Source organism: Bradyrhizobium sp. NAS80.1 (assembly GCF_001908205.1).
Classification (GTDB): domain Bacteria; phylum Pseudomonadota; class Alphaproteobacteria; order Rhizobiales; family Xanthobacteraceae; genus Bradyrhizobium.
Window position 1 is genome coordinate 56,896 of sequence record NZ_LGHL01000006.1, and the last position, 54,399, is coordinate 111,294.

51 protein-coding genes and 4 pseudogenes are annotated in these 54,399 nt (G+C 63.8%); 23 read left to right on the forward strand and 32 right to left on the reverse strand.

The window, feature by feature from the left end:
* Window positions 1-7 precede the first annotated feature (7 nt).
* The 4 genes from AC629_RS01520 to AC629_RS01535 are packed head-to-tail and all read right to left on the reverse strand — an operon-like array spanning window position 8 to window position 3,418.
* Entirely contained in the window at window positions 8-331 is a 324-nt protein-coding gene (locus AC629_RS01520; RefSeq protein ID WP_084803007.1) for a hypothetical protein, read from the reverse strand.
* A 9-nt stretch (window positions 332-340) separates the two neighbouring features.
* The gene (locus tag AC629_RS01525) at window positions 341-1,156 is read right to left on the reverse strand and encodes a MetQ/NlpA family ABC transporter substrate-binding protein (protein WP_084803008.1); all 816 of its coding nucleotides are present in this window, start codon (window positions 1,154-1,156) and stop codon (window positions 341-343) included.
* Between the two features lie 38 nt (window positions 1,157-1,194).
* Complete coding sequence (locus AC629_RS01530; RefSeq protein ID WP_084803009.1) at window positions 1,195-2,538, reverse strand: LLM class flavin-dependent oxidoreductase; 1,344 nt, start codon at window positions 2,536-2,538, stop codon at window positions 1,195-1,197.
* Between the two features lie 43 nt (window positions 2,539-2,581).
* Complete coding sequence (locus AC629_RS01535; RefSeq protein ID WP_084803058.1) at window positions 2,582-3,418, reverse strand: class I SAM-dependent methyltransferase; 837 nt, start codon at window positions 3,416-3,418, stop codon at window positions 2,582-2,584.
* A 371-nt stretch (window positions 3,419-3,789) separates the two neighbouring features.
* On the opposite strand from AC629_RS01535, the gene AC629_RS01540 reads away from it, so the two are divergent.
* From AC629_RS01540 to AC629_RS01560, 5 genes and pseudogenes are all read left to right on the forward strand, one after another.
* Entirely contained in the window at window positions 3,790-5,124 is a 1,335-nt protein-coding gene (locus AC629_RS01540) for an FAD-dependent oxidoreductase (protein ID WP_245331664.1), read from the forward strand.
* A 400-nt stretch (window positions 5,125-5,524) separates the two neighbouring features.
* Window positions 5,525-6,453, forward strand: a pseudogene (locus AC629_RS01545) (TauD/TfdA dioxygenase family protein).
* Window positions 6,454-6,474: 21 nt separating this feature from the next.
* Window positions 6,475-7,533, forward strand: coding sequence for an ABC transporter substrate-binding protein (locus tag AC629_RS01550; RefSeq protein ID WP_168195362.1), 1,059 nt, complete (start codon window positions 6,475-6,477; stop codon window positions 7,531-7,533).
* Window positions 7,530-8,390 carry an ABC transporter ATP-binding protein gene (locus AC629_RS01555; RefSeq protein WP_084803010.1) on the forward strand — a complete coding sequence of 287 codons (861 nt, stop codon included), beginning with the start codon at window positions 7,530-7,532 and terminating at the stop codon, window positions 8,388-8,390. Before AC629_RS01550 ends, AC629_RS01555 begins: the two co-directional genes overlap by 4 nt.
* Window positions 8,383-9,249 (forward strand): ABC transporter permease, encoded by an 867-nt coding sequence (locus tag AC629_RS01560; RefSeq protein ID WP_084803011.1) that lies wholly within the window; start codon window positions 8,383-8,385, stop codon window positions 9,247-9,249. Before AC629_RS01555 ends, AC629_RS01560 begins: the two co-directional genes overlap by 8 nt.
* On the opposite strand, the gene epsC is transcribed toward AC629_RS01560, so the two are convergent.
* The 7 genes from epsC to AC629_RS49695 all read right to left on the reverse strand — a co-directional run bounded on the left by epsC (window position 9,246) and on the right by AC629_RS49695 (window position 14,928).
* A complete protein-coding gene (gene epsC, locus AC629_RS01565) occupies window positions 9,246-10,190 on the reverse strand; it encodes a serine O-acetyltransferase EpsC (protein ID WP_084803012.1) in 945 nt (314 codons plus the stop codon). The two genes, AC629_RS01560 and epsC, sit on opposite strands and share 4 nt — an antisense overlap.
* Before the next feature lie 6 nt (window positions 10,191-10,196).
* Window positions 10,197-10,769, reverse strand: coding sequence for a flavin reductase family protein (locus tag AC629_RS01570; protein WP_084803060.1), 573 nt, complete (start codon window positions 10,767-10,769; stop codon window positions 10,197-10,199).
* Between the two features lie 42 nt (window positions 10,770-10,811).
* Window positions 10,812-12,044 (reverse strand): acyl-CoA dehydrogenase family protein, encoded by a 1,233-nt coding sequence (locus AC629_RS01575; RefSeq protein WP_084803013.1) that lies wholly within the window; start codon window positions 12,042-12,044, stop codon window positions 10,812-10,814.
* A gap of 22 nt (window positions 12,045-12,066) precedes the next feature.
* Window positions 12,067-13,071 (reverse strand): NrtA/SsuA/CpmA family ABC transporter substrate-binding protein, encoded by a 1,005-nt coding sequence (locus AC629_RS01580; RefSeq protein ID WP_084803014.1) that lies wholly within the window; start codon window positions 13,069-13,071, stop codon window positions 12,067-12,069.
* A gap of 17 nt (window positions 13,072-13,088) precedes the next feature.
* Window positions 13,089-13,805, reverse strand: a complete 717-nt coding sequence (locus AC629_RS01585; RefSeq protein WP_084803015.1) for an ABC transporter ATP-binding protein — start codon at window positions 13,803-13,805, stop codon at window positions 13,089-13,091.
* On the reverse strand, window positions 13,802-14,674 hold the full coding sequence (locus AC629_RS01590; protein ID WP_210418982.1) for an ABC transporter permease subunit: 873 nt from the start codon (window positions 14,672-14,674) through the stop codon (window positions 13,802-13,804). Before AC629_RS01590 ends, AC629_RS01585 begins: the two co-directional genes overlap by 4 nt.
* Before the next feature lie 122 nt (window positions 14,675-14,796).
* Window positions 14,797-14,928 (reverse strand): hypothetical protein, encoded by a 132-nt coding sequence (locus AC629_RS49695; protein ID WP_283845165.1) that lies wholly within the window; start codon window positions 14,926-14,928, stop codon window positions 14,797-14,799.
* 11 nt (window positions 14,929-14,939) lie between these two features.
* Between AC629_RS49695 and AC629_RS01595 the strand changes: the two genes are divergently transcribed.
* Entirely contained in the window at window positions 14,940-16,031 is a 1,092-nt protein-coding gene (locus AC629_RS01595) for an LLM class flavin-dependent oxidoreductase (protein WP_084803016.1), read from the forward strand.
* 1 nt (window position 16,032) lies between these two features.
* Here AC629_RS01595 and AC629_RS01600 read toward each other — a convergent pair whose 3' ends face one another.
* From AC629_RS01600 to AC629_RS01610, 3 genes are all read right to left on the reverse strand, one after another.
* Entirely contained in the window at window positions 16,033-17,373 is a 1,341-nt protein-coding gene (locus AC629_RS01600; RefSeq protein WP_084803017.1) for an LLM class flavin-dependent oxidoreductase, read from the reverse strand.
* 60 nt (window positions 17,374-17,433) lie between these two features.
* Window positions 17,434-18,399, reverse strand: coding sequence for an aliphatic sulfonate ABC transporter substrate-binding protein (locus tag AC629_RS01605; RefSeq protein ID WP_084803018.1), 966 nt, complete (start codon window positions 18,397-18,399; stop codon window positions 17,434-17,436).
* 186 nt (window positions 18,400-18,585) lie between these two features.
* Complete coding sequence (locus AC629_RS01610; RefSeq protein WP_084803019.1) at window positions 18,586-19,992, reverse strand: LLM class flavin-dependent oxidoreductase; 1,407 nt, start codon at window positions 19,990-19,992, stop codon at window positions 18,586-18,588.
* Window positions 19,993-20,246: 254 nt separating this feature from the next.
* Here AC629_RS01610 and AC629_RS01615 point away from each other — a divergent pair.
* The 7 genes and pseudogenes from AC629_RS01615 (at window position 20,247) to AC629_RS01645 (ending at window position 25,748) form a co-directional block, all read left to right on the forward strand.
* Window positions 20,247-21,568, forward strand: a pseudogene (locus AC629_RS01615) (O-acetylhomoserine aminocarboxypropyltransferase/cysteine synthase family protein).
* 36 nt (window positions 21,569-21,604) lie between these two features.
* A complete protein-coding gene (locus tag AC629_RS01620) occupies window positions 21,605-22,402 on the forward strand; it encodes a MetQ/NlpA family ABC transporter substrate-binding protein (RefSeq protein WP_084803020.1) in 798 nt (265 codons plus the stop codon).
* 30 nt (window positions 22,403-22,432) lie between these two features.
* Complete coding sequence (locus tag AC629_RS01625; RefSeq protein ID WP_143198837.1) at window positions 22,433-22,675, forward strand: hypothetical protein; 243 nt, start codon at window positions 22,433-22,435, stop codon at window positions 22,673-22,675.
* A 43-nt stretch (window positions 22,676-22,718) separates the two neighbouring features.
* Window positions 22,719-23,501, forward strand: a complete 783-nt coding sequence (locus tag AC629_RS01630) for a MetQ/NlpA family ABC transporter substrate-binding protein (protein WP_084803022.1) — start codon at window positions 22,719-22,721, stop codon at window positions 23,499-23,501.
* Between the two features lie 24 nt (window positions 23,502-23,525).
* A complete protein-coding gene (locus tag AC629_RS01635) occupies window positions 23,526-25,154 on the forward strand; it encodes an FAD-dependent oxidoreductase (protein ID WP_210418980.1) in 1,629 nt (542 codons plus the stop codon).
* The gene (locus AC629_RS01640; RefSeq protein WP_084803023.1) at window positions 25,151-25,471 is read left to right on the forward strand and encodes a 4Fe-4S dicluster domain-containing protein; all 321 of its coding nucleotides are present in this window, start codon (window positions 25,151-25,153) and stop codon (window positions 25,469-25,471) included. The genes AC629_RS01635 and AC629_RS01640 overlap by 4 nt, the downstream gene beginning before the upstream one ends.
* Before the next feature lie 28 nt (window positions 25,472-25,499).
* On the forward strand, window positions 25,500-25,748 hold the full coding sequence (locus AC629_RS01645; RefSeq protein WP_349530977.1) for a DUF3088 family protein: 249 nt from the start codon (window positions 25,500-25,502) through the stop codon (window positions 25,746-25,748).
* 127 nt (window positions 25,749-25,875) lie between these two features.
* Here the strand turns inward: AC629_RS01645 and AC629_RS01650 are convergent, their stop codons facing one another.
* From AC629_RS01650 to AC629_RS01660, 3 genes and pseudogenes are all read right to left on the reverse strand, one after another.
* Window positions 25,876-26,700: an ABC transporter permease gene (locus AC629_RS01650; RefSeq protein WP_084803024.1), complete on the reverse strand. Its 825-nt coding sequence runs from the start codon at window positions 26,698-26,700 to the stop codon at window positions 25,876-25,878.
* A pseudogene (locus AC629_RS01655) lies at window positions 26,693-27,353 on the reverse strand (ABC transporter ATP-binding protein). Before AC629_RS01655 ends, AC629_RS01650 begins: the two are co-directional and overlap by 8 nt.
* Before the next feature lie 157 nt (window positions 27,354-27,510).
* Window positions 27,511-28,518 carry an ABC transporter substrate-binding protein gene (locus AC629_RS01660; protein WP_084803025.1) on the reverse strand — a complete coding sequence of 336 codons (1,008 nt, stop codon included), beginning with the start codon at window positions 28,516-28,518 and terminating at the stop codon, window positions 27,511-27,513.
* 502 nt (window positions 28,519-29,020) lie between these two features.
* Here AC629_RS01660 and AC629_RS01665 point away from each other — a divergent pair.
* From AC629_RS01665 to AC629_RS01685, 6 genes are all read left to right on the forward strand, one after another.
* Window positions 29,021-30,625 carry an FAD-binding protein gene (locus AC629_RS01665; protein ID WP_084803026.1) on the forward strand — a complete coding sequence of 535 codons (1,605 nt, stop codon included), beginning with the start codon at window positions 29,021-29,023 and terminating at the stop codon, window positions 30,623-30,625.
* A complete protein-coding gene (locus AC629_RS01670; RefSeq protein WP_084803027.1) occupies window positions 30,622-31,002 on the forward strand; it encodes a 4Fe-4S dicluster domain-containing protein in 381 nt (126 codons plus the stop codon). The genes AC629_RS01665 and AC629_RS01670 overlap by 4 nt, the downstream gene beginning before the upstream one ends.
* Window positions 31,003-31,143: 141 nt before the next feature.
* A complete protein-coding gene (locus tag AC629_RS01675) occupies window positions 31,144-31,917 on the forward strand; it encodes an NAD(P)-dependent oxidoreductase (protein ID WP_283845169.1) in 774 nt (257 codons plus the stop codon).
* The gene (locus tag AC629_RS49700; RefSeq protein ID WP_283845171.1) at window positions 31,817-32,137 is read left to right on the forward strand and encodes an NAD(P)-dependent oxidoreductase; all 321 of its coding nucleotides are present in this window, start codon (window positions 31,817-31,819) and stop codon (window positions 32,135-32,137) included. Before AC629_RS01675 ends, AC629_RS49700 begins: the two co-directional genes overlap by 101 nt.
* Window positions 32,138-32,153: 16 nt before the next feature.
* Window positions 32,154-32,936 (forward strand): class II aldolase/adducin family protein, encoded by a 783-nt coding sequence (locus AC629_RS01680; protein WP_210418981.1) that lies wholly within the window; start codon window positions 32,154-32,156, stop codon window positions 32,934-32,936.
* Between the two features lie 107 nt (window positions 32,937-33,043).
* Window positions 33,044-33,445 carry a VOC family protein gene (locus AC629_RS01685; RefSeq protein WP_084803063.1) on the forward strand — a complete coding sequence of 134 codons (402 nt, stop codon included), beginning with the start codon at window positions 33,044-33,046 and terminating at the stop codon, window positions 33,443-33,445.
* Between the two features lie 37 nt (window positions 33,446-33,482).
* On the opposite strand, the gene AC629_RS01690 is transcribed toward AC629_RS01685, so the two are convergent.
* Together AC629_RS01690 and AC629_RS01695 are read right to left on the reverse strand one after the other, a co-directional pair.
* A complete protein-coding gene (locus AC629_RS01690; RefSeq protein ID WP_084803029.1) occupies window positions 33,483-34,835 on the reverse strand; it encodes an FAD/NAD(P)-binding protein in 1,353 nt (450 codons plus the stop codon).
* A gap of 182 nt (window positions 34,836-35,017) precedes the next feature.
* Entirely contained in the window at window positions 35,018-35,932 is a 915-nt protein-coding gene (locus AC629_RS01695) for a LysR family transcriptional regulator (RefSeq protein WP_084803064.1), read from the reverse strand.
* 89 nt (window positions 35,933-36,021) lie between these two features.
* On the opposite strand from AC629_RS01695, the gene AC629_RS01700 reads away from it, so the two are divergent.
* Window positions 36,022-36,945, forward strand: a complete 924-nt coding sequence (locus AC629_RS01700) for a hypothetical protein (RefSeq protein WP_084803065.1) — start codon at window positions 36,022-36,024, stop codon at window positions 36,943-36,945.
* Window positions 36,942-37,955: a DUF2891 domain-containing protein gene (locus tag AC629_RS01705; RefSeq protein WP_084803030.1), complete on the forward strand. Its 1,014-nt coding sequence runs from the start codon at window positions 36,942-36,944 to the stop codon at window positions 37,953-37,955. Before AC629_RS01700 ends, AC629_RS01705 begins: the two co-directional genes overlap by 4 nt.
* Before the next feature lie 19 nt (window positions 37,956-37,974).
* On the opposite strand, the gene AC629_RS01710 is transcribed toward AC629_RS01705, so the two are convergent.
* From AC629_RS01710 to AC629_RS01725, 4 genes are read right to left on the reverse strand one after another with little or no spacing between them, the layout of a single operon-like run.
* Window positions 37,975-39,681 carry a dipeptide ABC transporter ATP-binding protein gene (locus AC629_RS01710; protein WP_084803031.1) on the reverse strand — a complete coding sequence of 569 codons (1,707 nt, stop codon included), beginning with the start codon at window positions 39,679-39,681 and terminating at the stop codon, window positions 37,975-37,977.
* Window positions 39,660-40,499 (reverse strand): ABC transporter permease, encoded by an 840-nt coding sequence (locus AC629_RS01715; RefSeq protein WP_084803032.1) that lies wholly within the window; start codon window positions 40,497-40,499, stop codon window positions 39,660-39,662. The genes AC629_RS01710 and AC629_RS01715 overlap by 22 nt, the downstream gene beginning before the upstream one ends.
* Window positions 40,496-41,506 carry an ABC transporter permease gene (locus AC629_RS01720; RefSeq protein ID WP_084803033.1) on the reverse strand — a complete coding sequence of 337 codons (1,011 nt, stop codon included), beginning with the start codon at window positions 41,504-41,506 and terminating at the stop codon, window positions 40,496-40,498. Before AC629_RS01720 ends, AC629_RS01715 begins: the two co-directional genes overlap by 4 nt.
* A 38-nt stretch (window positions 41,507-41,544) precedes the next feature.
* Window positions 41,545-43,197 carry an ABC transporter substrate-binding protein gene (locus AC629_RS01725; RefSeq protein ID WP_084803034.1) on the reverse strand — a complete coding sequence of 551 codons (1,653 nt, stop codon included), beginning with the start codon at window positions 43,195-43,197 and terminating at the stop codon, window positions 41,545-41,547.
* A gap of 794 nt (window positions 43,198-43,991) precedes the next feature.
* Between AC629_RS01725 and AC629_RS01735 the strand changes: the two are divergent.
* Window positions 43,992-44,468: pseudogene (locus AC629_RS01735) on the forward strand (LrgB family protein); the annotation flags it as partial.
* Between the two features lie 134 nt (window positions 44,469-44,602).
* On the opposite strand, the gene AC629_RS01740 reads toward AC629_RS01735, so the two are convergent.
* The 9 genes from AC629_RS01740 to AC629_RS01780 form a co-directional block, all read right to left on the reverse strand.
* Window positions 44,603-44,983 carry a cupin domain-containing protein gene (locus tag AC629_RS01740; RefSeq protein WP_084803037.1) on the reverse strand — a complete coding sequence of 127 codons (381 nt, stop codon included), beginning with the start codon at window positions 44,981-44,983 and terminating at the stop codon, window positions 44,603-44,605.
* A gap of 167 nt (window positions 44,984-45,150) precedes the next feature.
* Window positions 45,151-46,443, reverse strand: coding sequence for an MSMEG_0569 family flavin-dependent oxidoreductase (locus AC629_RS01745; protein ID WP_084803038.1), 1,293 nt, complete (start codon window positions 46,441-46,443; stop codon window positions 45,151-45,153).
* A 12-nt stretch (window positions 46,444-46,455) separates the two neighbouring features.
* Window positions 46,456-46,743, reverse strand: a complete 288-nt coding sequence (locus tag AC629_RS01750) for an MSMEG_0570 family nitrogen starvation response protein (protein ID WP_084803039.1) — start codon at window positions 46,741-46,743, stop codon at window positions 46,456-46,458.
* Window positions 46,736-47,902 (reverse strand): MSMEG_0565 family glycosyltransferase, encoded by a 1,167-nt coding sequence (locus AC629_RS01755; protein ID WP_084803040.1) that lies wholly within the window; start codon window positions 47,900-47,902, stop codon window positions 46,736-46,738. The genes AC629_RS01750 and AC629_RS01755 overlap by 8 nt, the downstream gene beginning before the upstream one ends.
* Window positions 47,899-48,894: a sll0787 family AIR synthase-like protein gene (locus AC629_RS01760; RefSeq protein WP_084803041.1), complete on the reverse strand. Its 996-nt coding sequence runs from the start codon at window positions 48,892-48,894 to the stop codon at window positions 47,899-47,901. The genes AC629_RS01755 and AC629_RS01760 overlap by 4 nt, the downstream gene beginning before the upstream one ends.
* A 2-nt stretch (window positions 48,895-48,896) precedes the next feature.
* Window positions 48,897-49,445, reverse strand: a complete 549-nt coding sequence (locus tag AC629_RS01765; protein ID WP_084803042.1) for an MSMEG_0567/Sll0786 family nitrogen starvation N-acetyltransferase — start codon at window positions 49,443-49,445, stop codon at window positions 48,897-48,899.
* Window positions 49,442-50,578, reverse strand: a complete 1,137-nt coding sequence (locus tag AC629_RS01770; protein WP_084803043.1) for an MSMEG_0568 family radical SAM protein — start codon at window positions 50,576-50,578, stop codon at window positions 49,442-49,444. The genes AC629_RS01765 and AC629_RS01770 overlap by 4 nt, the downstream gene beginning before the upstream one ends.
* Window positions 50,487-51,548, reverse strand: a complete 1,062-nt coding sequence (locus AC629_RS01775; RefSeq protein ID WP_143198838.1) for a Nit6803 family nitrilase — start codon at window positions 51,546-51,548, stop codon at window positions 50,487-50,489. Before AC629_RS01775 ends, AC629_RS01770 begins: the two co-directional genes overlap by 92 nt.
* Window positions 51,549-51,576: 28 nt before the next feature.
* Window positions 51,577-52,059, reverse strand: a complete 483-nt coding sequence (locus AC629_RS01780; RefSeq protein ID WP_084803045.1) for an MSMEG_0572/Sll0783 family nitrogen starvation response protein — start codon at window positions 52,057-52,059, stop codon at window positions 51,577-51,579.
* A 331-nt stretch (window positions 52,060-52,390) separates the two neighbouring features.
* Between AC629_RS01780 and AC629_RS01785 the strand changes: the two genes are divergently transcribed.
* Window positions 52,391-53,779 carry an aminotransferase-like domain-containing protein gene (locus AC629_RS01785; protein WP_084803046.1) on the forward strand — a complete coding sequence of 463 codons (1,389 nt, stop codon included), beginning with the start codon at window positions 52,391-52,393 and terminating at the stop codon, window positions 53,777-53,779.
* Window positions 53,780-54,399: the final 620 nt, after the last annotated feature.

A 54,399-nucleotide genomic window follows, 5' to 3' on the forward strand; every position in this document is an offset into this window, starting at 1 on the left:
CTTGCCGCTAGTGAGCCGTCAGTAGCGCGAGCACATCGGCCTGCTGGAGCCGCGGCACGGAACCGAAGTTCGATGGCCTGCGACAGGACGCCGACGCTGGATAGAGCATGGGCATGCCCATGCCTCCGGATACGAGATACGGAAAGGCGTAATTGGCTCGTCCATTCAAATGTGCGCCTGTCATGATGCCCAGCGCGAACAGGAACGCGATCAGAAGGACCGACGGGAAGATGCAAGCCTCGCGGAAACGGAGCCGATCAGTCACCGCTCGCGCGTCGATCGCGCGCTCGGCGACGGAGCGGCTTGTCCATTCAAGCGTGAATTCGAACATGCGCTCCGCTCACTTCATGTAGTCAGGCAAAGTGAACCCGTCATAGAACCGGTCGGCCTGGATCGCGGCCTTGAACGCAGGCGACTTGTAGCCGGCGACGATGTCCTGGGCCCATTCGGCGGTGGCATTGGCCTTCTTCACGGCGAGTACGTTGATGTAGGGCGTCGTCATCTTCTCGAGCGCAAAGGCGTTGGTCAGCTTCAGCCCGCTGAAGATCGCGAAATTGCCCTGGATGGCGGCAAAATCGACGTCGTCCAGCGCCCGCGGCGCCTGTGCGGCCTCGAGCGGAACGAGCTTGATGCCGCCGGGATTCTTGACGACGTCGAGCTCGGTGACGTCGACCGGCTTGCTGTCGCGGATCTCGATCAGGCCGAGATCGCGCAGCACCCAGAGCGCGCGCTGCAGATTGACGGGATCGTTTGGTACGGCGACGCTCGAGCCCGGCTTGATCGGCGTGCCCAGCGGGTGCTTCTTCGAATAGAGACCCATCGGCGGGGTCGGGACGTGGACGATGCCGACCAGATCGGTGCTTTGCCGTTCGTTGTAGGACTCGAGGAAGATCGTGTGCTGCATGACATTGGCGTCGATCTCGGACTTGAATACGGCGTTATTGGCTTCGAGCCCGGTCGAGAACTCGACGTAGCGGATCTTGTAACCCTTCTTCTTCAGCTCCGGCTCGACGCCGATCTTGAACTCGTCGATGTAGGGGCCCGGCACGAAGCCAACACGCAACTCCGGCTTGGCGGGTTGCTGTGCCGAGACATCGCCGGCGGTGAAGGGGGAGAGAGCCAAAAGGCCGGAGAGGAGAAACAACGCTATCTTCATTTTCACTTGCTGAGCTTGCGTCGTGATGGGGGATGCGGTCAGGCGATCGCCTTGACCGCGTTGGAGTAGATGCTGGCGGGGCGCGCGAGGCCGTAATGCTCGCGGAGCGTCGTGCCGGTGTAGTCCTCACGGAACAGGCCGCGCCTGCACAGGATCGGCACGACATGCTCGGTGAACGCATCGATGCCGCCGGGCAGCCAGGGCGGCATCACGTTGAAGCCGTCCGCGGCGCCATTTTCGAACCAGGTCTGGATGTTGTCCGCAATCTTCTCCGGCGTGCCGGCGATGACCCAGTGGCCGCGAGCACCGGCGAGGCGCTGCACGAGCTGGCGAATGGTCGGTTTTTCGCGATCGACGATGTCGACCACGAGCTTGAAGCGGCTGGCGACGCCGCGCGCGTTTGCGGTATCGATCAAATGGCGGGGAACGGGGCCGTCGAGATCGTAGCCGGTGAGGTCGACGCCGATCATCTGGCGCAGCTGGGTGAGGGAATATTCGGGCTGGATCAGTGCGTTGAATTCCTCTTCCAGGCGGTCAGCCTCGGCTTGCGTGCTGCCGATGAAGGGGCTGATGCCGGGCAGGATCTTGATCTCGTCGGGACCACGGTCGAAGGTGCGGGCCTGGCGCTTGATGTCCGCATAGAAAGCCTTCGCCGAGTCCAGCGTCTGATGTGCGGTGAAGATCGCCTCTGCATAACGGGCGGCAAAGGCGCGGCCGTCGTCGGAGGCGCCGGCCTGCACATACACTGGCCGGCCCTGCGGAACGCGCGAGATGTTCAGCGGGCCGCGCACGCGAAAGTGCTTGCCGACATGGTCGAGCGTATGGATCTTGCCGGTGTCGGCGAAGATGCCCGAAGCGGGATCGTTGACGAGCGCGTCGTCCTCCCAGCTGTCCCAGAGCCGCGAGATCACGTCGAGATATTCGCGGGCGCGCTCGTAGCGTTCGTGATGCGGGGGGTGTTCGGGCAGGCCAAAGTTCTGCGCGGCCTGCGGCGCGCTGGTCGTCACGATATTCCAGCCGGCGCGGCCCTGGCTCAGGTGGTCAAGCGAGGCAAACAGGCGTGCGAGGTTGTAGGGCTCGGTATAGGTGGTCGACGCGGTTGCGATGAGGCCGATCCGCTTCGTCACTGCGGCGATCGCTGCCAGCCAGGTGATTGGCTCGAAGCGAAAGCGCTGGGCATAGCGGACATTGTCGGCCAGGGCCGGCCCGTCGGCGAAGAAGATTGCATCGAACTTGCTGGCCTCAGCCCGCTGCGCCAGCTCCTGATAAAAGGTGATGTCGAGGATGCGTTCCGCCGACGATCCCTTGTAACGCCACGCGGCTTCGTGATGGCCGCCGGGATAGATGAAAAGATTGAGAACAAGCTGCCGTTGGTTGCTCATGGTTCGGATGTCCAGTGCTATGGCCGGATAGAGACGCGAGCGGCTACGAGACGGAAGGGGTCGTTTGCGACGCCGGCTTTCGCGCGAAGGCGAAACGCAGATATCGCTCCAAGCGCAGGCCCTCCGGGGTATGCCTCGCCTCGACCAGCGCGGCAAAGGCCGCGTCGATCTCTGCCCGTTCCGCCGGCGAAAAGCCGCCAAGGAAGTTGCCGAATGCGCTGGCCTCGGACCATTCGAGCACCGAGTTCACGTTCTGGTGCAGATCAACGAGCGAGCGCAGGTCGCTTTTGTAATCGACGAAGCCGGTCTCGACGAACAGCGTTCTGAGCTCGTCGTCGGTCGCCCCGAGCACCCGTTGCGACTCGCCGCTTCTCTCGCCGAACCCGGCCTGTTCGATTGCCTGGCGAAGCAGGGTTCGCGACTCGTGAGGTTTGGTCGGATCCTGAACGTTCAGCCCGATCCGACCGCCCGGCTTGAGGACGCGCTCGATCTCACGCAGCGCCAGGCGCTTGTCCGCGATCCAGTGGAAAACGCTGTTGAGGTAGACGGCGTCGAATTCCGCGGGTCCAAAGCGCGAAAGGTCCTCGGCGCGGCCGACATCGAAGGTCAGCGCCCCCGAGGTACGCAGGCACGCGATGGCGATCCGGTTCTCCAGCGGGTCGATGCCGATCACGCGGCCGGTCGGGCCGACAAGTCCCGCAGCAAACTCGGTCAGGCGGCCGGTGCCGGCGCCGATATCGAGTACCTGATCCCCGGACTTCAAAGCCAGCGGTCCGATGAGGAATTTGCCATGGTGAAACTGAAGGATGCCGGACTGCTCGTAGGTACGTGCAAGTTCAGGCGTGTCCCGTTCAAGGCTGATGGCGCCAAGGGTCGACATCGTGCTTTTCAAATTCTCCAACGGCCGCCGAGACGGCTTGATCGATAGAACTCTATGTTGTCCGGGTAAGAAAAGTCGATGAAATGGATTTGCGTTGTTCAGTGCGACGCGAGCATGAATCTAGCGGCGGCAGTGCGTTAGGTAGATGATGTCGCGAACCGATCGCTTCAACTGAAAGCAGACGCGGCGAGCGAATGTCCGTCGCCCTTCCTGGCTTGCTCCGCGCTGTCGACGCAATTCTTTCAACGCGCTGCGACGTCGCGGTGAGTTCGTTGTTCGAGCCCGCAAACAAAACCAATTCCATTTCATTGACTGAGTGTCGTTGGCGTCTACGATTTGTTCGCATCTGATGCAGACAAATCCGGTGCAACATGTTTCAGTCCGATATCGACGACGCGGCTCGCGAGACCTTGCGTCTGATTGGTCCCGATCCGCAGAACTGGGTCCCGGATCGTCACGCGATTGATCACAACGTCGCAGTCATCGGCGGCGGGCAATCCGGAAGCACCTTTGCCTTCGCGTTGCGCCGTGCCGGCATCGGCAAGGTCACGGTGATCGATGCTGCAAGTGACGCGGCCTCGACCGGCCCATGGCTGAGCAGCGCGCGCATGCACAAGCTTCGCACGCCGAAAAGCCTGCCTGGACCTGAGCTTGGTCTGCCCGGGCTGAGCTTCCAGGCCTGGTATGAGGCCCGCCATGGCGCGGCTGCATACGAGGCGATCGATCGTATTCCTCGTCTGGATTGGGCGGCCTATCTCGACTGGTATCGCAAGACGCTCGGCATCGAGGTGCGCTATCGGACGAAGCTTCGCCGCATCGAGTCGGCGCAGGATCACCTGCGGCTTCATCTCGACGTCGCCGGTGAGGCAAGGACCGAAACCGCCCGCAAGATCATCCTGGCCAGCGGTTTCCCGAGTAACGGCGGTCCGTCCGTTCCCGAGGTGCTCTCGCGCCATCTGCCCAAGGAGCTCTATGCGCATACCTTGGAAGCGATCGATTTCGGCAAGCTGCGCGACAAGTCGGTCGCTGTGCTGGGCAGCGCGGCTTCCGCGTTCGATGCTGCAGCGGTTGCGCTCGAGGCCGGGGCGAGGGAGGTGCATCTGTTCGCGCGCCGCGACAAGATTGCTTCGGAGCCCGTGATCAGGACGCGCGGATATCCGGGCGCATATGACAATTACGGCTCGCTGCCGGACGCGCTGCGCTGGCATCAGGCCATTCGTTTCCGCCGCGCCGGGTCGACGCCGCTGCCCGACGCGATCGCGCGGGTGGTCAAATCCCCGAACTTCCACCTGCATCTGGCGGCGCCCTGGACCTCAGCCAAGCCGTTCGGGCGACGGCTGCTTGCGACCACGCCGCAGGGCGATATCGCATTCGATTTCGTCATCGCCGGTACGGGCTACCAGGTCGATCTCGCAAGGCGACCGGAGCTCGCCGCCTTCTCCAGCGAGATCCTGCTATGGCGTGACCGCTTCTCGCCGGTCGCGGGCGAGCAGGACGATTTCCTGGGGGCTCACCCTTATCTTGGCGCGGGGCATGAATTCCTGGAGAAGGAGCCGGGCCGTGCGCCTTACTTGCGGACATTCACGTGTTCAACCCGGCGGCCTTCGTCAGCTTCGGCCTTCCGATCGGAGACGTGCCGAGTTTCAAGCGCGATATTCCAGGCGTCGTGGCGCGCATCAGTCGCGATCTGTTCCACGATGACCTAACGGCGCATGAGGCGCGGATCAACGGACCCATCGCCGACGACTTCGAGCCGTCGCTCTATGCGTCGGCCGTCTGGCGGTCGCCGAACATCGTCGCGGCGGAATAGAGAAGAGCGCAAGTAGCAACTGGACCAGCCATGACCGTGGTGCGTCTGTTTTCTACTTGCTTCGAACTTTGGAAGCTATTTCCGAAGTCCTTGAGTTAGCATCGTGTGACTGAACGAGAGCTGCATGGATGCAGCTCTCACGGAACGGTCCCGCCAGACGCGATTGCCGCCAGAGCAGACGGCCGTCCTGCAAGAGGATCGATCGCAACATAACTGTCTTTCACTCCGCCGTCGCACCAGCGATCGGCGAATGGCGGAGCCTTGTCCAAACGGATCGCGGTCTCGGGGAAGATGACATGACTGACGGGCTCACCATCGAAAACGTCATTCCGCGTGCGGATATCGTCAAGCGGTCCGCCCGTATTGGCGCGGAGATTAGGAACATCAAGCTCTCCGGCGATCTTCCGGATCGGACGATCGCGGCGATCAACCAGGCCTTGCTCGAACACAAGGTGATCTTCCTCCGCGACCAAGGTCATCTGGACGATGCCGAGCAGGAGCGGTTTGCCGTCCGGCTCGGCAAGCTGGTGCCGCACCCGACGGTCGGCGCAACCCAAGGGAACGGCGTCGATCCTCGAACTCGACTCCGGGCGAGGCGGCGGCCGCGCGGACCAGTGGCACACCGACGTCACCTTCGTCGATGCCTATCCCAAGATTTCCGTCCTGCGCGGGGTCGTAATCCCTGAGTTCGGCGGCGACACGATCTGGTCGAATACGGCCGCGGCCTATCTCGACTTGCCGGCTCCGCTGCGCAAGCTCGCCGATGAGCTCTGGGCCGTGCACAGCAATGCCTACGACTACGCCGTGAAGACGCGGGCGAGCGAAGCCGACAGGAAGCACTTCGAGGAGGTCTTCACCGGGACGATCTATGAGACCGAGCACCCGGTCGTTCGCGTCCACCCCGAAACCGGCGAGCGGACGCTGGTGCTCGGCAACTTCGTCCAGCGCTTCGTCGGCCTGCCGAAATATGACGGCCAGAAACTGTTCGACCTGTTCCAGTCGCACATCACCGCGCCGGAGAACACCGTGCGGTGGAGCTGGCGGCAGGGGGGACGTCGTGATCTGGGACAATCGTGCGACCCAGCACTACGCCGTCAATGACTACGGCGATCAGCATCGCGTCGTGCGCCGCGCGACCATCGATGGCGAGGTGCCGGTCGGCATCGATGGCCGCCAGAGCGTGACCCGCATCAAGTCGGCCAAGCCGCAAGCCAAAGCCGCCTGAGGCGAGTAGGGAGTGAACACGATGAAAATTGCAATCTCCGCACTGCGCCGTCTGGTTGCGGGCCTGCGCGCAAGAGGCCGGCAACTCGGCCTGGCCGCTCTTGGCCTGTCCGGCCTCGTCGGCAGCGCCATGGCCGAGCCGCAGCTCGAGAAGACCGAGATCCGCTACCAGGGTTGGGCGGGCCAGGTCACGTTCATCGAGCTCGCCGACGACCTCGGCTATCTGGCCCCGCTCAAGCTCAAATGGATCGGCAACACCATCAGCGGTCCACAGGACATCCAGACCGTCGTCACCGGTGACATCGACATCGGCGGTGCATTCTATGGTGCGATCATCAAGCTGATCGCGGCCAAGGCCCCGATCAAGGCGGTGGTCGGCTACTACGGCTCGGACGACAACACCTACAACGGCTATTACGTGAAGGAGGAGAGCCCGATCAAATCCGCGCGGGATCTGATCGGCAAGAAAGTCGCCGTCAACACGCTGGGTGCGCATCTCGAATTCGTGCTGCGCGAATATCTGGCCCGCAACGGCCTGACGCCGGCGGAAGCAAAACAGGTGACGCTGGTGGCGATCCCGCCGGTCACGGGCGAGCAGGCGTTGCGGCAGGGACAGGTCGAGGTCAGCACGCTGAACGGCGTGCTGCGCGACAAGGCGCTGGAACGCGGCGGCATCCGCCGGCTGTTTGCCGATACCGACATCTTCGGCAACTTCACCGGCGGCTCCTATGTGCTGCGGGACAAGTTCATCAAGGACAACCCGAACACCTCGCGCAAGCTGGTCGAAGGCATCTCCCGCGCCATTGCCTGGGCGCAGGCGACGCCGCCGGAAGAGGTTCGTGCCCGCTTCGAGCGCGTCATCGCCGAGCGCAAGCGCAACGAAGACGCAACGCCCATCAAATACTGGAAGAGCACGGGTGTCGCGACCAAGGGCGGCGTGATCGGCGATGCCGAGCTTCAGGTCTGGGTCGACTGGCTGGTGAAGGATGGTCTCCTGAAGCAAGACCAGCTCAAGCCGTCCGATCTCTACACCAACGAGTTCAACTATTTCCGTCCTGGCAAGACCGCGGAGGCCAAATGACCACGGCCAAGATCCGCTTTGAGCATGTGCGCAAGGAATTCCTGGTCCGCGGCAAGGATGGCGGGCCGGCGGAGCGCTTTACCGCGCTGGACGACATCTCGTTGGACGTTCGTGCCGGCGAATTCCTGGCGTTGGTGGGGCCGAGTGGATGCGGCAAGTCGACCCTGCTGGATCTACTCGGCGGGCTGACGACGCCGAGCAGCGGCCGCATCCTCCTCGACGGCAAGCCTATCGAGGGGCCGGCGCGCGACCGCGGCATCGTGTTCCAGCAATATGCGCTGTTTCCCTGGCGCACGGCCGCGCAGAACGTCGAGTTCGGGCTCGACATTGCCGGCCTGAAAGCCAGGGAGCGGCGGGAGAGGGCGCTGCATTACCTCGACCTGGTCGGACTGTCCGGCTTCGCCGACCGTTATCCGCACGAGCTATCCGGCGGCATGAAGCAGCGTGTCGCGATCGCCCGCAGCCTCGCTTATGACCCCGAGGTGCTGCTGATGGACGAGCCGTTCGCGGCCCTCGATGCGCAGACGCGCGAGACGCTGCAAGGCGAGTTGCCGCGAATCTGGCGCAGCACCGGGAAGACCATCCTGTTCATCACGCACGGCATCGACGAAGCCGTCGTCCTCGGCCAGCGCGTTGCCGTCATGACCTCGCGTCCTGGCCGTATCAAGCAGGTCGTCGATATTCCCGACGAGCTGCATAGCGAGACCGAAGACGTCCGCTCGCTGCCCCGTTTCGGGCAGGTCAGGCACGAGGTGTGGTCCTTGCTGCGCGACGAGGTGCTGAAGGCGCAGGGGTCTCAGGTGCGCGCACCCGACAGCGAGCGCGGCGCAAAGGCAAAGGAGCTGGCCCATGTCTAATCTGGAGATCCTGACGCTGCTGGAGTTGGCCGAGGGGAGCCCGAAAGACCGGGCCAGGCAACGCGCCGGCGCGCTGGCCGCGGCCACGGGCGGCGTCGCGCGATGGTTCGGCGCCATTGGGCAGAGATCCCTGCTGCTGCTCTTGTTTCTCGCCCTCTGGGAGACGGCGCCGCGTCTCGGTCTGATCGACCAGACGTTCCTGCCGCCGTTCTCCGAGGTGATTGCCGCGGGCTGGCAGCTCGCGCAGACCGGGGAGCTCTACGACGACGTCGGCGCCAGCCTGCTGCGCGCGCTCAGTGGCTTCCTGATCGCTATTGCCCTGTTCGTGCCATTGGGTGTGCTGACGGGATGGTATGCACGGCTCGGCGATCTCCTCAACCAGATCATCGAAATCGCGCGCAACACGGCGCCGCTGGCGCTGCTGCCGGTCTTCATCCTGCTGCTGGGAATCGGCGAGCTCTCGAAGGTCTCGATGGTGATCTATAGCTGCGCCTGGCCGCTGCTGCTCAATACGATCGCGGCCGTCCGCCAGGTCGATCCGCTGCTGGTCAAGTCGGCACGGACGATGGGCGCGACGCCAAGTCAGCTGTTTCGGAAGGTGATCCTGCCGGCGTCGCTGCCGACGATCTTCGTCGGCATTCGGCTCGCGAGCGCATCCGCGATGCTGGTGCTGGTGGCCTCCGAAATGGTCGGCGCGAAATCCGGTCTCGGCTATCTCATCATCAACAGCCAGTACAGCTTCCTGATCCCGCAGATGTATTTCGGCATCCTCGGCATCACCGTGATCGGCCTCGTCTTCAACGCGATCCTCGAGGCGCTGGAACGCCGCCTGATGCGCTGGAAGGCGCCAGCGATCTAACCTTGCTTGTTGCGGGCTGTTGCCTGCGTCACGACGCTGTTCGGCGGCACGTCCTGGATCACCCAGACGTTGCCGCCGATGGTCGAGCCCCGGCCGATCGTGATCCGGCCGAGAATGGTAGCGCCGGCATAGATCACGACATCGTCCTCGACGATCGGATGCCGCGCGTCGCCCTTGATCAGATGGCCATCGTCATCGGTCGGAAAGTGCCGCGCGCCGAGCGTCACGGCCTGATAGATCCGGACGTTGTCGCCAATGATAGCGGTCTCGCCGATGACGACGCCGGTACCATGATCGATGAAGAAGCCGGAGCCGATGCTTGCGCCGGGATGAATGTCGATGCCGGTCCTTGTGTGCGCGATCTCCGCGACCAGGCGAGCGATCAGGCGCGCGCCGAGCTGATGCAGAATGTGGGCAAGGCGATGGTGGATGATCGCAGTCATGCCGGGATAGCCGATCAGGATCTCCGGAAAGTTCCTGGCGGCGGGGTCGCCGACGAAGGCGGCGCGGAGGTCGCTGATGATCAGCCCGCGCACATCGGCAAGCTGCGAGGCGAATCTGCGCGTCAGCCCGATTGCGTCCTCGCGCTGGAAGCCGGGTACGAGCTCGTCCCCGATGAAAAGCGCAGCGCGGTGAACCTGGTCGCAGAGGCCGTCGAGCGCGATGCTGAGGCGGTTGCCAACGAAATAGTCGATATTCTCGCCGTCGAGATCGAACTGGCCATAGTGGCGCGGGAACAGCGCTTCGGTGAGGCCGTCCAAGATCGTCTGGAGCGCCTCGCGCGAGGGCGCGCGGCGGGCCTCGCCATCCCTGCGGATACTGTGGGTCTCCTCGCGGGAGACGCGGAGCGCGGCGACGAGCTGCTCGAGCTGCCATCGCTTTTGTACCGGGCTATCGGGCCCGCTGTCGTCGGATGGTTTGCGAGGTAGTTCGTGCTTCATGCCGTCTTACCTGACATGCGCCAGGGGAATGCTGATCTCGGCGAGAAGATCGAGATCGAAATCATGCTTGATCTCGATGTACTGGCCGTTCCAGTACACCAGCCCTGAGAGGTGGGGCGACAGCTCGAAGCTCAAAAGACTGCCGACGATGATTCCGTGGGAATAGCGCTCGATGATCTCCTCGACCCGGCATTCCACGGTCGCCAGCGAGTTTCCAAGGAGCGGCACGCCCGAGGTCCCGGCAGACCAGGCAATGCCCTCGAAGCGCTGTGGTCCCTTGAGGCGGCCGTTGCTGAAGCGGTCCGCCAGATCCTGCTGGTCTGAACCGAGGATGTTCACGCCGAATGTCCCGAAGCGCTCGATCAGCGCGAAGGATGACGCCTGGCGGTTGACGCTGACCAGCACGCGCGGTGGACTTGCGCTTAAGGAGGTCAGGGACGTCACCGTCATCCCCGTAATGTCGTCGTCACGCCCGGCGGTGATGATGCTAACGCCGCCGGCGAGGCGGCGCATGACCCCGCGGAACTGTCGTTCGATCTCGTTGCTGTCAGTGACGAGATGGATGTCGGATCTTCCCATATCCGTTCCTCCGTGCGGCGGACCCTCGCGCGCCGGCATGTCCTAGAAGAAGCCCTTTGCCGGCAATGGCGTGCCGTTGATCTCGTGTTCGCCAATCGAACGCGCCTTGTAGGTGGTCGGATTGTGCGAGGAGAGCGTTCGCGCATTGCGCCAGTGACGGTCGAAATTGGTGACCTTCTTCGTCGCCGAGGCGCCGCCGACATCGAACAGCAGGCTGCCGCCGCGGATCGCGAAATCATCAGCGATGATCTTGGCCTTGGCCGAGAGCAGCGCGGCGGTGTGCGCGGCCTCCGTGGCGTTTGACGCGCCGGCGTCGAATGCGTCGGTCGCGACATCCAGCGCTTCGGCGGCGGCAAGCACGACCGTCTCGGCCGCAAAGGCGCCGCTGGCAATCTGGCCGACCGTCTGCTGCAGAAGGGGATCATCGGTCGGGATTTCGGTCGGCGCATAGTAGAACGTGCGCTTGCGCGAGCGCACCAGCGCGGTGGCGTCGCGCAAGGTCGCCCGGGCGATGCCCGCGACGATCGCGGTCAGGAAGAGCTGGGCAAGCGTGTTGGAATAGGGGACGCCATAACCGCCGTCGGGCGTGTCGAACACCACCTCCTGCCGCTTGACCTTGACGTTACGGAAGTGGGTCGTGCCGGTGGCCGTGAGCCGCTGCCCGAGGCCGTCCCAATCGTCGACCAGCTCGATGCCCTCGCGCTTGATCGGAACGATCGTCGCGCCGGTTGAACCGGACGGATCGGCGGCGCGCACCAGGACGTAATCGGAGTACAGCGTGCCGGTGCTGTAATATTTGGTGCCGTTCAGCAGGTAGTCGCCGTTACCGTCGGGCGTGAAGGTCGTCCCCGGCGTCACATTGCCGACGCGCGGGCTTTCGAGCTCGGTGGTGGCGAGCCCGATGATCGCACCTTCGGCGACCGCCTTCTGCCAATCGCGGCTCTGCTCGTCCTTGGGCGTGCGCACCAGCCGCTCAACCACGCTGAAATGGTTACGGAGGATATGGGCCACGTTGGCGTCGGCCTCGCCGAGGCGGATGACGAAGGCGAAGAGGTCGCGGATCGTGCTGCCGGCACCGCCCGCAGCGGTGGGCAGCCGCAAGGCGCCGAGGCGGGCGTGGCGAATGAGGTCGATGACCTCGAAGGGCAGCACGCGGTCGCGCTCGCGCGCGCTCGCACCCTCGGCGATCTGGTTGAGCAGCGCCTCCAACTCCGGTGAGCCGGTCTTGAGCGGCTCGGATGTCGTCAAAGAGGGGGCAGAAACGGTCTTGTTCATGATTGGCCTGTTGGTCACGTTCTCAGAGCTGGGCGAGATGGTCGGTCACCTTGACCGGCTCGGGCAAAACCTTGCGGGCGACGAGCCAGTCGGCAGCCTTTTGCAGCTCGCTGATGAACCGCTCGTCGTTGACGGCGAAGTAGCGGTACTGGCGCTTCAGCGCGATGAACTGGTCGCGGACCTCGTCGCTGTACTTGCCCGCCTTCTGGGCGATGTACTCGGCGTCCTTGCCGTTCTCCGAGATCCACTTCCCTTCGGCGCGGAACGCATCGTTCACGGCGCGGACGAGAGCCGGATTGTCGGTCGCGAATTTGCGGGTGGTGAGGTAGGACGTGTAGTCGATCTGGAAGTCGAGGTCGCGGCCCTCCAGGAAGATGTCATGCGCCTTGTATTCGAGGCGCGCGATATCGACGCCCGGGCTCCACATCGACCAGGCGTCGACCTTGCCGGAGGCGAGCGCCGGCGCCGCATCCGGCGGATTGAGATAGACGAACTTGACCGCGGAGCGGTCGACCTTGTGTTTCTCGAGCGCGGCAACCAGCAGGAATTCGCCGAGCCCGGAGCGGTTGACCGCGACCGATTTGCCGACGAGATCCTCCACCTTGTCGATGCCGGACCCGTCCTTGGCGATGATCGCGGTCGTGCGTGGCTCGTAGACCACGAACTGCGTGAACACCAGGGGTGAGCCGGCGATGATTGCGGCCAGCGCCGGGGTGGTGCTGCCGCCGAAGCTAAAATCCGCGCTGCCGCCCGTCACTGCCTGGAGGGTCGGCGCATGATTCGGGAAAGGCCCGAGCCATTCGACCTTGATGCCGTCCTTGGCCAAGACCTTCTCGAACTCGCCGCGCTCCTTGGCGATCAGGTTGAGGCCGCTGAGGCCCCAGGTCAGGCGGACCGTGTCCGTAGTGCGGCCAGTCGCGGCCTCGGCGAAATCACCGATGTTCATGCCGGCGAGGGCGCCTACGCCGAAGGCCGCGGTGCCGAGAAAGCTGCGCCGGGACGGCTTGGCGATGGGAGAGTCAGACATACGGGCCTTCCGGTGAATTAGTGGGAGGAATGAGAATTCACGCCGAGCTCGCCGAGGAGCTCGCTACGCGAAATGGGTGTCGAGCTGCCGCGCGCGACGCGGTGCTCGTAAGCAATGGCGCCGTTCCGCATCACCAGGATGCGGTCGGCCAAAGCAATGGCTTCGTCGACGTCGTGGGTGACGAGCAGCACGCCCGGCTGATGATTGGCGACGAGCTCATGCATGCGAATGCGGGTGAGCGCGTCCAGCGCGGCAAAGGGCTCGTCGAGGAGCAGAAGCTCGGGCTGCTGCACCAGCGCGCGGGCCAGAGCGACACGCTGGGCCTGTCCGCCGGAGAGGTTGCGCGGCCAGTCGTCGAGACGGTCGCCGAGGCCGACCTCGGTCAGCGCTTCGGCGGCACGTTCGCGTGCGTCCGGCGTCTGCAAGCCAAGCGCGACGTTGCGCCAGAGGCTGTCCCAGGGCAAAAGCCGGTGTTCCTGGAACACCACGGCCGGCCGGCGCGGCGCCACGATGCGACCGCCCTGAATGGCATCGAGACCCGCAAGTGCTCTCAGCAAGGTGGTCTTGCCGCAACCGCTCTCGCCTAGCAGGGCGACGAACTCGCCCCGCTCGATGCGCAGGTTCAGCCTTTCGATGACCACGCGATTGCCGTAGCTGCGCAGGAGGTTGCTGACGACAACGGCCGGCCCAGTCTCGAATGAGGCGGGTGACAACGATGCGACATGGGCGTTCATCGTGCCGCTCCGTAGTTCGGATGCCAGGCCAGCAGGCGCCGTTCGAGGAAACGCGCGATCCCATCAGCCGCGACGCCGATCAGGGCGTAGATCACGATGGTCAGCACGATCACGTCGGTGCGCAGGAATTCACGTGCGTCCATCGCGAGAAAGCCGATGCCCGACTGCGCGCCGATGGTTTCCGCCACGACCAGCGCGAGCCATGCCGTTGCCAGCGCATAGCGGACCCCGGTCAGGATCGACGGCAACGCGCCGGGCAGGATGATCCGGCGGATCAGCTGAACGGAGTTCAGGCCCTGCACGCGCCCGAGCTCGAGTAGCTTGGGGTCCACCTGTCGAATGCCGAGCACGGTATTGATGTAGATCGGAAAGGTGACGCCAAGTGCGACAAGGAAGATCTTTTGCGTTTCGCCGACGCCGAGCCAGACGATGACCAGGGGCAGGACCGCGAGAAACGGAATGGCCCGGATCATCTGGACGCTGCGATCGATTGCTGCTTCCGCGATCCTGGAGAATCCGACGAGAATGCCGAGCGTCGCACCGACCGCTGTGCCGATCACAAATCCCGACGCTGCGCGCAGCAGGCTGACGCCGAGATCGTTCAGGAGCGTTCCGGTGGTCGCGAGCTTGAATGCGGTCCGGATCACCTTGCTGGGGGCGGGAAGCACGTGTGGTGAGAGAAATCCCGCCTGCGCCAGCCAGTCCCAGACGACGACCAGCACCACGGGCGCGAGCCATGACAGGAGCTGAAGGCCACGTGCGCCAAGCTTGCTTTTCGCCGAAGCCGGAGCGCGTGCGACTTCACTGCTGCGCGACGACGGTCCTCCCTCCGCGCCAATCGCGGTGCGGTCGATGTCGCTCAGTTCGATATTGCTCAAGACGCGAAACCTCGTTTCACGCGCTGCATTCGATGCAGGCCGTGTGACGCCAATGACTTGTTGTCCCGATAAAATGTCCCACGAAATCGGGTCGACAGAAATAGAGCGGTATTTCAATTGTCATCCGCTCCGGAGTGATCTGCTGTCGTCGCGGCGCGGATGCGCGACAAAGAAAATCTTTTGCTGTCCGTCTGCTTGATCTTGCGCCAGGCATTGGCGACAACGCGCGAGATCAGGGCATTCACGGGAGAGCACGATGACGACCGCACCGATTCGCTTCGGCATCTGGGCGCTGGTGCACGGGCCCCGTGCTGCGCATCAGGATCCGGAAGAACCCTATGATGCCTCCTGGGAGCGCAATCGTGATCTGATCCTTGCAGCCGAGGAGCTCGGCTACGACTCGACATTGATCGCGCAGCACACGATCAATCCTCACCAGGAGGATCTTGACCAGCTCGAAGCCTGGAGCGCTGCGGCAGCGGTTGCGGCGCTGACCAAGCGGATCGAGATCATCGCCGCCATCAAGCCGTATCTCTATCATCCCGTGGTGCTGGCCAAGCTGGCGCTGGGGATCGAGAACATCAGCCGCGGCCGCTTTGCAATCAATCTGGTCAATGCCTGGAACCGGCCCGAACTGGAGAAGGCTGGGATCGGATTTCCCGAGCATGACGCGCGCTATGCCTATGGCAAGGAGTGGATCTCCGTGGTGTCCCGCTTGATGGAGGGTGAGCGCCTCAATTTCAGCGGCGATCATTTCAGCGTCTCGGACTATGCGCTGCGACCGACCAGCCTCTATCGGAAGCGTCCTGCCATCTACGTGGGAGGGGAATCCGAGCCGGCGCGCGATCTGGTCGCCGGCCATGGCGACGTCTGGTTCATCAACGGCCAGCCGCTCGACGATGTCGCCGGCCTGATCGCCGACGTCGCGGCCCGTCCGCGCGGTTCGGCGCCACCCTTGCGTTTCGGTCTGTCCGCCTTTGTCGTCGCACGCGAAACCCGAGAGGAGGCGCAAGCCGCCCATGAGCGGCTGCTCAGCCTTGCCGCAAAGGATGCGCCGATGAAAGCGATCCAGAAACAGAACACGGACCCGAAGGTCGTGATGATGCAGACCATGCAGAAGACGCCGCGGGTCGGCAGCAACGGTGGCACGGCCGCCGGGCTGGTCGGCAGTTACGACGAGGTCGCGGCACGTATCGAGGCGTTCCATGCTGCGGGCATCGAACTCTTCATGCTGCAATTCCAGCCCTTCGAGGCCGAGATGCGACGCTTCGCAGAGGAGATCATCCCCCGCGTCCGGGCGAGACAGTCGGACGGGCCGTCCGGGAGGTTCGTCCGGTCGCTGAGGTAACTCAGGCCGAAGCGACTTCCGGGGCTCGCCTCGCAAAGCGGCTCGGCGGCCGCGGCAGACCAAAATGGTCGCGTAACGTCGTGCCTGCGTATTCGGTGCGGAACAATCCGCGCTTCTGCAGGATCGGCACAACGGTGTCGACGAAGGTCTCTAACCCCGTCGGCAGAACATCCGGCATCAGGTTGAAGCCGTCCGCGGCACCGGCGCTGAACCAGGCCTCGATATCGTCTGCAATCTGCTCCGGTGTGCCCACGATGATGCGATGACCAACGCCGCCACCGAGGGCGCGGATCAATTGGCGGACGGTGAGGTTGCCGCGCCGGGCGATGTTCACGGTGCCCTGGAACATGGTGTGATTGGCGTTCGCCGGAAGCGGCAGCGGATCGGGAAGCGGCTTGTCGAGCTCGAGCAAGGCAGGGTCGATCTGAAGCGTGCCGGCGAGCCGCGCCAGGCTGTATTCGATCGGGACCAGCTCCCAGAGCTCATCCTGCCGCCGCTTTGCCTCGGCCTCGGTGCTGCCGATGACTGTGGCAAGTCCGGGCAGGGTGACGATGGAATCTCCGGAACGCCCGTAAGCCGCCGCACGCGTGCGCAGATCGCGCGCATAGGCAACACCTTCCTCGATCGACTGCGCCAGCGTGAACACGGCTTCAGCGTAGGCGGCCGCGAAGTCGCGGCCGTCGCTTGAGCCGCCCGCCTGCACCGTGACTGGCCGCCCCTGCGGCGAGCGCGGCACGTTCAGCGGCCCCGCCACCGAATAATACGGGCCACGATGCGCGATCGGATGCACTTTCGACGTATCGACAAACCGCGCGCTCGCCTTGTCGCCGACGAAGGCGTCGTCCTCCCAGCTGTCGAACAGCGCGTGGACGATTTCCGTGAATTCCTTGGCGCGCTCGTAGCGGGCCTTGTGCTCCACTGCACCCGTGAGGCCGAAGTTGCGGCTTGAAGCGGTATCCGCGGTCGTGACCGCGTTCCATCCCGAACGGCCGCCACTGGCATGGTCGAGCGTCACGAAGCGGCGCGCGATGTTGTAGGGTTCGTTATATGTCGTGGACACGGTGCCGATCAGGCCGACGTGCTTTGTCGCGGCGGCGACTGTGGCCAGAATGATGGTCGGCTCGAGCGAGGTGAACGACCGGTAGTCGATGCGATCGTTTACGGCCGGGGAATCCGCGAGAAAGATCGCGTCGAGCTTGCCGCGCTCCGCAATCTGCGCCACTCGCACGTAATGGCCGAGATCGAAGAAGGCGCGCGGATCGCTCTCCGGCAGTCGCCAGGCCGATGGATAGACGCCGGAATGGAGCAGGTTGACGTTCAGGTGCAATTGGCGTTGCGGCATTTGAATTCCAGAGGTCAGCGTGTTGTCCGATCACGGTACGCAGCAAGGCGGGTAACCTGATCAGGATCCCTTCGGCGACCAGATCTTGATGACCGTGGTGTCGATCTTCACGGGGATCAGGCCTTCGGCGTGGAACGCATCGGCAATGCGCTGCTGCTCCGACAGGCCGGGTCCGGTGACCGCGCCGACCTGGTAGGAGCGGTGGCTGTTGGCTTCCTCGACGGTTGCCGCGTCGATACCCCAGAGCCCGGCGAGCAATGTGGCAGCTTCCTTCGGCTGCGCCTTCACCCATTTTCCGGTCGCGGAGAGCTTCGCAAAGATCACGTTGAGCACCTCGGCATGCTTGTCCGCATAGGCGGCCGACGCGAGGTAGTAGCGCTTGTAGCTCGCAAGGCCGTTGCTGCCATCGGACAAGGTCCGGCCCTTTGTCTGGTGCAGGGCGCTGGTCAGGAACGGATCCCAGGCGACCCATGCATCCACATTGTTGCTGACGAAGGCCGCGCGGCCGTCCGCCGGCGTCAGATAGGCGGGTGTGATGTCCTTGAAGCTGAGCCCGGATTTCGCCAGTGTTGCGAGCAGCAGATAGTGGCTGCCGGCGCCTTTGGTCACGGCGACCTTCTTGCCTTTGAGCTCAGTGATGCTCTTGATGGTCGAGGCTTGAGGAATGACGATCGCTTGCGCCGTTGGCGAGGCGGCCTCCTCCGCGACATAAGCGAGCTTGGCGCCGGCGGCCTGCGCGAAGATCGGCACTGTGTCGGCGACGTCTGCGCCGAAATCGATGCTGCCGATGTTGATGGCCTCCAGCAGCGGCAAGCCGCTGGTGAATTCGTGCCATGAGACCGTGATGCCGAGTGGTTTCAACGCCTGCTCAAGTTCACCGTTGGTTTTCAGAATCGCCGTCAGCGTCGAGGATTTTTGATAGCCGATGCGGATCTCCTCGGACATCGCAGGCCGAACGGCCGCCATGACAAAGAGGCTGAGCGCGGCCGCGGCGAGGATCCGCAGGCGGGACGTGAGATGAGACATGAAGAATTGTCCTGAAGCTGAGCCGCTTTCGGCGGCGCGTTGTCACAGCAGCAAGCCCGCAATGTGCCGGTAAACGAGCTCGCCTTGCAATTTCAAGGTATGGTTCGCCAGGGAACGAACATTCTCCGGCTGGTTTCAATGCGAGAACGGGATTTCCCCTGCGGTAAAGCGCGCCGGCAAGCAGCGCTATTCGGCGGCGTCGGAATGGAACGAACTCTTTGACGGCAATCGCCGAAAACCCGCGCCGGGATGTGTCGCGTGGAGCCGCGGGCCACGTCCCGGAAACAGCTTTTCGCGCAGCGTGCCGTCGCGGTAGGCGGTCTTGTAGACGCCGCGCGATTGCAGCTCCGGCACCACGAGGTCGACGAAAGCGTTCAGCGATTCCGGCGCCACCAGGCGGAACAGGTTGAAGCCGTCGACGTCGGTCTGGTCGGCCCAGGCGATCAGCTCGTCGGCGACGTCCTGCGGCGAGCCGACCACGAAGGGCGACCGCGTGCCGGCACGGCTCAATCGGGCGAGATCGCCGACATTGACCGGGCGGTCGCTTCGTATTGTGAAATTCTCGACCATCGACTGGATGGCGTTGCTCTCGACATATTCGATCGGCTGGTTGGGCCGATAGGTCGAGAAGTCGATGCCGGTCCAGCCCGACAACAAGGCGAGCTGGCCGGTCTGGTCGACATGCCGCGCGTAGTCCTCGAGCAGATCGTTCGCCTCGGCCCGTGTCGGCGCCACGATCACGGTAGCGCCGGCGAACAGGCGGATGTCGTAGGGATCGCGGCCAAAGGCTTTGGCGGCCTCTCGTATCTCGCGGACGGCGCAGGCGAGGATCGGCTTGGTCTGGCCGTTGAGAAAGATCGCTTCCGAATGCTGTGCCGCGAAGGCGCGGCCGCGCTTGGAGGTGCCTGCCTGGTAGAGCAGCGGCGTCCGCTGCGGCGAGGGCTCGGCCAGATGGATGCCGTCGACCTTGAAATAGGGACCGTCATGCAGCACCCGATGAAGCTTTGCGGGATCGGTAAAGATGCCACTGGCGCGGTCGCGGCGAACCGCGCCGTCCCCCCAGCTTCCCTCCCATAGCTTGTAGGCTGCCGCGAGAAAGTCCTCGGCCGCATCATAACGATCGTCATGCGCGCGGCCGGCCGGAAGGCCCATGCCGCGCGCGCCGCTGTCGAGGTAGCCGGTGACGATGTTCCAGCCGATCCTGCCCTTGGTGAGATGGTCGAGTGTCGAGAACGTGCGTGCGAGCTGGTAGGGATGCTCGAAGGTCAGGTTAGAGGTGATGCCGAAGCCGAGATGCTCGGTGACGAGCGCCATGGCGGACACGAGTAGCGTCGGATCCGCGTTGGGAAGCTGGACCGCATGCCGCGCGGCAGCCTCGGCATTTCCGCCATAGACGTCGTAGACGCCGAACACGTCCGCGAGAAAAATGCCGTCGAGCAATCCGCGCTCCGCGGTTCTGGCGTAGTCGGTCCAATAGTCGAGCGTGTTGTAGTCGATCGACACATCACGCGGATGCGACCAAAGGCCCGCCCAGTTGTGGCTGGGCGCGGTCATGTTGAAAGCGTTGAATCGCAGCTCGCGCGGTCTCGTCATGGTCTGGCCCGATCGTTAATCGCAAAGCCGACCCGCTGTGCGTGATCATTTTTAACATTTTGCGCCAGCGAGTTTGTTTCCAATTCGGCGAAGGCGCGGAAACAAACGCGTTGCGAGGCGACGATGATGCAGCACGCGCATCGCTATTTTACTGAAGCGCTCGACAGCCGCAGAATCCGACCGCATCATTTTCGTCGACAAGCACCGCTTGCCGCGCAGCGTGCGCGCTCTCGAGACAGACAGGGGAATTGCAGATGGCGTTGGAAACCCGGAACTTCGAGACGCTCGCGTTGCATGGTGGTTCGTATCGTACCGACCCCGCCACGGGCGCGGTGGCGGTTCCGATCTATCAGACCACGTCGTTCCAGTTCGAGAACACCGATCATGCCTCGCGCCTGTTCGCGCTCGAACAACTCGGGCCGATCTACACCCGCATCGGCAACCCGACCCAGCAGGCTTTTGAGGATAGGCTTGCCGCACTCGAGGGCGGGGCGGCCGCCCTCGCAGTTGCCTCCGGGCAGACGGCGTCCGCATTCGCGATCTTCAACATCGCGCAGGCCGGCGACAATATCGTGTCGTCGACAGACCTTTATGGCGGCACCTGGACGCTGCTGTCACAGACCCTGAAGCAATTCGGCATCGAGGTGCGTTTCGTCGATCCCGTCGATCCCGAAAATTTCCGCCGCGCCACTGATGCCAGAACGCGGGCCTATTTCGGCGAGACGCTTCCGAATCCCAAGCTGAACGTATTCCCGATCAAGGAGGTTGCGGACATCGGCCGCTCGCTTGGCGTACCGCTGATCCTCGACAACACGGCATCGCCGCTGATCGCGCGGCCGTTCGAGCATGGTGCTGCGGTGGTGGTCTATTCGACCACGAAGTATATCGGCGGCCATGGCACCGCGATCGGCGGCGCCATCGTCGACGGCGGCAATTTCGACTGGGCTGCACATGCGGATCGCTTCCCGCTGCTGAACAAGCCCGATGAGGCCTATCACGGCGCGATCTGGACCGAGGCCGCAAAGCCACTCGGCCCGATCGCCTACATCCTGCGCGCCCGCGTCAAGCTGCTGCGCGACCTCGGCGCATCGATCGCGCCGCAGAACGCGTTCCAGTTCATCCAGGGTCTGGAGACCCTGCCGCTGCGCATCCGTCAGCACAACGAGAATGCGGTGAAGGTCGCGAACTTCCTCGCCAAACATCCGTCGGTGTCGAACGTGATCTTCCCGGGCCTGCAGACCGGCGAGAACCGGCGCAGGGCGGATGCCTATCTGAAGGGCGGCTTCGGCGGGCTGGTCGGCTTCGAGCTGAAGGGGGGGCGTCGAAGCGGGCCGGCGGTTCATCGACGCGCTGAAACTGTTCTATCACGTCGCCAATATCGGCGACGCCCGTTCGCTAGCCATTCATCCGGCATCGACGACGCATCAGCAGCTTACTCCGGCCGAGCAGCTCGCAGCCGGCGTGACCCCCCGGCTACGTCCGTCTGTCGGTCGGCATCGAGCATCCCGACGACATCCTGGCCGATCTCGGCCAGGCGTTGGCGCAGGCCGACGCGGGCGAGCGCAAGGCCGCGTGAGACCTTTCACCTGAATTAAAACGGGAATTTGAGACAATGAAGATCCTTCGTCGTACCGCCCAGGCCGCCGGCCTCTGGCTCGCATTCACGGCCGCCGGCTTCGCGGGCGAGCCGCTGAAGATCGCGACCAGCGCCGGCCCCGTCGGGCAATTGGCGTCCCTTGCCGCCAAGCTCGCCAAGGACAAGGGGCAGGACGTCAAGATCGTCGAGCTGTCGGACTGGGTGGCGCTGAACGAGGTCGTGAACAGTGGCGAGGTCGATGCCAATCTATTCCAGCATGCGACTTACCTCGCGCTTCAGAACAAGCAGCGCGGTTTCAACCTGGTGCAGGCCGACAAGGTCGGCGTGATCGCGCCGGTCGGCCTGTTCTCGAAGAAGATCAAGAAGCTCGACGAGATCAAATCCGGCGACAGCGTCGCCATCCCGAACGAGCCGCTCAACGGTGCGCGCGGGCTCATCCTGCTGGAGCGGGCCGGGCTGATCAAGCTGACGCCGGGCAAGGGTTTTTCGGTCAGCAAGTTCGACATCACCGAGAACCCGAAGAACCTCAAGATCGTCGAGCTCGACCCCGCGCAGACCTATCGCTCGCTCGACGACGTGACGCTGGCACTCGTCAACATCACCTATCTCATTCCCGCCGGTGGTGACCCGAAGTCTGCACTGATCATCGATCGCACCGTCGACGAAGGTCTCGCGCTGCGCTTCACGGCCCGTCCCGACAAGAAGGACGATCCGCGCCTGAAGGCGTTCATCCAGGTGTTCAACTCGCCCGAGGTGAAGCAGTTCATCGAGGAGAAGTTGCCGGCATTCATTCCGGCGGGGTTCAGCAGCTGAGTGGGCGCGCTGGCGCAAGGACATCACGCCATGATCTATGTCGTCGACGTCGATCACATGAGCCTTGCGTTCGCGGCCGAAAGCGAGCGGCAGGCCGCACGGATCGCTCGGTCACCAAGGTTTGCGCGAGCAGTCGGCCGTCCTTGCCTGAATCCGGTCGCTTCAAACAACCAACCGCGCATCGCGACGGTTCAGGAGCGTATCGGCTTCCACGACATGTCCGCCGAATTCGCAGATGCCGCAGCAGACATCCTGGTTGCCCGCATCGGGTAACCGCCTGAACCAACCGTTCTGCTTGAACAGGAGATCGTAGACGATGAAGCGCCGCTTGTTCCTCGTGATGGCCGCCCTTGCCCTGTTCGTAGCGCCGGCCTCTGCGGACCAGAAGATCAAGGTCGGGATATCGGGTGGCGATGCCGAAATCATCTGGACCAAGGTCAAGGAGATCGCCGCCAAGGACGGTCTCGACGTTCAGGTCGTTGTCTTCAACGACTACCTGCTGCCCAATGCGGCGCTCGACGTCGGCGATCTCGACGCGAATGCCTTCCAGCACAAGCCTTTCCTGGACAATCAGATCAAGACGCGCGGATACAAGATCGTTGCCGTCGGCGAGACGATCGTCGCTCCGATCGGGCTCTATTCGCGGAAGGCAAAGTCGGTCGCCGAGATCAAGGAAGGCGCCTCGATCGGCATTCCAAACGACCCGTCGAACGGGGGCCGCGCGCTGCGGCTGCTTCAGGCGGAGAAGCTCATCGAGCTCAGGGACGGGGTCGGCATCTTGCCCACCGTACTCGATGTGACCGCAAACCCAAAGAAGCTCAAGATCCGCGAAATCGACGCAGCCCAGTTGCCGCGTAGCCTGGACGATGTCGATGCCGCGGTCATCAACACGAACTACGCTGTTCCGGCCGGCCTCATCCCGGGCAAGGATTCCATCGCGATCGAGTCCCCGGTCAACAATCCCTACAACAACTTCATCGCCGTTCGCGAGAAGGACAGGGATGCACCATGGGTGGCGAAGCTGGTCCGGGCCTATCAGAACGACACGATCCGCCAGATCATCAAGGACAAGCTGCCGGGCCAGATCCCCGCGTTCTGAACAGCCTCAATCGGGAGACCAGCGATGACGAATCCATCCAGCCGTGCCGAAAAGCTGTCGAGTTCAGTAGGATCGGTCGTGTTCGACGCCGATGTGCTGGTGCTCGGTGGCGGTCCCGCGGGCACTTGGGCCGCGATCAGCGCCGCAGAGCACGGCGCGCGCGTCGTGCTCGCTGACAAGGGCTTTTGCGGCACCTCCGGTGCGACGGCGGCGGCCGGCACCGGTGTGTGGTATGTCGACCCCTTGCCAGAACGGCGCGAAGCCGCGATGGCAGGCCGCGAGAAGCTCGGTGGCCATCTCCAGGATCGCCGCTGGATGGCGCGGGTGCTGGACCGGACCTACGCCCAGAGCAATCAGCTTGCCGATTGGGGCTATCCTTATCCCGTCGACGAGGACGGCAAGCCGCAGCGGAATTCGCTGCAGGGCCCTGAATACATGCGGCTGATGCGCAAGCGGACGAAGCAGGCCGGCGTGACGATCCTGGATCACTCTCCGGCGCTTGAACTGCTCGTGGACGGCAGCGGCGTCGTTGCGGGCGCCACCGGTCTGCGACGGCAGAAGGGCGATCGTTGGACGGTCAATGCGAAGGCGGTGGTGATTGCCACCGGCGGATGCGCCTTCCTCAGCAAGACGCTGGGGTCGAACGTGCTCACCGGCGACGGCTATCTGCTGGCCGCCGAAGCCGGCGCGGAATTCACCAGCATGGAGTTCTCCAACGCCTACGCGATCTCACCGGCCTTCGGATCGGTGACCAAGACCTTGTTCTACAGCTGGGCGAGCTTCACCGATGAGCAGGGCAGCGTCATTCCGGGAGCCTCGTCGAAAGGCGGCCGCTCGGTGATTGCGCGGGCACTGCGCAAGGGCGCGGTCTACGCTCAGCTCGACGAGGCCGATGCTGAGACGCAGCGGCACATGCGGGTATCGCAGCCGAATTTCTTCCTCCCGTTCGACCGCACTGGCATCGATCCCTTCACGCAGCGCTTTCCCATCACGCTTCGCCTCGAGGGCACGGTCCGCGGCACAGGGGGCTTGCGGATCCTCGATGACAGTTGCGCGACCACGGTTCCGGGCCTCTATGCGGCAGGCGATGCCGCGACGCGCGAACTGATCTGCGGGGGCTTCACCGGTGGCGGCAGCCACAATGCCGCCTGGGCGATGTCTTCGGGGTATTGGGCCGGGCAGGGCGCCGCCGAGTTTGCGTTCCAGCTGGGCGCCACGTTCGGGCGTCAGGTGTTCCGACGGGGCGCTGTCGGCTTGCGCTCCCGCAACGGGCGGCCGTTGCAAGGCGGCGCGCTCGCCCAGAGCGTTCAGGGCGAGGTGTTTCCCTATGAGCTGAATTACTTCCGCGAGGCCGGACGATTGGGTGAGTCGCTCAGCCGCCTGGATGCATTGTGGTCTGATGCGTCGGTTGCCGATGCGCCGGACGAGCAGGAGCTGCTGCGTGCGCGTGAGGCTGCCGCCATGCTCGCAACGGCGCGCTGGATGTATCGCAGCGCGCTGGCGCGTCAGGAAAGCCGGGGAATGCATCGCCGCGACGATTATCCCGAGCAGGATGACCGCTATCGCCACTATGTGACGACCGGAGGGCTCGACGAGGTCTGGACCTCGGCGCGGCCGCTGCCTTCCCTCCACTACGCCGAGGCTGCCGAATGATCGAGGTCATCGATACCGAGCGGTGCACCGCTTGCGACATCTGCGTCAACGTGTGCCCGACGAACGTCTTTGACAAGACGGATGGCATTCCCAGGATCGCGCGCCAGGGCGACTGCCAGACCTGCTTCCTGTGCGAGCTCTACTGCCCTGAGGACGCGCTGTTCGTCTCGCCGTTTGCTGACGTCCCGCAAGGGATCGATGTGGCAGCCGTCAAGGAGGCGGCTCTGCTCGGCAGCTATCGGCGTGCGGTTGGTTGGGTCGACGAGAGCCGGCACCTGCGGGCGGCCGATCGAAGCTACCGGCTGTTCGGCCATTGAAGGATCATATCGGCTTGCGGAGCGCGCCATGAGTGGAGACCGCCTGTTCCTGTTGAAGCCGGGATTTGAAGATCCGGAGCAGCCGGGGCGCTTCTTCGTCTGTCCGCACTGCAATGCGATCGAGGGATTGCTGGCGTCGTTTCCCGGGTTGGCAACGCAGATCGAGGTGCATCGCCTGCCATTCGCGCGCCCGCGAACGGCGATCGTCGAGCTCCTGGGCGACCAGCATCAATCGCTTCCGGTTCTGGTCCTTCGACGACAGCCAGCCGGTGCCTGACGATGCCGGCATCGCCAACGGCCGGCGCTTCGTCGATTCGTCGGAGCGAATATTGCGCTATCTGGCCGAACGCTACGCATTCCCGCATGTTCACCATTAGGGCTGAGCGGAAGCGGCCAGCCACACCCTAGGTCTGCACCTGGCCCCAGCGTTGGACGGTGATCCGCGTCAGGCTCCGGAAGATCACGCCTTCTACAAGGAGCCCGATCAGGATGACCGTGAGCAGCCCGGCAAAGACGCTCGCGGTCTCCAGTTGCGCGCGGCTGGTGTAGATGAACCAGCCGATTCCGCCGGAGCGGGCGCTGACACCGAACACCAGTTCGGCCGCGATCAGTGTGCGCCATGCGAAGGCCCAACCGATCCGCAAGCCCGACAGGATCTGAGGGAACGCCGCCGGCACCAGGATTTCCGCAACGAACCGCCCGCCGGAGAGGCCCAGATTGCGGCCAGCCATCCGCAGGGTCGGCGGCACCGCGAGGAAACCGCTGTAGCAGGCCAGCGCGACTGGCCACAGCACCGAGTGCACGATGACGAAGATGAGGCTCGGCGTTCCCACGCCGAACCACAGCAGCGCGATAGGCAGCAGCGCGATTGCCGGAAGCGGATTGAACATCGACGTCAAGAGGCCCAGGGCCTCATTGCCCCAGCGCGTCAAGGCGGCAAGGGTCGTCAGCACCGCGGCGACGGCAACGCCGAACGCGTAGCCGGTGATCAGAACCCGGAGCGAGGTCAATGCGCGGTTCGGCAGTTCGCCCGACAGGATGGCAGACCATAGCGCCGACAGTGTCGCGCCCAGGGTCGGCAGCAGCAGTGCGTTGTCGAGCCAGCGTGCGTAGAGCTCCCAGGCCAGCGCAAAGCCGGCGAGGATGACGACGCGCCGCCAGGGCGTGCCGTCGAGGGCCCGCCGCAGCGTTGAAGTGCGCACGAGCTTTGGCGCGGCGATGTCAGACATGACCGAGTTCCGGGGCAGAAAATACGGTTTCCTGGATCTGCCGTTCCAGCTCGGCGAAACCAGCGGTGCCGCGCGCGCGGGTGTCCGGCGGAACATCGAAGATGGCGGCCAGCCGCCCGGGATGCGGCGTCAGCGCCAGGATACGGGTGCCGACACGGATCGCCTCGTCGATGCCGTGGGTCACGAACAAGGCAGTGTTCCCGGTTTCCTCGCACAGCTTGAGCAGCTCGTCCTGCATCTGCCGCCGCGTCAGCGCGTCCAGTGCCGCGAAGGGTTCGTCCATCAGCAGCAGCGCTGGCTCCAGCGAGAAGGCGCGCGCGATCGCCACGCGCTGCTTCATCCCGCCCGACAGCGTGTGAGGAAAGGCGTCGGCGAAATTCTTCAGCCCGACCCGCTCGAGCCAACGGCGCGCAACGCCTTCTGCGTCCCGCCGTGGCATGGATTTCCCTCGCTCCAGCGCATAGCGCACGTTGCCGAGCACGGTGCGCCACGGCAGCAGCTGGTCGAATTCCTGAAACACGGTCATGCGGTCGGGGCCGGGGGGCGCCGACGCGCCGGCCGTTCATGCGAAGCTCGCCGGCGCTTGGCTTGAGGAAGCCGCCGACGGCGCGCAGTAGCGTGGACTTGCCGCAGCCGGACGGGCCGAGCAGCACCAGCCGTTCGCCGGCCGAGATCTTGAAGCTGACGTCCTCGACAGCCGTGAGGATGCCGTCCGGCGTCGGATAGCTGATGCTAACGTGGTCGAGCTCGAGCAGCGCCGGCGAAGCGGTGTCACCTGCGAGGCCCGTCAGCCGCGGAGCGACGTTCATGTCAGCTTCCAGGCTTCTCTCCGAGGCCGGACCAGAACAGATCCCGCCACGATGCCGGCGCCTGCTTGATCAGCCCGACCTTGGCTTCGAAATCCGCGAACTTCTGGGCGCCTTCCGGAGCCGTGGTGAAGTTGACGTCCTTGTCGCGAATGATGCCCTCGACGAAGTCGGGCGCGAGCTTCGAGCCCTCCGCCTTGATGTAGAGCGCGGCGGCGTCCTTCGGGTTGGCCTTGATCCATTCGTTGGCGCGGTCGAGGCCGCGGACGAACGCCTGGATGGTCTTGGGATTGTCGTTGACGAACTTCGTGGTGGAATAGACCACGTTGAAGGTGTGGGGGCCGCCGAGCACGTCGTAGCTGTTGAGGACCTGATGCACCTTGCTGCTCGCCAACTGCTGCTGCGAGAACGGCGGCGAGGTGAAGTGGGCGGTGATCTCCGAATGCCCTGAGAGGATCTGCGCCGTTGCATCGGGGTGGGGCATGCTGACAGTCAGCTCGTCGAGCTTGTCGTATTTGCCGAAGGCCTTGTCCGCGGCCATCTGGAGCACGATCGGCTGGAAGCCGACCTTGACCGACGGAAGGGCGATCCGGTCCTTCTCAGTGAAATCCGCCAGCGTCTTGATGTTTGGATTGTTGGTGGTGAGGATATTGGCCATCGAGCCCAGCGCAGCTACGCCGATGATCTTGGCAGTGGTCCGCGTCTTGTCCCAGGTCAGGATCATAGGCGTGATGCCTGCCGTCGCGAAGTCGAGGCCGCCCGAGATGAGCGCCTCGTTCATCGCCGCCGCGCCGGAGAGCCGCAGCCATTCGATCTTCGGCGGCGTGATGCCGAGCGCCTTGGCCTCCTGCTCGATCAATCCCTTTTCGCTGGCGACGATGAGCGGAAGATAGGCGATGCCGAATTGCTGAGCGATGCGAAGCTGGTCCGTCTCGGCGCGGGCAACATTTGCAGCCCCGGTCGCCATCACCAGGGCGAGGGCGGCTGCGTAAATGGACTTCGATGCAATCATTCTGTGTCTCGCGAGTTCATGGTCGATCGGCCGTTAGATGTCACGTTTCCAACTTTTGACAGCCACATGTCAGGAAATCAGCCGGCCGGTCCAGTGAACTGATGTCACGTCGAGATCTTCGAAACAAACGCGCTGTGCCGTCCGCCTTTGCCAGAGGTTCTGTTCTCAAATGCTCTTCAGAGGAAGAAGCGTGTTCTCGATGTGGCGAAATGCGTGCCAGCTGTTCTTGGCGCGATATTGGAAATCGTCGTCAGCCTCGCTCCGGAAACCGTCGTCTCGTTGAGCGCGATATCCGGAGAACGCTATTCTACGACGAGACGGACGTCTCGTCGCTATCGGCGGTGAGGGCACGAGTCATTCGCCGCGCGCGCCGAAAAGAGTTTTGCCTTTCATTGACCTGCGCGCGTCCCCGCCCAAACATGCTGCGACAAGGTGGCGCGCCCTCTGCACCCGGCATCCTTCGGGGCAGGAGTGCTGCTGCTCCATTGGCCGGAGGCGCAAGGTGGTTTCGTCGTCGCTTGAGGAATTGTCGCTGACGGCTGACGTGTTGATCGTCGGTGGCGGCATGGCGGGCGCCTGGGCGGCGACGTCAGCGGCGCAGGCGGGCGCCAAGGTCGTGCTGGCCGACAAGGGCTATTGCGGCACCAGCGGCGTCACGGCCGCGGCGGGCCCGGGCCATTGGTGGGTGCCGCCGGATCCTTCCGCGGCGCGCGATGCGGCGGTCGCCAACCGCGTGGCTGCCGGTCTGGGGCTTGGCGAAGCGGAGTGGATGTATCGCATCCTCGACCAGACCTGGCGCACGCTGCCGACGCTTGCTCGCTACTACAAGTTCGCCGTCGACGACGAGGGGCGCGTAAACCATCGCGCGGTACGCGGGCCGGAATATATGCGCGCCCTGCGCCAGCAGGTGCTCGGCCACGGCGTCACCATTCTCGATCATTCGCCCGTCCTCGAACTGCTGGCGCGTTCCGATGGATCGATCGGCGGCGCGCGCGGCCTTCGCCGGCAGGACGGTGGCCGGTCCTACCGGATCGAGGCCGGTGCCGTGGTGCTCGCGGCGGGCGGGACCAGCTTTCTGTCGCATCTGCTGGGATCGCACACCAACACGGGCGATGGCTATCTGATGGCGGCCGAGGCGGGCGCGCAGATGTCCGGCATGGAATTCACCGCCGCCTACACCATCGCGCCGGCGCACTCCACGATGACGCGCAGCATGGCCTACTCATTTGCGACTTACTACGATTCCGACGGGCAGGAGCTGGATTTGCCGCTGGGACCCGACCAGACCATTCGGCTGGCTCGCGCGCTGCAACGCGGGCCAGTTTACTGCTCGCTGCACCGTCTGCCCGATGACATCAAGGCGAGGCTGCATACGATCTCGCCCAACGTGCCGCTGGTATTCGACCGCTGGGGCATCGATCCCTACCGCGACCGGTTCGAGGTCACCCTGCACAATGATGGCACTATCCGCGGCATCGGTGGCGTGCGCGTGCATGATACGGATGGCGCGACCGCGGTCGAGGGGCTGTTCGTCGCCGGGGACAACGCATCGCGCGAGAAGGTCGCGGGCGCGATCTCCGGCGGCGGCAACGTCAATTCGGCCTGGGCGCTGTCATCAGGCGTGTTCGCCGGACGCGCGGCGGCGCGTGTGGCGCGTAGCGCGGTGCGGCGGACGGAAAGGCTTCGGCCGCTCGGCCGTGCTGGGCTGCGACCGGGCGGGCGACCACAGACACTCGACGTCGCCGCCATTCGAAGCAGCGTGCGCGCGGAGATGCATCCGTTCGACAAGAACCTCTTTCGCACCGGACCCGGGCTTGCCGCGTCGTCGCGCATCCTCGACGACCTCTGGCGCGATGTGGCGGAGCACGGACATGCGGGCACGCTTGCCCTGCGTGAGGCTGCGGCGCTCGTGGCGACAGCGCGCTGGTCGGTGGCCACGGCGGCCGCACGCAACGAGAGCAGGGGACTTCACCGCCGCGAGGATTGTCCTGCGCAGGATCCCGGATTGGCTGCGCGGCTGCTCAGCGGCGGACTGGACCGGATCCGGGTGTCGCTCGACCGTCCTTCGCCGGCGACCAGACCCGATCAGCTCGAGGCGGCGTCATGATCGAACTCATCGTCGAAGAGCGCTGCACGGATTGCGGCGCATGCATCGAAGTCTGCCCGGCCAATGTGCTCGAGCCCGGCCGCGCCGGCCTGCCGGTTCTGGCGCGGGTGGAGGACTGCCAGACCTGTTTCATGTGCGAGCTCTATTGCCGCACGGATGCGATTTATGTTGCGCCCGATTGCGATCGCCGTGTCTCCGTGAACAAGGAGCAGGTGGTGACGTCCGGGCGCCTCGGCCAATACCGCAAACACTCCGGCTGGGATGAATGGGCGGAGCGTTTTCTTAACGAGCAATGGCTGATGGAGACCGTCTTCCGTCGCGCCGGCGAGGCTGCGGCGCAAGCGAGAGGAGGACGGCCCGCCGCCGCGAAGGAATAGCCGGCCACGCGCGCGGAGACGAATTCATATGCCTCCCCAAAGCGCGTCGTCCTGTTGTTGCAGGATGCCGACCATCTTTGAAAAGACTATCTTGCCTCGAGCGCCTAGCATGTCCGCATCAGAGCCACATGAACGCGTGACATGAACACTCCCCGCATTGAAAACGAGCGTGCCTCCACCAGCGTGCGATCGCCGATCATCGTCAATCAGCTTGGCGCAGAGGTTCGCGCAGCACTCGTCGAACATTGGTCGCGCCCGCTGATCATCGACCATCCTGCCGATCGTGCTGCGTGGGAGGTCGCGCCTGAAGCCGACGTGCTGCTGACGCGGCCGCTGGCCGGCTGGAGCAAGGCGCCTGGCGAGAAGCCTGCAGGCTGGCCATTCGGCCTGCGCTGGATCCAGACCGCATCCACCGGCATCGACTTCTTTCCGGCGTGGCTGCTCGACGGGCCGGTGGTGACGGTCGGCCGCGGCATCTCGGCCGATCCGATCGCCGAATACGTTCTCGCGGCGATCCTCGGCTTCGAAAAGCGCATTCACGAGATCCGGCCGCGCAGCCGCGAGCAATGGAAGATCGCTCCGCTGGGCTCGCTCAGCGGCAAGACGATCGGCATCGCAGGTTTTGGTGCAATCGGCCGTGCCGTCGCCGAGCGAGTCAAGCCATTCGGCGTCAACATCAAGGTTCTCAGGCGCTCGGCCTGGCCTTACGTTCTTCCGGGCAGCCAGCCCGTAGACAGCATCGAGCAGCTGGTCGAGGTCTCCGATCATCTCGTCCTGGCGCTGCCGGCGACGACGAAGACCACCCGCCTGATCAATGCGGACGTGCTGGCACGGGCCAAAAAAATCGCTGCATCTGATCAATGTCGCGCGCGGCAAGATCATCGATCAGAAGGCGCTTCTGCAAGCGCTCGATGACGGGCGGATCGCCGGCGCCACGCTCGATGTTACGGATCCGGAGCCGCCGCTCGATGGCGATCCTATTTATGAGCATCCCAAGGTCGTTCTCACCCCGCACGTCTCGTGGACAGGCGGCGAGGACGTCAAGCGGCTGGCCGACAAGACACTGGTCAATCTCGACGCCTACGCGCATGGCGTGGCGCTGGCCGACGTCTTCGACAAGACTCTCGAATACTAGAAAAGGAACCGCAACGATGAACAAGGTCGTCGAGAAGCCCAGGAAATATTCGCTGGTCGAGCGGACGCCGGCGGTGACGTTCGAGGAGGAGAGGCTGCACCGCAAGCAGCGTCTCGCCGCGACGTTCCGGCTGTTTTCGCGCTACGGCTTCGATCAGGGCCTCGCGGGCCATGTCACCGTGCGCGATCCGGAATTCCCTGAACGCTTCTGGATCAATCCGCTGTCGAAGCATTTCAGCCAGATCAAGGTATCCGACCTTCAGCTCGTCGACCACGACGGCAATATCCTGATCGGCGACAAGCCGATCAACCAGGCCGGCTTTGTGATCCATTCGGCCATTCATGCGGCGCACCCCGAGGTGATCGCGGCCGCGCATACCCATTCGACCTATGGCAAGGCCTGGTCGGCGCTTGGCCGGCTGCTCGATCCGCTGACGCAGGATTCCTGCGCCTTCTACGAGGATCACGTGTTGTTCGATCCGTTCTCCGGCGTCGTGCTGGAGGCGGAGGAGGGCCGCAAGATCGCGCAGGCGCTGGGATCGAAGAAGGCCGCGATCCTGCAAAATCACGGGCTGCTCACGGTGGGGCCGACCATCGAGGCCGCCGCCTGGTGGTACATCGCGATGGACAACGCCGCGCGCGCGCAGTTGCTCGCGGAGGCCGCCGGTACGCCGAAGCCGATCCCGCACGAAATTGCCAGTCTGACTTCGCGGCAGGTCGGTACGCATAAGGGCGGCTATTTCAGCTTCCAGCCGCTGTGGGACTGGATTACCGAGGCGGAACCGGATTTGTTCAATTAGGAGCCTCACTCCCGGGAATTGCCCGCGCCGTGAGATCGTGAGATATCACGGCGCCGCCGCTTGTGTTGCTTGCGCAAGCGCGCGCCGCAAATGGTGGGAGTGGCGACATGGTCAATGGTCTGCCAAGCGAAGTTGAAGTCATCACATTGTTCGTCGATGAAATTGCGTCGTCGAAAGCCTTCTACGCCAGGGTTTTCGCATCCGAGACGATCTGGGAGGATGCGGTCTCATCCGTGCTCAGATTTGGCGGGCTCCTGATCAATCTTCTCGACGTGTCTCAGGCGCCGACGCTCGTCGAGCCGTTGCCTGTCGGGCCGTCATCCGCAGGGGCGCGCGTGCTGTTGACGATCAGGGTAGTTGACGTTGATCAGGTCTGCGCGGCTCTCCGGGAGATCGGTGTCGATTTGCTCAATGGGCCGATCAACCGTCCTTGGGGAAGGCGCACCGCGTCTTTCGCGGACCCATCGGGTCATGTCTGGGAGATTGCGCAGGCGATTGACCAGACCTAGGGCGCCTACGGCGAACTTTGGCTGAGTCTTTGTGATCCTAAAGCGAGAGAGTCCGGAGACGCGCCGCCAGATCGGCGCATTGCTGCCGTATATCGGGTACGGCGATGATCTCCCAGAACGCGGCCCGGGTGAGCGGGCCAACAGCGTAGAGGCGTCGTGATGGTGATCCATGTTCGCCAACGATCGCACAATCCGGCGTGACCTCGATGCCGATCCGTAAGGGATCGATCCGCGCAAGGCCATTGTCGAACAGGCTGCGGACCGCCGGGTTGCTGCTGGCGCCCGGATCCTTGACGATGCCGGTGCAGTCCACGATCGCGCCGACCTGAAGCTCGGACAGCGCGCTCTGGCCGCGCCTGCGATAGCTGACGAGCGCGCCGCTCTGGTTCGGTGTGACGGTGGCGAGCTTGCCGGAGATGACGGTCAGGCGTCCGGCCGCAAGCGCTTCCGTAATGCGGGTCTCGACCTCGGGCGCCGTACGGTGGCGATGGACATCCCACCAGGCGCGGGCATGCTCCAGGAATCTGCGCCGTGATTCCAGCGGCAACTCCCGCCAGAGCCGCTGGGTGTGGGGCCTGATGGCGTCGATCGCGCTGCGCCAGTCGCCGCCCTCGCCGACATGCGCTTCGATACGGCGACGAAACCAGTGCAGCAGGGCGCCGATCCGGGCGCCGAACGGAATTTCCCTCTCGGCGAGATGCATCGGATCGATGCGGCGATGGGCTCTCGGCAGCAGTCCGCGCCGCGACAGGGCGACGATCTGCCCCCGGTGTCCGTGGCGAAGCAGGGACAGCACGTAATCGACCATCGACAGACCAGTGCCGAGGATCAGCATGGTTGCGTTGCTGTCGATGCCGGCAGCAGTGGGAGCCACCCATGGGTCGACATGGCCGGGCAGGCGCGAGGCCGCGGCGTCGTGGCCGGTCGCGAGAATCGCGATGGCGCCAGTCAGTAGCTTCCCGTCAGCCAGCGTCACGGCGACGCCGGATGGCGTTTCAGCAATCGCGATGCACTCGTTCTGCAAGATCGTGAGACCCCGCGTTCCCTCGCGGGAGGTCAGTGGCGCGATCAGGTCGGCGAGATAGTCGCCGTAGGTCTGGCGCGGAACGAAGCAGTAGGGGTCAGGACACATCGGCCCATCGGGGCGCGTGCACAGCCAGCTCCAGAAATGCCCGGGATCGTCAGGCAGCGCGCTCATGTTCGAAACGCGCACATTAAGGAGATGCTCTGGATTGCCTGCGTGGTAGGCAAGGCCGCGGCCGATCTCGGGCCGTTTCTCGATCAGTGTGACGCGAAGATCCGGTGGAGACGCTTTCAGGAGTTGAAACGCCATCAGGGCGCCGCTAGCGCCCCCACCGATGACAATCGCGTGCCGCCCCTCCGGACCCATCGTGCCGCCCCCCCGTTTCATCGGTCGGTCAACGTCGCAGGACTGCGATTGGTTCTACGGCTCAATTGCGATGATAGTCGGACAGACCGCGATATCGATGTCGCAGCAACACCGGAGTGATGTTTCTTCTGCCGCAATGGACGTTTGTGGAATGATCATATCGGCGCGTAGCCGGCGGCCGGTCAGAGCTTCTTGCAGACACGATCGACCAGCGCGATGAACCAGCGCAGCGCCGGGTCGGTCGTGGCCCGACGGGTGTAGAGCAGGTCGATGGTGAAGGCCTCGACATCATAGGGAACCGGAACGACGGACACGCCGGCGCTTTCGGCGAAGCGGCGGGCGATCCGCTCGGCCATCGTCGCCACGAGATCGGTGCCGGCGATCGCAAACGGAACCGCGACGACATGCGCAAGGGTGATGGCGGTCCGGCGTTTGCGCCCGTGCCGGGCCAGCATCGTATCGATCGCGCCGGGGAGCCCGTCGCCGCCCGCCGACGAGAACAGGGCATGCGGGAGACGGGTATAGTCGTCCCTGGTCAGCCTGGCTTTTCGCTTGGCCTGGCCGGCGTCGCGGATGCAGACGAAGTTCTCCTCGAACAGCATACAGCGCGTGATGCGCGTCGAGGCCGGAAGATGCCCGCCGATCAATGCATCGACATCGCCGTGTTCGAGGCTCGCGACGCTCGCAGCGGCGTCAATGATGGGGCGTACCACGAGATCGATGCCGGGCGCTTCCCGTCGCAGCGCCGCGACCAGCGGCGGTATGACGACAAGGTCGCCGTAATCGGTCACCGCGATGGAGAGGCGGCGGCGGGCGGTCGCGGGATCGAAGCTCGATCCGGGCGCCAGCACGCCCCTGATCTGTCCGAGCGCCTCGCTGATCGGCCGGGCCAGCGCAAGCGCCTTGGCCGTCGGCTGCATGCCCGATGCGGACCGCACGAACAGATCGTCGCCGAACAGCGCCCGCAGGCGGGTCAAGACGCTGCTCATCGACGGCTGCGCCAGGCCGACGCGTTCGCCGGCGCGGGTCACGTTGCGCTCGTCCATCAGCGCCTCGAAGGCGAACAGGAGGTTGAGGTCGACGGAAGCTAAATTCATTTGAGCGATGATATGCATATCAAAAATCGATTTCAAGAATGTCGCTCGGGCTGGTCTATTGGCGCGGAAGACCCGATTGGACGAGGCGCATGCGACCCTCACTCCTGCGCTTCATCCCGCGCGGACCGACATTGCTGGCGCTCGGCGTCCTGCTCGGGCTTGCGTGCCCGGCCCTTGCAGATCTGGTCCGTCCGCTGATGCCGGCGACGATCTTCGTGATCGTGCTTGGAACGCTGTTGCGCGTCGACGGTAAGGCCGTCGTCGCGACGCTGCGGCGGCCATCGCTGTCCGTGCTCCTGCCGGCCGTGGTCATGGTCGCCTGTCCGCTGGCGGTCGGCATTGCCAGTCATATCCTCGTTCTTCCCTCGGAATTCGCGCTTGCGATCGTGCTTGCCGTCTCGGCGCCGCCGTCGAGCGGCACCGCCGCGGTGGCCCGCATGCTCGGGCTCGACGCTGCGGTGCCGCTCGTCGTGACGGTGTTGTCCATGGTGCTTGCTCCGGTCACGGTTCCGCTGCTTGCAGGCTGGTTCGGCGGGCTCGAGATCAGCGCGCTAGAGCTGGCGCTGCGGCTGGCGTTGCTGATTGGCGGCGCCGAGGGCGTGGCCTTCCTGTTGCGCCGGCACGCCGCGCCGGTTCTGACGGCCCGCGGCGACCTCGTCGATGGGATCATCGTCACGGCGCTCGTCCTCTTCGCCGTGGCAACCATGGCCGGCATCCCCGCGCAGATCGCGGCGGATGTGCCGACCGCGACGCTCTGCCTCGTGCTCGCCTTCGCCTGCAATCTTGCGCTCCAGGTCGCGGGCGCCGTGTTGCTGCCGGGAACTCTGCCCCAGCGGCTGACGGTCGGCCTCATCCTCGGCAATCGCAATGTCGGGCTGGTCTGGTCGGCGCTCGGCGCTGCCGCCTCGCCGCGCATGGCCCTATACTTCGCCGCGACGCAATTCCCGATCTACATCCTGCCGCGTCTGATCGAGACGTTGATCAGTCGCGGCAAACGAAAGGCCACTCTATGACGACGTCCCGTCTCACCCGCGAACAGGCCACGCAATTTGCCCGCATCGCGCTCGGCCATGTCAGGCGCGAATATCCCAACAACGTCGACCACGCGCTTGCCGAGCCCGCGGACGCCCGTACGCCAAGCCAGCTGCATCCGATCTTCTATGGCAGCTATGACTGGCACTCCTGCGTTCACAGTTACTGGATGCTGGCGCGGCTGCTCCGGCGCTTTCCGGATTTCGCCGCGGCGTCCGATATTCGGGCCTTGTTCGACGTGCAGTTCGTCCCCGAGAAGGTCGCTGTCGAGTGTGCCTACTTTGCCCGCCCGACCGCACGCGGCTTCAAGCGGCCCTATGGCTGGGCCTGGCTGTTGAAGCTGGCGACCGAGCTGACACTGCAATCCGACGATCGCTGGGGTCGCAATCTCGCGCCGTTCGCGGACGTCATCGCTCAGCGCTTTCGCGACTTCCTGCCGCTGTCGCCTTATCCCGTGCGCGTTGGCACCCATTTCAACACCGCGTTCGGCCTGCGGATGGCGGCCGACTACGCTGAGATCAGCAAGGACGAGGGACTGGCGAAGCTGCTGCGTGAGACGGGCTTGCGCTGGTATGGCGAGGATCGCGATTGCCCGGCCTGGGGCGAGCCCAGCGGCGACGATTTCCAGTCCTCGGCCCTGATCGAGGCCGAGTGCATGCGGCGCCTGTTGCCGTCAAACGTGTTCCTGCCGTGGTTCGACCGGTTTCTGCCGCGGTTGTCGGAGCGGCTGCCGGTGACGCTGTTCCGGCCTGCGACGGTCAGCGATAGGACCGACGGCAAAATCGCCCATCTCGATGGCCTCAATCTCAGCCGGGCCTGGTGCTGGCGCGCGCTCGGCGACGCCTTGCCGGCAGGCGACGAGCGGCGCGCCATCGCCCACGATGCTGCGCAGGAGCATCTCGCCGCGGGCCTTCCCCATCTCGCCACCCATTACATGGGCGAGCACTGGCTTGCGAGCTTCGCCGTTCTCGCGCTCGATGATGCGGAATGAGCAGCGCCCTCGGCGTCGATCATTCGGCAGCGACGATTAACTGAGGCTGCGGCGCATCTGCGACGTCAGTGACACCTGACGGGATCGACGCCAGCAGCGAGCACGTATAGGGCTGCCGGGGATTGTCGAAGATGTCGGTGACGGTCCCGTGTTCGACAATGCGTCCGCGGTGCATCACCGAGACGGTGTGGGCGAGCTGGCGCACCAGGGCCAGGTCGTGGGAGACGAACACATAGGTCAGGCCCAGTTCGGCCTGTAGCGAGAGCAGCACCTCGACGATGTCGGCCTGGACGCTGACGTCGAGTGCGGAGGTGGGTTCGTCGAGCACGATCACGTCAGGCTTGAGCACGAGCGCGCGGGCGATGGCCACGCGCTGGCGTTGGCCGCCGGACAAGGCGCCGGGCTTGCGCGCGAGCAGATGCTGACCGAGCCCCACGTCGGCGAGAGCCTTATGCACGCGCTCGTCGCGCTCCTGGCCTGTGCCGATCCTGAACCGGTCGAGCGGCTCGCGGATCAGTTGCTCGACTTTCCAGGTCGGGTCGAGCGACGTGAAGGGATTTTGATAGATGAGCTGAAGGTGGCGCCAGGCCGCGCGCAGTTCGGTCGGAGATCGCCCGTTGAGCTGCTCGCCGGCGACGGTGATGGTCCCGGCATCGGGCTGTTCCAGCCCAAGCAGCAGCCGGATCGTCGTCGTCTTGCCCGAGCCGGACTCGCCCACCAGCGCGTGGGTGGTGCCGGCCGGGACGCCGAATGACACGCTATCGACGGCTGTCAGCGTCTGGCCGTCGAGGGTGAAGGTCTTGGTGACGGCGCTGACCTCGATTTTCGGCGGCTCAGCCTTGGCGCGACGGAAGCCGGGGTCGCGCAGGCCGGCGTAGCGGTCGGGGTTGAGGGCCGGGACGTCGGCGTGCAGCTTCCTCGCATAGGTCGAGGCCGGCGAAGCGAAGACAGCGGTGGTCCTGCCGGTCTCCTGGACGATCCCGTCCTTGAGCACCACCAGCGTATCAGCCCGTTCGGCGGCGATCGCCAGATCGTGAGTGATGAGCAGCAGGCTGATACTCAGCTCGTCCTGAAGGCGCGAGAGCAGATCGAGGATCCGCTTCTGGATGGTGACGTCGAGCGCGGAGGTCGGCTCGTCCGCGACCAGCAGCGATGGCCGGGGCAAAATCGCGAGGCCAATGAGCACGCGCTGGAGCATTCCACCGGACAGCTGATGCGGGTAGGAGTCGTAGACCCGCTGGGGATTGTCGAGTCCGACCTGCGCGAGAATGTCCAGGATCAGCTGCTTGCGCATGGCCCTGTCGGGTTCGTCGAGGAGCGCGGCGGCCTCATGCGCCTGGGCGCCGATCGTGCGCACCGGATTGAGCGAGTTGCCGGGATCTTGCGGCACGAACCCGATGGCTCGTCCGCGCAGCGGCCGGAAGCCACGCTCGGGCATCCGCAGGATTTCCTGTCCATCGAACGAGACGCGACCGCTGGCGCGACTGCCGCTGGGGAGCAGCCGCAGTACCGCGCGGGCGATCGTCGACTTGCCGGAGCCGGATTCTCCGATGAGGGCGAGGCTCTCGCCGCGGCCCAATTCGAATCCCACGTCGGTCACGACCTGATGCGCCCCGTAGGCGACCGAGAGGTCATCGACCTTAAGGAGAGGGATCGACCGCAGCGGCCGCGGCGCAGCGAATTCGGGACGGATGAGAGTGGAGGTCAGTCCGTCTTGCGGAGCCATCGGCTGATCCTGTTCACGGAGAGGACGGTCGCGATCGTGAGGAAAGCCGGCGCGTAGACCAGCCACGGCCATTTCAGGTAGTCCTTGCCGATCGAGATCAGCAGGCCCCAGTCGGAGGCGGGCGGCGGATCGCCATAGCCGAGGAAGGCAAGGCTTGCGATCACCAGGATGGACAGGCCGAATTGCAGCACCGCAAGCGGCAACAGCGAACGCGACGCGTTCGGCAGCACGTGCCGCAGCAGGATGTGCCAGCGCGAGCCGCCGAGCAGGAACGATGACTCGACGAACGTCGCCTGCCTGATCTTGATGACCTCCGAGCGCATCACCCGCGCGAACACGGCGACCGCCGAGACGCCGGTCGCAATCGCCGCGTTCGTGGTGTCGAAGCCGATCGCAGTGACGACGATGACGGCCAGCAGGAAGTGCGGGATCGCCAGCAGCACGTCCACGAGGCGGGCGAACACGATATCCACCCAGCCGCCGAAGAAGCCCGACAGCAACCCGATCAGGCCGCCGGTGACGGCGGCGATGACGACCGCGATGAGCGCGCTCGTCACCGATGATGCCGTGCCATAGACCACGCGGGTGTAGAGATCGCGGCCGAGATGGTCAGTGCCGAACCAGTGCGCTGTGCCAGGAGCGAGCAGCTTGTCGGCGGGAATGCCATTGACGGGGCTCAGGCTCGTGAACAGGCCAGGTGCGAGCGACCAGGCGATCACCAGCGCGATGATCACGAATGACACAGCGACGGTCGGCGGAACCCGGAGGGATGTAAGCCGGCGGCTTGCCGTAAGGTGCACGTCGGCGATGAGGCTCATGATGTCACCGCCTGCGGCGTACCGGCCGAGCTGTCATCGGCTGTCGTCGGGCGATGTTTGGGTCCGCCGACGAGTTTCACGCGCGGGTCGAGCAGGGGATAGACGAGGTCGGCAATCAGATTGACGAGCACGAACACGACGGCTGCCAGCGAGACCACGGCCTGCAGGACGGGGAGGTCCTGTGTGCTCACCGAACGCTGCACCAGGCTGCCGATGCCGGTGCGTCCAAACACAGTCTCGGTGATCAGCGAGCCGCCGAGCAGCTCGCCAATGGTGAGCGCGACGATGGTGACGACCGGGAGTGACGATGGCTTGAGCAGGTGCATCGCGAACAGCCGAAACTGCCCGAGGCCGCGGCCGCGCGCTACGGCGGCGTAGTCCTGTCCGGACTCGTGGTCGAGGTTCGCGATCAGCACCTCGGCGATCTGTGCGGAGATCGGGATGCCGAGCGCGATCGCCGCAAAAAATGTCGCCCAGAAGCTGTTGGGTGCGATCACACGGAAAAGACCGAGCTGGAAGCCGAAGACGTGGATCAGCACAAGGCCGATCACGAAATTGGGCACCGACAGGAACAACGATGGGAAGCCGCGCAGCAGGCCCTGCCCGAAGCGCTTGGGAAGAAACTGCGTGCCGTAGGCGATCGTCGCCGCCAGCAGCAGCGCGACGGCAAAGGCCGATGACGCCAGCACCAATGTGGAGGGGAGAACCTCGGCGATCAGGGTTGTCACCGGGCGGCTCGACCTCACCGACAGACCGAGATCGCCAGTCAGGAAATGGGAGAGCGACGTCCAGAGCTGGACGAGAATCGGCTGGTCCAGCCCCTGGGCTGCGATGATCTGTCTGATCTCGTCCTCGGTGAAGCCGTTCTGGGGATCGCGCAGGACGTTGGTGATGGGGTCGCCCGGCAGGATGCTGACGACGACGAACGTGAAGACATAGGCGAGCAGGATGACGGCAAGGGCCTGGACGAGGCGCTTTGCGGCATAGCGCAGATAAGGACCACTCATGCCGGCGGCCTCGTCACATCGTTCGGGTGCACGGCGCCTTACTCGCTGATCGTCGCTGTGTAATAGCTGGCGTAGGCGACGCCGTTGTAGACTTCGCCCTTCAGCTTCGGCGATTGCACGTAGATGCGTTGGACGATCTGCGTGCGCGGTATGAAGTAGCCCTGCTCGAGGATATAGGTCTGCAGCTGGTCGAGCAGCGGGGCGCGGATCTGGGCGGAGCCGGCGCTGGCGATCTTGTCGCGGAGATCGTTGAGCTTCTTGTCGCTGTCGCCGAGGTTGAACCAGTTCTCGCCGTTGTTGGCGTCGGTGAGGATGCTGGCCACAGTGCCGGCGTCGATGAAGCTGCGGGTCACCTCGTAGGCCGGCACGGCCGGACCGCCGAACCTGACCTTCTCGCCGAATGTCACGACGTCGTAGGCACGGATGAAGACTCTCCAGCCGATCTTGCCGAGCTGCTGGGCGATCAACTCGTCAATCGCCTTCGCGGTCGCAAGGTAAGGGTTGGGGTAGAGCGTCAGCGAAAGCTGCTTGCCGTCCTTGGAACGGATCCCCTTGGAATCCTTGGTCCAGCCCGCTTCGTCCAGAAGCTTCTCGGCCTTGCCGGGATTATAGGCCAGGAGATCGCTGTGGTCGGTCGCACCGGGAACGTTGCTCTGGATGAACGACGTCGCGAGCTTCCAGTCGGGTGTGTAGACGGTGTCGATGATCTCCTGCCGGTTGATGGCCGCCTGGAGCGCCTGGCGGACATTCGAATCGTTGTAGGGTTCGAGCTTGGTGTTGATCGCGAGGCCGTTGACGAAGCCGAGATAGCGCGGGGTCGCGGTGATGAAGCCAGCTTCCTTGAGAGACTTCAATTCCTGCGGGGAGGGGCTGTAGGCCACATCGGCTTGGCCGGACTGAACGGCGGCGACCCGCAGCGATGGCTCGCTCACCAGCTTGTAGGTGATCGAGTCGAGGAATGCTGGGCCGGTGTGGCCGACGGCAGCAGGCCCCCAATTGTAGTCCTTGCGCTTCACCAGCTTGACGAAGTCGCCCTCTTTCCAGGAATCGACCACATACGGGCCGCTGCCGGATGTCTTGGAAAGATCGGCCTGCTGCGCGGCGGGCTGCGCGACGGTCTTCGGTGAGATCAGAATCGAGCCGTGGTAGCCCAGCGTCGGGATGAAGCCAAGCGTCGGCGCCTTGAACAAGACCTTCACAGTGGTCGCGTCAACCGCCTCGGCGCGGTCGTAAGTCTTCGGGAACAGGCCAATCGGGTTAATGCCCTCGTTCTTCCGGCCGGCATACCAGATGTCGAGATTGGCGACGACGGCCGCAGCGTCGAGCGGGCTGCCGTCGGAGAAGGTCACGCCCTTCTTGAGGTGGAGCGTGAACTGGGTGGCGTCGTCGTTCTGCTCCCAGCGCTCGGCGATCCAGGGGCTGACCTTGCCGTCAGCATCGACGTAGACGAGCTTGTCGGTGACGTGGCCCCAGATGTGGCCCTGGAAGCTGGAGATGGCGCTGTTGTTCGGGATCCAGGTGCTGCCGAGCGAGTCGATGAGAAAGGTAATGTTGCCGCCGTTTTGCGCACGACCGGCACTTTGAACTGGCGACAGGCCCGCCATGACCGTCAATGCGGCGGCTGCCGCCAGGGAAGTTGCAGCCAGCAGGCGGCGCCGGGAGAGCAATAGCGAGGAGAAGCGAACGGTCATGGATAACCCCTGGTGATTGATGTCGTCTGGCACATCACGGTTGCCGCGGCGATGCTTCGATACGATCGGCGTTTCCGCTTAGGAGAAGCGAAACGAACAGACCTGGCCATTCCAAATTTCGCTTGAGACGAGCAACAAATACCTCGGCGCCGAGGCAATCGGCGCGACAGCCATTTTGTCGTCAGCGCAAATGCGCGCGATCGAGTTCAGCTTGGATGCGATTCTTCCAGTTCGCAAAATCACGTGGAGCATCACCGCATTGAAAAGACATTCTGCAAAATCCCGAGCAAGGTAGAACGCCACTGATGTCGATGCACGAAATATGAATTTTGCTACCATCGAATTGCGCGACGGAGTTTGCGAAGGTGGCACTGTCTCAGGTGAGGCGGAGTAAGTTCGATTTCGGGAACGAGACTACACCAACGGCTTCGCGCAAACACTGAGCGAACCATCGTAGACCGGGTCGGCTGGAGCCTCTTGGCAGGCTGAAGCCTTCGGCCTTCGCACCTTTGACCGACGTCGACCTAGGCGCACGGGGGAAGTGGAGGCGTGTGCACACCTGGTTCTCGTGTGCAAGACGTGTGCACCGAGAATCCGAAATCGCGATTTTCGCTTCCATTTCGAGCCTGGAAAAGCCTAGAAGAGCCGGGTTGGGGAAATGTGGTCGAGCGGAATTTCTCAGTCGGTCCAATAACATAGAGGACTGATCGAGCTGGAAATAGATCAATGATATGAATGACTTGCGCTGGAAATTTTCTACGGCCCCGATGACGGGTTGGAGCGAGAGATAAATTGTTGGCTTTGCAATGCCGATCTACGAGCAGCGTGCGATCATCCGAAAGCACTGGCCGATTCTTATGGCCGGTGTGCTGGCAGGCAGTCTCACTGCCATGGTGACGGCTTGGGTATTCGCGGGGATGCTCGGCCTTGACCACGCTCTGCGACTGAGCCTGTTACCGCGCTCCATAAGCACGCCCTTTGCTATGATCGTTTCCGAGGACATTGGCGGCGCGCCCGATCTCACGGCAGTCTTCGTTGTCCTCACGGGCTTTTTTGGCGCCGCGTTGGGAGATGTGGTGCTCACGACGCTGCCAATCCGTTCGAGCCTCGCACGGGGCGCTCTGCTCGGCATGAGCGCTCACGGTGCCGGCGCGGCCAAGGCTCACGAAATCGGTGGTGAGGAAGGCTCGATTGCCGGTTTGGTCATGGTGCTCGTGGGTCTGTTGAACGTCTTGGCAGCTCCTCTGCTGGCCATTTGTCTGCCACGTTGAAGAGGGCATGACCCGCACGCGCTGGATCCGGACGAAGCGGCCCGGCCCGCATCCGTCCTAACCTTCTACAAGTGTTGCCTCGACCAAATCTTCCGACTGAGAGTTTACGCAGCCTTGATCCAGGTGCGTCCCCGTCACGACGAGGCGGGTTGACCCTCCAAATGTGTGAAGTGGATGTCGAAGGGCTTATTTGTGATGAAGAGAAACGTCACGTCGTCCGTTTCCGTCGCACCATGCGATTGAACCATCCCCTCGGGAAACCAGACGAACGTGCCCGGACCATATTCCCCCGCATGCGTCCGGAGTATTCCATCAAGGACGTATATTCCGTGTGAGCAACTGTGCCAGTGCGAAATGGTCGTGTAACCCGCCGGGTATTTGATCTTCCAGATCGCGACACCTGTCTTGTCATCGACCTTGCAAGTCTTGAGCGGAAGCTTCCCATTGATCTCTGGAACATCCAGGATGTCCCAGCCGATCTTGTTTGTGTCGAGCGCAAAATAACCGGCGGTCATCGTTGGTCTCCTCTTACAAAGTGGATTGAAGTCGCGAGGGGAAGACGTTTCTCCTCGCCATTCGTCGTGCTACGACGAGTTCGTGGCGGTCAGGCGATCAAGATCTTCGAGAGGGTCGCGCTGACGACCGCTCAATACCCTGCGGCCGGTATTCTGTGGGCTGGGACTTACACGGCTTCCTTTGTCATCTGACGTCTGCCGGCATGACGCGTATCGTCGCGTGATGCACTCGATCGCTCTTTGATGTGATCTACGACAAACTCTGCGTCGCGACCGACGCCGATGAAGCGGCCCGAGCCCCAGGTGTACAGCCAAGGCAGCCCAATCACGTAAACCCCGTCGACGGAGGTAATGCCTCGCTTGTGCGTTGGATAACCTGTGCCGTCGAACATCGGCAGGTCGACCCAGGACCAGTCTGACAGAAAGCCTGTCGTCCAAATGATGCTGGTGATGCCGGCCGTCGCAAGATCGAGCTCGGCAGGCGTTGCGGCCGGAGACCATACCGGTTCGTAGTGAGGCGTTTGCGGGGCCTCGATTCCGTTCTTGGCGATGTGGTCATCGATCAGGCGACAGATGCCATTATAGACCCGATCCGCATTGTCGAGGCTGGCCTGAAGATCGTCGCTGAGCTGCAACCTGGTCCCTCGGCCGTCCTTGAGGCGGCCATAGAGCTTCATGCCTTCGAGGGCGAATTTACGAAGGTCAATATCGCGTCCGCCATCGCGTCCGGTGAGGTAGTGGTTGGCGTTCTTGCGAACACCCTCCTTGAGCGAATGCTGGTCTACCGGAAGTTCGTATTGGCCGAGATCATCGAGCCAATCGACAGCGTCCCGGCCGCGATAGAAGCGGGGGCAGCGTGGCGCGCTGCCGACGACAAGATGTACCTTGCGTCCGGCAAGATGCAGGTCTTCCGCGATCTGGCAGCCAGATTGCCCGCTTCCGACCACGAGAATTTCGCCCTGTGGCAGCTGATCCGGATTCCGGTAGGCCGACGAGTGGATCTGCTTGATGGCTGGATCGAGCCGGTCCGCGAACGAGGGTATCTTGGGGGCGTGATAACCGCCCACGGCCAGTACGACGCGATCGGCGGAGATCTCTCCCGCGGTCGTCTGAAGAGTGAAGCCATCGTTAGCCTGCTTGAGACGAGTGACAGCAACACCTTCCCGGACCGGGGCATCGATATGTTTCGCAAAACTCTCGACGTAGCTGACAATCTCGTCGCGCAGCATGAAACCGTGAGGATCGTTGCCGGCGTAGGGAAAGCCGGGAAGCTGGCACTGCCAATTCGGCGTCACCAGGCAGAACGCGTCCCAGCGCTGCGTCTTCCAGGAATGGGCGATGCTGTTCTTTTCCAGTACTACATGCCGGATCCCGTGCGTCTTGAGCTGCGCGCTTATCGCAAGGCCGGCCTGTCCGCCGCCGATCACGACGACTGGAAAGTGAGTGTGAAGGTCAGACATGGGCAGCTCCTGTTATTCCTCAAACGAGATGATGGTGACGGACGCTCCGGGCACGATCTCGAACCGAGCAGCCGTTTCTTCGATCTGCGCGAGCTGGTCGTGCGCGAGCGAGCAGTAAAAGCCGTACTTCTCACGCACCCGCTCCGCTGCGATCCTCAGCGCGGTGCGGCTGCGTTCGCGGAAATCAGCGAGCGAATAGGTCGTGCCGGGGACGAAGTGATCCTTGATGACGAGCGAGGGCGAGTAGCAGACCTCGATGCTCTCATCGGGCCAGCGCACGTGAAACCGCATCTCAGGCATAGTGCACCTCACGTACGTCTTGATATGTCGGAAGGTGCGCTTCCGCGGTAAGCTTCCAGTCGTGGCGCTGGGCAACCTTCAAACCGTTCGCGATCAGGCGCGAGCGAAGAGGTTCGGCGAAAGCACTGAGGATGGCATCGCCGATCGGGCCGGCGTGATCCGGATCGCACCACGCGACATCGTCGGGGCCGAGATATTCGGTGAAAGGTGGGATGTGCGAGACCACCGCCGGCACGCCGCTTGCCATTGCTTCCAGGACCGCAAGGCCGAAACCTTCTCGCAAGGACGGGAACACCATCGCGTCGGCCAGGCGATAAAGCGATGGCATCTCGGCATCCGCGATCGGCCCTGTCTCGACCACCGCATCCGCCGCTAGTCCCGCGTTCCGCAGCCGTGACTTGAACTGTTCTCGGTACGCGCCATGATCGAGCAGCGATGCACCGCCGGCAATCACGAGCTGCGCGGATCGATGAATGGAGTGCACCTGCAGAAACGCGTCGAGAATGCCAAGCGTGTTCTTCCGCCGCTCGACGCCGCCAATCGACAGCAGGATGGGGCCTCCGCGAAGGCCAAGCCGGGTGCGCAGTGTATGGTCGGCACGTTTCGCGACGGGTGAGTAGCGCGCCGTGTCGACGCCGTTGCCGACCAGCGTCGCCGCACGGGACATCTCGGCCCTCAGGCGCTCTTGCCAGAAACGGCTGACGACGAAGAGCCCGTCGGCGCAAAGAATCGAGCGTTGATCGAGCTCGCGCAGCCGCTCCTGGCGGAAGGCATCTAGGTGATGCACGGTACGCACATAGCGTTGGATCAATCCGCGCTGCTTCAGCGTCGCAAGCGCGTTGCCGGAGATACCGTCCTGAGCGTGAAAGACGTCGTAGTGCCGATGTGACGGATCCTCGAAATGCCGGACGTAGTCGGCGATTCGCGTGTCGACCATCGCCGTCACGTCATCTGGAGTAGGCGAAGCATTCACTGACACGGTTTGCGCAGCGCTGGCGCGGAAAAAGCCTCTGCCGGTCCGGTCGGGCGCATGCACGACCGCTTGGTGGCCGAGGCGTGTCAAGGCGTCCGCAAGTTCGAGCGCGTGCACCACGCCACCCCGCGGATTGGTCGAGTGGGTCAGAATGGCGATCCGAAGCCGGTCCGGAATGGTGGTCATGCCACGCTCCGCTGAGCGCTGCGCTGGTCCGGAGCACAGCCGATCAACGGCTGTTGCGAGAAGTCCCAGACCGTTGCGCGGCCGGCGGCAGCGCGAATGGTTACGCTGGTTCCCGTGGTGACCTCGCCGATCGAAGCGGCCGCAATGCCGCGCTGTCCGAAGCGCGCCAGCGTCTCGTCAATGTGATCGGGCTTGACCGACAACAGATAGCCGAAGCTCGGAAAGGTCAGCAGCCAGCGCTCGAGTGGCACGCCGTCCGGAATCGGTATGGCATCGAGGTCGAGCGTGATCGCGACCTTCGAACACTCGGCGAGCATTGCCGCGGTGCCGATGATGCCACCCTGGCTGATATCTTTGGCGGCCAACGCAAGGCCGGACTCGGCGATGGATGGAAGGATCTCGAGATCGCCGCGGAGCCGCTCCGCCGGCGCGTCGGTCGCCGCCTCCCAGTTTGCAAACGGCTCGCGATAGCGGCCGCGCAGATCAATCGCGGCGATGAGCTTGTCGCCAGCCCTGGCATCGAAGCTGGTTAGAAGCCGCCTGGCGCGGCCGAGGATTGCGACGGCAAATTGGCTCTGGCTGCTGCGCACGTTGGTGTGCCCACCGATGACGGGTACACCAAAGGTCTTTGCCGCCGCCTTCAATCCTTCGAGAATCGGCGCGGCATTGTCCGCCCCATTGGACCAGATCGCGTTGACGATGGCGGTCGGCCGCCCTCCCATCGCGGCGACGTCGGAGATGTTGACCATGGCGCCACACCACCCGGCAAACCACGGATCCGCGGCTACGAATTCGTTCATGAAGCCTTCGATGGCGAACAGGGTGTAGCCGTCGCCATCCGGAATCGCCGCACAGTCATCGCCCACCGCGATGGCGTCGTCGCCCGACAGGTCGAGCGCAGCCGCCACTGCCGCAATATCGGCCTTGGCGGCGATGCCTCGGCTCTGGCGAAGCTTTTCGGCGAGACCTGTAAGTGCGACCTCCGACAGCATGATCAGGCCGCCAACTTTGCAAGCGACAGGAAGCCGGTCTCGGGCGTTCGGAACGGCGGGTAGTGATCGAGGTCCGCCTCCATGCGGTGATGCGGCCGGCCGTGGAGCTCGAATTCGCCGAGCGAGCGCCAGTGCATGTGCTGGAACAAGAGAGCGTTCTGGCTCTGCACGTTGGCAAGGAAGCGGCGGCATCCGCGCGCATGGGCGGAGGAGACTGCGAGTCGGATCAGCCCGGCACCGACGGCGCTGAGCCGGCGATAGCTTTTCTCGACGGCAAGCCGGGAGCCCCACCACACATCCGCCTCGTGCTCATCGGCGTGAATGCGCACGGTGCCGACGACATCATCCTCGACCACGCCGAGCAGCGACACGGCGACGAGCGGAATGGCGACGTCGTCGATCGCGTCGCGATCGTCGCCCGCAAACACGTGCTGCTCCTCGCAGAACACCTTGCGCCGCAACGCCGCCGCGGCAGCTCGCTCCCAGGCTTCGGTCGCGAACTTCACCTGAAATTCAGGCGCAATGAACGGTTTAAACGGCTCGAAGATCATGCGCTTGCTCCGCGTTCATAGGTGGAAAGGGCCGAGCAGGCACCGCATTTTCCGCAGCCTGCCTTGATGTCGGTCGCGCGCAGGCCGCCGGTTCGCAACATCTCGGCTAGCGGACGCAGGATCTCATGCATGAACGTCGGGGACGGTGTCGGATGGCTCTCCAGCGGCGTGCCTGCGATCGGCACGAACGGCACGACGAAGGGGTAGACTCCGATATCGATGAGCCGGCGCGAAATCGCGAGGACCTCGGCAGGCTCATCGCCAAGGCCGGCCAGGATGTAGGTCGAGACCTGTCCGCGCCCGAAGACCGGGACGGCTGCCGCAAAAGCGTCCATGTAGTCTTCGATCGAAACCTGAGCCTTGCCCGGCATGATCCTTTTCCGCACGGCCGGACCGATGACCTCCAGGTGCATGCCCAGCGAATCGACGCCGGCATTTTTCATGCGCTGGAACCAGGCGAAATCGTCCGGCGGTTCGCATTGCGCCTGGATAGGCAGATCGACGGCGGCTTTGACAGCTTGCGCACTATCCGCAAGGATGCTCGCGCCGCGATCGGACGTGTGTGGTGTGCCCGTCGTCATCACCATGTGGCGCACACCGTCGAGTTCGACGGCGGCCTTGGCGACTTCGGCAAGTTGTGCCGGCGTCTTGCGCTCGACCGTGCGTCCAGCCGCGAGCGACTGTCCGATGGCGCAGAACTGGCAGGTCTTGGTGCGGCTCTGGTAGCGAATGCAGGTCTGGAGCACCGTCGTGGCGAGCACATCGCGGCCGTGCAGTGTCGCAATCTTCCAATAGGGGATGCCGTTCTCGGTCGTGCGATCGTAGAACTTTGGCCGCAACGGAAATGAAACATCGGCGAGCACCACGCCATCGCGCGAAATGCGGCTGCGGCCCGCGGCGTCAGGCTGCTCGACGAGATACGGACTTTCGAAAGCCGGTGCATTGTGGACCGGGACCATCACGGTTGCGCCGTCGATCGTGAACGGCGTGTGATCCGATGGCCCGGCACCACCGCGGCGGCCGGTCGCCCCGGTCTTGGGATCAGCGAGCCGGACTCCGAAGGACTGCAACTCGTTGATCAGTTGCTCGGTCGGAATCGCCTTGGGTTGCTCGTGTGGTATCTGAGGTCTCATCTGATAGGTCTCCCGGAATGGGCATGAGGCGGTTCGGGTGAGAGCCGTGCATTGGGAGCGCCGGCCGGTCGTTCAGCACGAGCGAAAGAAGTTCCGGCCGGGCATAATGACCGACCGAGTCCATCATCCGTTTGCGCTTGGTGATCAGCGCCAGGTCGAGATCGGCGACGAGGATGCCTTCGCCACTGGTCAGCGGCGGGACGAGGTGATTGCCCTCCGGCGACACGATCGCTGTCATGCAGCCGCCGCGCAGCCCCTTGCGAAGGCCTTCCTCGGGCGAAATCTTTGCGATCTGCTCCTCGGTTAGCCAGCCGGTGGCATTGACCACGAAGCATCCGCTTTCGAGGGCGTGATGACGGATCGTCACCTCGATCTGGTCGGCAAAGACCTGCCCGACCAGGGATCCCGGAAACTGGGCCGCGTGAATTTCTTCATGCTGGGCCATCAGGGCGTAGCGGGCGAGGGGGTTGTAGTGCTCCCAGCAGGCCAGCGCACCAACGCGACCGACCGCGGTCTCCACGACCTTCAAACCCGCGCCATCACCCTGGCCCCAGATCATGCGCTCGTGGAACGTCGGCGTGATCTTGCGGCGCTTCAGGAGAAGCGTCCCGGTCGCATCGAACACGAGTTGGGTGTTGTAGAGCGAGCCGTGATCGCGTTCGTTGACGCCGAGCACGACCACCATGCCGTGACGCTTGGCCGCCTGCGCGACGGCGTCGGTGACGGGACCCGGCACGACGACGGCATTGTCGTAAAGCTGGATGTGCTCGGCACCGCTGAGGACCGGCGGACGGACAAAGGAGAAATAGGGATACCAGGGAACGAACGTCTCTGGAAAAACGGCAAACTGGACGCCTTTGCCGGCCGCTTCTGTGATAGCAGCCAGAATCCGATCGACCGTTCCCGTAGGTGTCTCCAGATCCGGCGCGATCTGAATCGCGCCAGCTCTCACCGTGCGTTTCGCTGTCACTATCTTCCTCCCTCGTCCGTCACTTAGGTCAGACGGTCCAGGTGTGGATCATGAAGGCATCGTCCCTGCGGTGAAGCAGGATCAGGTCGAGCACATCGAGCGGATTGATCGGTCGGATGCCCGGAATGAGCGAGGACTCGCCGTGACCGTAGAGGGCCTGCAGCGCGAACCGGCAGGCGTAGACCTTGCCGCCTTCGTCCATGAACTTTGCGAGGTTGTTGTTGAAGTTCTGCGCACCAGGAAAGGGTTCGTCGCCGATCTTCGGGAAGCCGCGCTGAATGCCGAGCGTGACGCCGGGACCGTAGAGGAGAACCGAAGTCTCGAATCCCTTTCGCTTCAGCCTCAGCGCCTGAAGGATATTCACGAGACCGATGGAGCCTTCGAACGCCACGGTGTGAAAGGTGACGAGCGCTTTCTCGCCGGGTTTTGCTTTGACGTCCTCGAAGACCTTCTCTTCGTAATCGACGAGGAAATCGCCCTTCTGACGCGCGGGTATGTTGACTGCTGGCATTGTGCACCTCCTGCTCTAGTCCGGCCTCCCGGATCGAGATCAGGATTTGCAATCAATGTGCCAAAGAGCGGTTTGCGCGATAAATCATCAAAACATACAATATGCATTCAATGACGCAGTCAATCTTGACTGGAAAGCTGACTGGGTTCTGCAATCGGTTCCCGCGCATCGAAAAATTCTGCCTAGAAAACGCTGTGCAGTGCGCTTGATTGCTGTGCAGCTCGCCAGGTCTGGCTCTCGCAATCAGTGTCCTCCAATCGCAAATGAAATTGCAGGTGCGCGTGCAACAATATACAGTCAATTTTGACGGCACATTGACCGGAGCTTCTCGATGACCGAATGGCGGCCCGACTTGGCGAACAGTGACAAGCCGCGTTATCTCGCAATTGCCGATGCAATCGCTGACGACATCGCTGCGGGAAAGCTGGTCATTGGTGACCGTTTGCCGCCGCAACGCAAGCTTGCCAAGCGGCTCGACATCGATTTCACCACGGTGGCGCGCGGTTATGTCGAGGCGCAAAAGCGCGGACTGATCGAATCGAAAGTCGGCCAGGGAACATTCATTCGTGACAAGCCGCGACCGCGGCGCTCGGCAGCAAGCTTTCCGCCCCGTCCTGTCGACTTGTCGATGAACCTGCCGCCTGAACCGGACGATCCCGAATTGATCGAGCGAATGCAGGCCGGCGCCGACTATGTGCTGCGCGACATCGTATCACTGCTGCGCTACCAGGGCTTCGGCGGCACTCAGGCCGACAAGGATGCCGCATCGAGCTGGTTGGGTCGCCGTGCGTTGGTGCCGGCACAGAGCCGCATCTTCGTCACGCCAGGTGCACATCCGGCGCTGCTCGGTATTCTCTCCATTCTGGCGAAGGGGGGCGAGGTGGTGGTATGCGAGGCCATTACCTACCCGGGGATCAGATCCATCGCCGCCCAGCTCGGCATCACGCTCGTCGGCTTACCCATGGACGATGATGGCATTGAGCCGGAGGCGCTGATCAACGCGTGCAAGAAACTCAAACCCAAAGCCATCTATCTCAATCCGACTTTGCAGAATCCGACGACCTTGACGATTCCGGACTCGCGCAGGCGGGACATCGTCGCAATTGCGCGGCGCTTCAAGGTGCCTATCGTCGAGGACGATGCCTATGGTTTCATTCTCGAGCACGGGCACGGGCACGCGCCTTTCGCCGCGATCGCGCCCGATCTTACCTGGCATGTCGCAGGACTCGCCAAATGCATCGGTGCCGGGTTACGGGCTGCCTATGTCGTTGTGCCAGATACGCGCTCGGCTTGGCCGTTTGCCTCTGCGCTTCGGTCAGCCACCGTGATGGCATCGCCGCTCACTGTAGCGCTCGCCACGCGCTGGATCGAAGACGGCACTGCGGACACAATGTTGCGGTTCATCCGCTCCGAGACCTCGGCTCGACAGCAGCTCGCTGCCGAGATCCTGCCTAAGGGGTCCTACCGTGGAGATCCCCTGAGCTTCAATCTGTGGGTTGGACTGCCCGAACAATGGAATCGATCGGCTTTCGTGGAGCATATGCGTCAGACCGGCATCGGTGTTGTCGCAAGCGACGCGTTTGTGGTGAGCGAGCCGCCACCCGAAGCCGTGAGGATATGTATCTGCGGTCCTTCGAGTCGAACCCAAACTAGAGGCGCACTTGAGTACATGGCTCACGCGCTGGTCGAAACTCCGGCTCTGGCATCCTCGTTTCTCTGATGGCGTGCTTTGAAGTTGGGACGACTACAATTTGCCTGTGAGTACCATCCTCGGCACCGGCGTGACAGGAGGCTCCCACGTCGCTTTGCATTCATGACTGGCCCACTGACGGCAGAGGTTGTTTCTGTCCGAAGGGATCAGCTGAATTCGGCCAGCGATTCCGATGCGGGCGTTCTGCGCTTCAATGTCCCTTTTGGCGGCTTCGGGTCAGCTCGATCTGAAGGTTTGTCCAATTTGATCCGGTCGTTCACTCTCTGTTGAGAGTTGGACCATCCGGGCCGGCGCTAGACCCAGATCCATCTCGTTGGAGCACTCGTGCTCGGCATTGAGCTTCTTGGCGCGCCGCCATCTTTATTGTGGTTGAACGGCAGGCGTATTTGGGCGAATGATGCCAGCGAGCCGCTTCAAGAGGGGAGCAAGCATTGGTGCGCTGGCATGGCCTATTCGATCGTGACGCAGGATTAAGTTGTTGGGATATCGGGACTTCTTCGTTTCCGTGGCGCCCATGATGGATTGGAGCGAAAGTTTAAGTTTTTCAAGTGGTTAGAGGGCGGCGTGTGCACGACGTGTGCACCGGGAGATCAAGAAAAATCTATCGTCAGCAAGCGTGGGCAGTGGCT

What these genes read in the sequence shown, in the direction of transcription:
- AC629_RS01675 (WP_283845169.1), top strand. Translation starts at nt 31,144, where the DNA reads ATGAACACTCCCCGCATTGAAAACGAGCGTGCCTCCACCAGCGTGCGA.
- AC629_RS01670 (WP_084803027.1), top strand. Translation starts at nt 30,622, where the DNA reads ATGATCGAACTCATCGTCGAAGAGCGCTGCACGGATTGCGGCGCATGC.
- AC629_RS01785 (WP_084803046.1), top strand. Translation starts at nt 52,391, where the DNA reads ATGACCGAATGGCGGCCCGACTTGGCGAACAGTGACAAGCCGCGTTAT.
- AC629_RS01535 (WP_084803058.1), bottom strand. Translation starts at nt 3,418, where the DNA reads ATGTCGACCCTTGGCGCCATCAGCCTTGAACGGGACACGCCTGAACTT.
- AC629_RS01695 (WP_084803064.1), bottom strand. Translation starts at nt 35,932, where the DNA reads ATGAATTTAGCTTCCGTCGACCTCAACCTCCTGTTCGCCTTCGAGGCG.
- AC629_RS49700 (WP_283845171.1), top strand. Translation starts at nt 31,817, where the DNA reads ATGCGGACGTGCTGGCACGGGCCAAAAAAATCGCTGCATCTGATCAAT.
- AC629_RS01645 (WP_349530977.1), top strand. Translation starts at nt 25,500, where the DNA reads ATGAGTGGAGACCGCCTGTTCCTGTTGAAGCCGGGATTTGAAGATCCG.
- AC629_RS01690 (WP_084803029.1), bottom strand. Translation starts at nt 34,835, where the DNA reads ATGGGTCCGGAGGGGCGGCACGCGATTGTCATCGGTGGGGGCGCTAGC.
- AC629_RS01525 (WP_084803008.1), bottom strand. Translation starts at nt 1,156, where the DNA reads ATGAAGATAGCGTTGTTTCTCCTCTCCGGCCTTTTGGCTCTCTCCCCC.
- AC629_RS01625 (WP_143198837.1), top strand. Translation starts at nt 22,433, where the DNA reads ATGATCTATGTCGTCGACGTCGATCACATGAGCCTTGCGTTCGCGGCC.
- AC629_RS01610 (WP_084803019.1), bottom strand. Translation starts at nt 19,992, where the DNA reads ATGACGAGACCGCGCGAGCTGCGATTCAACGCTTTCAACATGACCGCG.
- AC629_RS01605 (WP_084803018.1), bottom strand. Translation starts at nt 18,399, where the DNA reads ATGTCTCATCTCACGTCCCGCCTGCGGATCCTCGCCGCGGCCGCGCTC.
- AC629_RS01770 (WP_084803043.1), bottom strand. Translation starts at nt 50,578, where the DNA reads ATGAGACCTCAGATACCACACGAGCAACCCAAGGCGATTCCGACCGAG.
- AC629_RS01575 (WP_084803013.1), bottom strand. Translation starts at nt 12,044, where the DNA reads ATGAACAAGACCGTTTCTGCCCCCTCTTTGACGACATCCGAGCCGCTC.
- AC629_RS01725 (WP_084803034.1), bottom strand. Translation starts at nt 43,197, where the DNA reads ATGACCGTTCGCTTCTCCTCGCTATTGCTCTCCCGGCGCCGCCTGCTG.
- epsC (WP_084803012.1), bottom strand. Translation starts at nt 10,190, where the DNA reads ATGAAGCACGAACTACCTCGCAAACCATCCGACGACAGCGGGCCCGAT.
- AC629_RS01760 (WP_084803041.1), bottom strand. Translation starts at nt 48,894, where the DNA reads ATGCTGTCGGAGGTCGCACTTACAGGTCTCGCCGAAAAGCTTCGCCAG.
- AC629_RS01755 (WP_084803040.1), bottom strand. Translation starts at nt 47,902, where the DNA reads ATGACCACCATTCCGGACCGGCTTCGGATCGCCATTCTGACCCACTCG.
- AC629_RS01600 (WP_084803017.1), bottom strand. Translation starts at nt 17,373, where the DNA reads ATGCCGCAACGCCAATTGCACCTGAACGTCAACCTGCTCCATTCCGGC.
- AC629_RS01745 (WP_084803038.1), bottom strand. Translation starts at nt 46,443, where the DNA reads ATGTCTGACCTTCACACTCACTTTCCAGTCGTCGTGATCGGCGGCGGA.
- AC629_RS01750 (WP_084803039.1), bottom strand. Translation starts at nt 46,743, where the DNA reads ATGCCTGAGATGCGGTTTCACGTGCGCTGGCCCGATGAGAGCATCGAG.
- AC629_RS01570 (WP_084803060.1), bottom strand. Translation starts at nt 10,769, where the DNA reads ATGGGAAGATCCGACATCCATCTCGTCACTGACAGCAACGAGATCGAA.
- AC629_RS01680 (WP_210418981.1), top strand. Translation starts at nt 32,154, where the DNA reads ATGAACAAGGTCGTCGAGAAGCCCAGGAAATATTCGCTGGTCGAGCGG.
- AC629_RS01650 (WP_084803024.1), bottom strand. Translation starts at nt 26,700, where the DNA reads ATGTCTGACATCGCCGCGCCAAAGCTCGTGCGCACTTCAACGCTGCGG.
- AC629_RS01635 (WP_210418980.1), top strand. Translation starts at nt 23,526, where the DNA reads ATGACGAATCCATCCAGCCGTGCCGAAAAGCTGTCGAGTTCAGTAGGA.
- AC629_RS01595 (WP_084803016.1), top strand. Translation starts at nt 14,940, where the DNA reads ATGACGACCGCACCGATTCGCTTCGGCATCTGGGCGCTGGTGCACGGG.
- AC629_RS01705 (WP_084803030.1), top strand. Translation starts at nt 36,942, where the DNA reads ATGACGACGTCCCGTCTCACCCGCGAACAGGCCACGCAATTTGCCCGC.
- AC629_RS01585 (WP_084803015.1), bottom strand. Translation starts at nt 13,805, where the DNA reads ATGAACGCCCATGTCGCATCGTTGTCACCCGCCTCATTCGAGACTGGG.
- AC629_RS01640 (WP_084803023.1), top strand. Translation starts at nt 25,151, where the DNA reads ATGATCGAGGTCATCGATACCGAGCGGTGCACCGCTTGCGACATCTGC.
- AC629_RS01740 (WP_084803037.1), bottom strand. Translation starts at nt 44,983, where the DNA reads ATGACCGCCGGTTATTTTGCGCTCGACACAAACAAGATCGGCTGGGAC.
- AC629_RS01540 (WP_245331664.1), top strand. Translation starts at nt 3,790, where the DNA reads ATGTTTCAGTCCGATATCGACGACGCGGCTCGCGAGACCTTGCGTCTG.
- AC629_RS01630 (WP_084803022.1), top strand. Translation starts at nt 22,719, where the DNA reads ATGAAGCGCCGCTTGTTCCTCGTGATGGCCGCCCTTGCCCTGTTCGTA.
- AC629_RS01620 (WP_084803020.1), top strand. Translation starts at nt 21,605, where the DNA reads ATGAAGATCCTTCGTCGTACCGCCCAGGCCGCCGGCCTCTGGCTCGCA.
- AC629_RS01560 (WP_084803011.1), top strand. Translation starts at nt 8,383, where the DNA reads ATGTCTAATCTGGAGATCCTGACGCTGCTGGAGTTGGCCGAGGGGAGC.
- AC629_RS01720 (WP_084803033.1), bottom strand. Translation starts at nt 41,506, where the DNA reads ATGAGTGGTCCTTATCTGCGCTATGCCGCAAAGCGCCTCGTCCAGGCC.
- AC629_RS01550 (WP_168195362.1), top strand. Translation starts at nt 6,475, where the DNA reads ATGAAAATTGCAATCTCCGCACTGCGCCGTCTGGTTGCGGGCCTGCGC.
- AC629_RS01710 (WP_084803031.1), bottom strand. Translation starts at nt 39,681, where the DNA reads ATGGCTCCGCAAGACGGACTGACCTCCACTCTCATCCGTCCCGAATTC.
- AC629_RS01520 (WP_084803007.1), bottom strand. Translation starts at nt 331, where the DNA reads ATGTTCGAATTCACGCTTGAATGGACAAGCCGCTCCGTCGCCGAGCGC.
- AC629_RS01780 (WP_084803045.1), bottom strand. Translation starts at nt 52,059, where the DNA reads ATGCCAGCAGTCAACATACCCGCGCGTCAGAAGGGCGATTTCCTCGTC.
- AC629_RS01555 (WP_084803010.1), top strand. Translation starts at nt 7,530, where the DNA reads ATGACCACGGCCAAGATCCGCTTTGAGCATGTGCGCAAGGAATTCCTG.
- AC629_RS01660 (WP_084803025.1), bottom strand. Translation starts at nt 28,518, where the DNA reads ATGATTGCATCGAAGTCCATTTACGCAGCCGCCCTCGCCCTGGTGATG.
- AC629_RS01685 (WP_084803063.1), top strand. Translation starts at nt 33,044, where the DNA reads ATGGTCAATGGTCTGCCAAGCGAAGTTGAAGTCATCACATTGTTCGTC.
- AC629_RS01530 (WP_084803009.1), bottom strand. Translation starts at nt 2,538, where the DNA reads ATGAGCAACCAACGGCAGCTTGTTCTCAATCTTTTCATCTATCCCGGC.
- AC629_RS01715 (WP_084803032.1), bottom strand. Translation starts at nt 40,499, where the DNA reads ATGAGCCTCATCGCCGACGTGCACCTTACGGCAAGCCGCCGGCTTACA.
- AC629_RS01700 (WP_084803065.1), top strand. Translation starts at nt 36,022, where the DNA reads ATGCGACCCTCACTCCTGCGCTTCATCCCGCGCGGACCGACATTGCTG.
- AC629_RS01765 (WP_084803042.1), bottom strand. Translation starts at nt 49,445, where the DNA reads ATGATCTTCGAGCCGTTTAAACCGTTCATTGCGCCTGAATTTCAGGTG.
- AC629_RS01580 (WP_084803014.1), bottom strand. Translation starts at nt 13,071, where the DNA reads ATGTCTGACTCTCCCATCGCCAAGCCGTCCCGGCGCAGCTTTCTCGGC.